Source organism: Haloarcula vallismortis ATCC 29715, assembly GCF_000337775.1.
Taxonomy (GTDB): domain Archaea; phylum Halobacteriota; class Halobacteria; order Halobacteriales; family Haloarculaceae; genus Haloarcula; species Haloarcula vallismortis.
In genome coordinates this window covers 54,703-108,804 of the sequence record NZ_AOLQ01000042.1, presented here as the reverse complement: position 1 = coordinate 108,804, position 54,102 = coordinate 54,703, and the positions used below count along the sequence as shown (strand labels likewise).

Below are 54,102 nucleotides of genomic sequence, written 5' to 3'. Positions count from 1 at the left end.
CAGTCGAAGACATTCCTGACGGGATGCGCGATGACATCCCGAACGCGGTGCTCGACCGCCTCTCCGACGACTGACCACGCCCACCTTTTTGCCCACCCCGCCCGACGTAGCTGATATGGCAGACCTGCTCTCTGATGAAGAGATTAGTGACCGACTACCCGAGGCGTGGGCCCGTGAAGACGACGAAATCGTCCGCGTGTTCGAGTTCGACGGCTATCTGGACGCGTCGGGCTTTCTGAGTGCCGCGGCTGGCCTCGCTGAGGACGCGTGGCATCACCCGGAGATGACCATCCGTTGGGGCGAAGTTGAAGTCCGACTCACGACCCACGACGCCGGTGGCATCACCGAGAACGACATTGCCCTCGCCGAACGGTTGAACGGCATCCACGACTGACGGTGTGACCGTGGACACGACCGATGGACTCGCATCGCTCCAGCCGACTGAGCCCGATGGTGCGACTGCCCGGTACGTTTTTCGGGTCGAACTTCGACTGGAGCTGGACACGACTGGGCTGTGGATCGAGCCTGATCGGTTCGAAACGACGCTGTATCGGACGGCTGACGACCCTGGGACCAGCGGCTGGCTGTTCTTCCGTGACATGCTCTGGCGGGGCAAACTCGCTGACGAACCGCACTTCCGTCGGCTCGTCGAAGACGAACTCGGCTGTCCGGTCGTCTCGGCGTCGTTTAGCGAACTCAGGACCGACAAGACGCATCTAGAGGCGGTAAAAGCAGAGATTGCCGACAATCTGGCCCTGTTCAATGCCAGTTCGGTCAGCGACGTACTCAACAAGTATCTCGGTAGCTCGATTCGGGTAGAATGAAACGAGACACTGCTGCGTAGTCACTGGCTACAGAGCGGTTATACGCGGCAAAACCGGTCGTAGGGCCCGAAAGACTTTATTATAGAATCGCCAAGTGATGTATCCTCATGACCACCGATTACGACTTCTGGCTGTTTGACCTCGACGGGACGCTCGTCGACATCGAGCCAGCCTACCCCCGGAAGGTGATGGGTGCCGTCGGCGACCGCCTCGGCGTCGAGTTCACCGACCGGGAACGGGATGCGCTCTGGTACGGATTCGGTGGGACACGGTCACGGACGCTTGCGGAGCGTGGCGTCGACCAACAGGAGTTCTGGCGGTTGTTCCACGAGGAGGAAGACCCCGTCGCCCGGGCCGAGGCGACGTACCTCTATGACGACGCCGAGGCGTTCCTCGCCACCCTCGATACACCGGTCGGACTGGTCACACACTGCCAGCAGTACCTCACCGAACCGGTGCTGGACCATCTCGACATCGCCGACTGGTTCGAAACGGTCGTCTGTTGTGACGACGATATCGGCTGGAAGCCCGACCCAAAACCGGTCGAACTGGCGATGCGGGAGCTGGGTGTCTGGTACAACGGCCACAGCGGCGTGCTGGCAGGAGATAATCCGTCAGACATCGGTGCAGCGTGGAACGCGGGCCTTGATGGCGTCCACGTTGGTCGGCGGTCCCCGGCGGAGACGGGGCGGTGCGTGCGCGGCGACAGACGCGTCGCCACGTTGGTCGACCTGATGTCGTCTCAGGGCAGGTAGTCCCAGTCCCCGACGGTGACGGTCGTTCCGGCATCGATACCAGCCTCGTCGGCGGGCACGGACACCCAGCCGTCGGCCCGGGTCGCCGTCGTGAGTTCACCCCCGGACAGCGGTGTTGCCGCCCCGTCGCTTACAGCGACCGGTGCAAACGTCTCGATACCGGTCTGACTGTCGACGTGCGCTGCCAGCGTCGCTCGTGTCTCTGGATGAGCAGATAGCGGGGCGTGGGCAAACGTCTTCAACAGCGGACGAACGAGTTTGACAGCGCCGACGCGGGCCGCGCTTGCCGACTCCGGCAGCAGTACCACCGGTCGGTTCTCGACGACGGCTAGTCCGGCCTGACGGCCGGGGTCGATTGCGAGGCGGTCCGCAAGCACCTCGCCGAGTTCGGCGACGATTTCTCGGACCGTATCGCCCGGTTCCGTTCCGGTAACGACGATCATATCACGGGTGAGGTCGCGCTGGACGGCCATCCGGAGCGCCGGCGGGTCGTCGGCCACGGGATCTCGATAGGTCACCTTGCCGCCCCATCGGTCGACGTACTGTGCAAGCGTGAATCCCGCCGTCTCGACCGTGCTGGCCACGCTGGTATCCGCTTGGAATTCATCGCCTGTCGGCAGGATGCCGACCTGCGGTCGCTGGCGGACGAGCAGCTCGGAGACGCCGGTTGCCCGCAGCAGTCCCACGTCACCGGGTCGTATCTGGTGGCCGTGATCGAAAACGGCGTCTCCGACGCTTATTTGGGCCCCCTCGACAGGTTCGTTCGCCGTCGCATCTGTCGCCAGAATGCGTCCGACAGCGACGGAGAGCGGAATCCTATCCGTCCGGTCAATGGGACCGGCGACACTGCCGATTCGGCGACGGGCGGTCTCCAGCGAGAGCGACGCAGTATCCGACGGTGAGGGGCCAGCCATACCCGTACTAGCGACTGCGGTGTCAAAAGTGCCCTGCGTAGTCGCGGGGTCCCGACACTTCACTGGCCATAGTAGCCACGGTATCCCTGCCGTGTGATGGAGTAACTGGGAATGTTTTTCCTCGGTCGGGTCCGGCATCGACGTATGGTCCTCCCGCAACTGGTCGCCATCACGTTCTTGGCTATCGGCGGTTTCCTTCTGGTCCGCGGTGGTCAGGAACTTCGAACGGTGTTTCATATCCTCCGGAACGACCCGGTCCCAGTGCGCTCACTCGATGGCCACACTGGCCCCGTCGAAATCACCGGTACAGCCGTCGCCAACGAGGAGGCCGGGACCGTCACGGCCCCCTTCACCGGCAGCGAGTGTCTGGCCTACACCTACGAGGTCGAGGAGTACCGGTCGTCGGGGAAACACTCACACTGGGAGACATTGGACGAGGGGCAGGACGGCGTCGACTTCATCGTAGACGACGGAAACGCCCGCGTTCGCGTGAATCCGGACGGAGCGGACGTGCGGTTCGAGTCCCAGTCGGTGACAGTGTCGCCCGGGACTGAACTCCCCGAGCGCCTGGCTGACTACGTCGAGCGAACGGAGGGCGTCGAGGCACAGGATGGGTCAGTAAACCTGCTCGTGACGGAGATCAGCCTAGGAAACAAACAGCGCTTTACCGAGCGCCGGCTGGACGCTGGGGAGGATGTGTATGTCTACGGCCAGGCGATGCGTGGCCCTGCAACAGAATGGGGGAGCGATCTGGTCGACGCTATCATCGGGGACGGCGACGGAACGCCAGTGTTCGTCATCTCCGACACCAGCGAGCGTGGCACTGCCCGGCGAATTGTTCGAGGCACTATCGCCGAAGTCGCGTTCGGTCTCATCGCCGTCTTCTTCGGCAGCGCCGCGCTTATTTCTGTGCTCCTGTAGTAGCGGAGACCGTCGGGTTTACCACAGCGTACCACCTAGACGAGCGTATGTCTGCCCTGCGTGAAGCGCTTCGGGACCTGCCCGACGCCGTGTTCGCGGACGTGCTCGAATCCGAGGACGAATACCTGCTCGTGCTCGATCTTCCGGGCGTGACCGCGGAGACAATCGATGTGACTGTAGAAGGGGGCCGTCTTCGTATCGACGGGCAACGGAGCAAAGACGTGCCCGGAGAGTTCACGTTCGTCCGCGAGGACCGCTCCGTGTTCCTCGACGCAGAACTCCCGCTCCCGCCGGACACGACCGGTCAGGGCGGTGAGGGGACCGTGGAAAACGGCGTCCTCGAACTCCGCCTCCCGAAGGCAACAGCCGCGCCGAGTACGACAATCCCGATCGACGGGGACTGACCCAGAGGTGGCAAGCCGGTGAATCTTCGCGCGTACTGGCGGTTCCTCGTCGTCGCACGCCACTTCCTGCCCCTGTTGGTCGCGTACGCACGAGACCGGAAACGGTTCTTCGTGATCGGCTCATCGCGCCGCGTCACATCTGAGCAGCGTCGCAAACGTGCACAGCAGCTGCTTGATTCGCTGCTGACGCTCGGCCCGACCTTTATCAAACTCGGACAGATTCTCTCGACCCGGCCGGACGTCCTGCCGCCGGAGTATATCGAGGAGTTTTCCAAGCTTCAGGACCGCGTGCCACCGGCGGACTGGGACGAGGCACAGGTCGTCATCGAGGACGAACTGGGCTCTGTCGACGACCGCTTCGACGAGTTCGAGACGGAGGCGATAAGCGGCGCGTCGCTTGGACAGGTGTATCTGGCGGAGATCGACGGCGAGAAGGTCGCCGTCAAGATTCGCCGCCCCGGCATCGAAGCGCTCGTCGAGGCCGACCTCCGGGTCGTCCGCTGGTCGCTCCCCCTGCTGATGTATTTCATCGACGACTCCCGGTCGTTCTCGCTGGAGACGCTAGCCGACGAGTTCTCGAAAACCATCCGCGAGGAGATGGACTACCAGCGAGAGGGCCGCATGCTCACAGAAATCCGGGAGAACTTCAGGGATAACGACCGCATCTGTATCCCCAAGGTCAAGGAGTCCCACTCCACGCGGCGCGTCCTGACGATGGAGTACGTCCCCGGCACGAAGATCAACGACATCGACAGCCTCGACGCGGGCGGTATCGACCGGACGGAACTGGCCGAGACGCTCCAGCGGGCGTACCTCCAGATGATCATCGATGACGGCGTGTTCCACGCTGACCCCCATCCCGGGAACCTCGCGGTGCAGGACGACGGGACGCTCGTCTTCTATGACTTCGGGATGTCTGGCCGGGTCGACCCGTTCGTACAGGACAAGATCATCGACTTCTACGCCGCCGTCGCCGATCAGGACATCGACGCCATCCTCGACGCCCTCATCGAGATGGGGACGCTCTCGCCGGAAGCCGACCGGCAGGTGATGGGTGACGTGATGGAACTGGCTATCGCCGACGCCCGCGGCGAGGACATCGAGCAGTATCGCGTCCAGCAGATCATCCAGCAGGTCGAAGACACCATCTACGAGTTCCCGCTCCGGCTGCCGGCGAACCTGGCGCTCGTGTTGCGCGTCGCCACGGTCGTCGAGGGCGTCTGTGTCACTCTCGACGAGGACTTCGACTTCATTGGCGTCGCCACGGACTACCTCCGCGAGGAGGGATACATCGCCGAGGGCGTGCGGAACTTCGTCGAGGACAGAGCGACAGAAGTGTCTGATGCCGCCCGGTCAGCTGTTCGAATCCCGCCGAAACTGGAGTCCGCCCTCGACAGGGTCGAGCGGGAGGACTTCCGGGTACAGGCCGACATCGAGGACTCCGACGGCCTGCTCGCGACGATGACCAAGCGGCTCATTCTCGGGATGTTGCTTGCGAGCACGCTGTTCTCGACGGCGTTCCTCTACACGCAGGCGTCGCTGCCGGCCACTGGTGTCGGTATCGCCGGAACCGTCGGCCTGTCTCTGGCGCTGTGGTGGTCGTTCCGCTCGAAGAAGGCCGTCCGCGCCAAACCCCAGTTCACGCGCCAGAGCATGCGCGAGCAAGACCGAGAGAGTCCGGGCGGGCTCAACACCTCCTTCGGCGAGGACACCGACGACGCCTACAGCGGCGACTAAACGCTGTCCGGCGCTGCGGTTAGAGCTGTTTTTCGAAGTGGATGAGTTCGTACTCGCCCTGTGTCGACCGGCCGGCCTCCTGATATCCCTCGTCGCGGTAGAACGCGACCGCAGCGGGCTGGCTCTGAGATGTCGTCGCAAGCAGAACCTCGTATCCCCGCTCGACCACCTGTTGCTCGAGTTTGTGGAGGAGGCTGCGACCGTAACCGCGCCGCTGCCGGGACGGAGCGACCCGCATTCGGTGGATTTCGGCCGCGCCGGGCACGGTGCGCTCGTCCGCGTGCCCGGCTTCGTTCGGCAGGAAGCCACCCATCGCTGCGAGGCCGCCATCGAATGTCCCCGGGAGTTCGTCGTCACCGGGAACGACGCCGACGAGAAACGCACCGCCAGTGTCGAAATACCGCGTCTCGATGTTTTGCAGGTCCGACGTTCCGGGGATGTCGCTGGGGTCGTTGCCGGTCGCTCGTATCGCCAACTCGTGGAGACGCCAGACAGCGTCGGCGTCCCGGTCGTCGTAGGACCGAAACTGAATCGGGTCGGTCATCGAATATGTTCTGGCCTACGCATTGTCGAAGTGAGGGTTTAATTCTACCTTATCAGCGTATGGTTCTATTATAGCCGCCTGAATTTATCCGGAACGTTCAGTATTCAGTGTCTGGTATAAGGGGTATGAGAAAATTTGGTGGCACATACTGGGTGCAAACCCCTGCTTGCGGGCGCGATACGTCGGTACTATTATCATTAAGGGGGCATGTGAGTCGACAATGACGGCCCCGGCAACCGACAACGTAGTGCTGGTCACGGTAGATTCGCTGCGGGCGGACGCACTGGGTGGGGCTGACAGCGTCTCTCCTGTCATGGACTCGCTCGCCGAGTCGGGCGTCGTCTTCGAAAACGCCGTTGCACAGGGGAACTGGACACCGTTCTCGTTTCCCAGCATTCACGGGTCACGGCCAGTGTTCGCGGAGAGCGAGGACATCGGTCTGGCGTCGACGCCGACGCTGGCCGAACAGGTATCGGACGCCGAGCTCGAAACGGCGGGGTTCAACGCCGCGAACGGCTTCCTCACGGACCACTGGGGGTACGACCGCGGGTTCGACGAGTTCGAGCCGTTCGTCGACAGCGGCGGCTACAGCAAGTACCTGGCGGCACATCCGACCGTTCAGGCGTGGGTCCAGTTGGGAACCTCACCGTTCCGGCGCGCCGCGACCGTTCTCAGCGGCGGGTCCGACGAACGCCCCTTCGCCGACGTGTCCCGGATGGGTGACCTCGAAGACCACGCCACCGAGTTCTTGGAGACGACCGACGGGCCGTTCTTCCTGTGGGTCCACTACATGGACACGCACACGCCGTACGTACCGGCCCCGCGGCACATCCGCGAGGTGTCGGACAACCACTTCGGCGTCCTTCGGATGCTCAGCTCTCACCTCCGAACGGGGCTGGGCTGGGAGGTCGACGACCGGACGCTTCAGACGTTGCGGACGCTGTACGAGGCGACGGTCCGTCAGGTGGACGCCAGCATCGGGCGGCTGCTCGACACGCTTGAAACCGAGGGCCATCGCGACGACACGGCTGTCGTCGTCGCCGGCGACCACGGCGAGGAGTTCCTCGAACACGGCCACCTCGCCCACTACCCCAAGCTCTATCGGGAACTCATCGACGTCCCCTACATCGTCTCGACGCCGGAAAGCGAGTCACAGTCGGTCGAAACGCCGGTCGGCCTCGATACTATCGCGCCGACGGTGTGTGACCTCCTGTCGCTCTCGCCGGCAGCCGAGTGGAACGGGGCCTCTGTCGCCCCGGCGATCCACGGCGAGGACATCGAGGACCGCGGTCCCATCGTTTCCGCGGCGGTCCGCGGCGAGAGCGTCACCAGCCAGCCAATTCCGCGGAGCCGCGCGGACGGCGAACTCATGCTCAGCGCACGCGACGAGCGGTACACGTACATCGAGTTCACGGAGTCGGGTCACCAAGAGCTGTACGACCGGACGAACGACCCCGAGGAGCAGGTCGATCTCTGTGCAGACTCGTCGGACGCCGACCCGCCGGCAACAGTGCTTGACCGACTGTCCGAGGCTGTCGCCGACCACCTCGCCACGCTCGACAGCGACGGGACGGGGACCGGAAACACCGAGGCATCCGACGAGATAACAGCACGGTTAAAGGCACTCGGTTATCAGTAAGGCCGTATGGCGTCTGCTGTCGTCACACCGGCCCGGCGACAGCAACTCGTCCGGTTTTTCCTTGTCGGTGTGGTCGCGGCATCCGTCCAGCAAGCCCTGCTGTGGACGTTTACCGACATTGGGGGGCTGAACTACATCCTCGCAGCCGCCATCGCTATCGAGTGTACGATCCTGCTGCAGTACGTCCTCAACAACGCCTGGACCTTCCACCGCTCACAGCACTCGACGATGCGGGAGTACATACGGGGGCTGGGGAAGACCAATCTCGTTCGCGGGACCGCGATCCCCCTCCAGTTAGGGCTCCTCTACGCGTTCGTCACCTGGGGTGGCGTCGACTATCTCATCGGCAACGGCGCTGCAATCGTTATCACCGGCGTGTACCGGTACGCGCTGGACGCCCACTGGACGTGGGGTTAGACCGTCGGAACGGGGACCTCATCGAGCACGCTCTGGATGACGGTTCCCTTGTCGACCTGCTCGACACGGGCGTCCGGCGTCAAAACGAGTCTGTGTGCCAGCACCGGCTGTGCGACCCGCTTGATGTCGTCTGGCGCAACGTACTCTCGGCCGGCGATTGTCGCTATCGCTCGCGTCGCTTCGAACAGCCGCTGGGTCCCCCGCGGTGAAACTCCAACGTCCACCCGGTAGTCGTCACGGGTCGCCCGGACAAGGTCGGCCATGTACTGCAGCAGGTCGTCGTCGACTGTGACTGTCTCCGGAACGCTCCGGAGTTCTTCGACGGATGCCGCATCGAGTACCGGTTCCACGGTCGGACTCTGTGTCGTCCGGCCGGCACGCCGCCGGAGGAGCTCGACCTCGCCCTCGTCGTCAGGGTAGCCAAGCGAGGTCTTTGCCAGGAACCGGTCGACCTGCGCTTCGGGGAGTTCGAAAGTCCCCTCCATGTCGACGGGGTTCTGGGTGGCGATGACGAAGAACGGTTCGGGCAGGTCGTAGGTGTCCCCGTCGACGGTGACCTGTCCTTCTTCCATCGCTTCCAGCAGCGCGGACTGGGTCTTTGGCGGCGCGCGGTTGATCTCGTCGGCCAACAGGACGTTGGCGAACACCGGCCCCTCGGTGAATTCGAAGCTCCGAGACTCCTCGTTGAAGATGTGTGTGCCCGTGATGTCGGCCGGGAGAAGGTCCGGCGTGAACTGAATGCGGGAGAAAGACAATCCTAGCGCGGTCGCGACGCTGCGGGCGGTCAGCGTCTTCCCTGTGCCGGGCACGTCCTCAAGCAGGACGTGGCCCTTCGCGACCACACCCAGCAGCACCGTCTCGAAGAAGCCGCGGTCAGCGATGACGGCACTCCCGATCTCATCGAGGATCTGACTCGACGCCTCGCTTGCCTCGGTAGCGTCCATAGCCTGTCATGTTACGGGTCCGATAAAGGGGTGTCGAGTCCGAAATCGAAACCCCTAAAGAGCAAACGGCGGTACTGATGGATGAGCCGAGGTAGCCTAGCCTGGCCAAGGCGGTTGCTTCGAGAGCAACTGTCCTCACGGACTCAGGAGTTCAAATCTCCTCCTCGGCGCTTTCTGACGGACCAACTCCAAACGATAGCGGTGGGTCCAAGCGGGTCGTAGCCGGTCGACGGGTCGTCAGGTCAGCAAGAAAATCAGCACGCTGATCGCCATGACGACGAGAATAAATGCCGCGGCAAGCGCACCACCCATCGACACCATGGCGTTGGCGGTCGAAGCCAGCGTCTCGGTTCGGTCGTTGCCAAACACTGTCACAGTCACCTGTTCGCTCGCCATCCCGGCCTCGACGGGTTCGAGGTCGGCGACGGCTCTGTCGACGAGGTCTTCGATGAGCGCAACAATCTCCTTCTCGGGGATGGCCTGTCCGACCTGATTCTCTGCTTCGACAGTATTGACGATGTGCGTGTCGCTAGTCATCACTTCGATCATATCGACGCCGCTGACGGCGTCGATAATGCGCTGACGGAGGCCCGGTTCCATGTTGTTGCCGTCGATGAGTACGTACGCCGTCCGCTGGTCGTTGACCTCGAAGACACAGACTCGGATGCCAAGCGGGCCGATGCCGTCCTCGGGCTCCCAGGGAGTTGCGTCCCAGGCAATGCCACAGCGAAGCTGGCCAGTTTCGGCGTCCGTGAGCAAGCTACCGAGCTGTCCGGCTCCGTGAAGCATGTCGAAGGACCGCTGACTGCCGGGCACGACGTGGCCGAGGTCATCGCCTTCGAGCCCGTCGTTGCAGTTGTGTGCGTCGACCAGCAGCACGTCGTCCAGCCCGTCTGCCCGCGCTTCTGACATCGCCGACAGTCCAACGGCGTACTCCACGTCGTCCGCACAGCCCGGCGCGTACGTGTTCACGATGAGCGCGTCGGAGCCGAAGGCCTGTCCCGTCAGCGTGGCCTCGCCCTCGGTGACTTGGTGGCCTGCCGTCGCATGGCCGTCGTATTCGATGTTCTGATACGCCGTCTCAGCCGTCGACAGGATCTTGTCGACTTCCCGCTCTGTGACGAGATTGAAGTCATGTCCGGCAGTCGCGTGTGGCGGGAAGGCGAGGCCGTCAGCCGACTCGGCGACGCGTCTGGGGAGGTTCCCGCCGCCGATTTCACCCATCGGACCGGGGTGAATCATCGGCAAGAGGAACCGGGCTTTCTCCTCACCGCTTGGACGACGGACCGACAGCAAGGTGACCGGAACGACGGCCTCTTCGCCGATGTCTTCGAAGAACTCCTCCAGTTCGCGCGTGCCCTCGGCGATGTGGCCGATGAAGCCCCGGAGGAAATCCAGTGCGGAAACACCCAGCGAGGAGCGCCACGGTTGGTCGATGACGACCAGAAACAGCCAGACTGCCAGCGCGTAGATGACACAAATAACGGCGAGAATGATGAAATCCTCCGGGATGAACCCCTGTACCTGTGGCGGGACCTCTTCCGGGCGCGAAAGGTACTCCCGGAGCATCGGATCTTCGAGAATGAACGCGGTCGCCCCGCTGTATATCGCCAGCAGTCCAGCAGCAGTGACGGTCTGGACGCTAGCCGGAATCGCCGCTTTCAGGAGTGAGTGCCGCGAGACGGCCATCAGTATCAGCAGCCGGAACGCGAATATCGACGCGAGCGCGACTAACAATACGTCGAAGACGAAGTTCTGCCCGAGGCGGACAGTAGAAATGGCGATGAGGCCGGCAACGGTCAGCATCGCGATGGTGATGAGTTCACAGATGACTGCAAGCAGGGTAGCCCGGTTCGGGGTGAGTTGCCCGCCCAACTGCCGGTCGACCCACGGTGTCACCGCACTGGCAATTGAGGTCGGCAGGCCAATGAGAAACACGCCCTGCCAGGCGTCATCAAGGATGAACCGTGAGTCGAACGCAACGATGCCGGTCATCGCAGCGATGAGCAACGCGAAGGCTAGGCTCGTGTACCATGTCGGAGCCCTGAAAATAAACCGCGAAAGACCAGCAAGATTACCCTGTGTCGCCGTCATTTTTGTATCACATCCTACGAGCGAATATAAAACCAGTTACATTCTTCGCCAGCGGTTACTGGCGGGCGACAGACTGTTGGTCACACACCGACAGGAAGTTCTCGAACACTTCCTCGCCCTCTTCGGTGTGGGCGACCTCTGGATGCCACTGGACGCCGTATATTGCTTCGTCCGTGTTACTCATCGCTTCGACGCCACAGACGTCGGATGTCGCGGTTCGCTCGAATCCCGGTGGGACTTCCTTTACTTCGTCAGCGTGGCTGGCCCACACACGCGTTTCGGGATACAGCGAACCGAGGAGCGGGTCGTCCTCATCGAGAATGTCAACCGTCACGTCCGCGTAGCCGCCGTACTCGCCGCCGCCGACCCGGCCGCCGAGTTCGTCGGCGATGAGTTGCATACCTAGACAGATGCCGAGCACAGGGACGTCGAGGTCGAGGTACTCGGGACAGTTCCCGATATCGTCCATGTCCGGACCGCCCGAGAGGACGATGCCGTCGGCGTCAATCTCTTCGGGTGGGGTCGTGTTGTCTCTGAGCGAGACGTCGACGCCCATATCACGAAGCGCGCGTTGCTCCAGATGTGTGAACTGTCCGTGATTGTCGATAACGTCGATTCGAGTCATTACTGACGCGAAGGCCGCGAAGGCGTATATATCTCCTGATGCGGTCGATGGGTCCCTTCGTGGTCGGTTTAGGGCCACTCTCGGAGGGTCTGTCGAATCTCGTCGAGAACTGTCGGGCCACACAGTTCCAGCGTCACGGTGTTGCCGTCGCCCGTGGTTGTGAGGTGTACCGCCCCGCCGTAACTCTCCACGATCCATGTCGTCAGCCACAGTCCAACGCCCTTTGAGTGGCACAGTTGCGTCTCCACACCGCTGTTGAGGACATCCCGTTCGTGCTGTGGAATCGACGGACAGTTATCGCCGATGTGGACGAACACGGTTCGACCGCGTTCTTCGACCGAGATATACAGTGTCGGCGTCTCCTCACAGTGGACGACTGCGTTCTCGATAACGTTCCGGAACACGATGTCGAGCATCCAGTCGGCGTACACCTGCGACTGCTCAGGGAGGTCGAGCTCGACGGTGGCCTCTGGGTGTGTCTCTGTGATCTTCTTCGCCTGTTCTCTGACACATGGGACGAGGTCAATCGGCTCCCGAGCGCGGCGGTCCGCATCGAACGCGAACTCTATCTGTCTCGCCTTCTCCGTGGTGCCGATGATGCCATCGATAGTCTCGCTCAACTGTTCAACGTGGGCACGTGATTTCGGACTGCCACGCTCTGCCGTCTCCCGCTGCAGTTCGCCGAGGTGTCCGAGTGCGACATTGAGATTGTTTCGGAGGTCATGCCTGAACACTCGGAACAACACTTCGTTGCTCTGGGCGAGTCGACGTCGGGACCGCCGAAGTTCGAGCAGCCATCCGAACAAAATTCCGCCGAATCCGCCGACTGCGACCCCGCTTGCGAGTATCGACGGGATCATCGAAGACTGCGGTATCGGAGCGAGCAGTACGACGATTTTGATGAGCGTAAACAGCGCGATACCCAGCCCGCACCACTCCGCGGCAGTCCATATCTGGTCACCGGACAGTCCGCTCACTGGAAGCCAATAGTTCGCCGTTACTAGGGCTAACGCCGGTGTCAACCCCACGCCGAGAATGACCATGTCAACCAGGGACAGGTGGACGGTAGAGATGCCGTGGGCGAGCAGTGCGCCGGTAATGACAACACCAGTTGCGACGACATACCCCGTCCCCAGCGACTGTTTCGTGAGCGCCGGAGAGGTCACTATACTACTCAGTTACTGTGATCATACTTATCCGTCTGCCACCAACTATCAACTTTGATACTGGGGAGTGGCTACGAGTCGTTGTAGCGGTCGGCGGCCGACTCAAAGCCCAATTCGGATTGTTCCCTAGAGCGGCGCTGCTCACGCTGTGCAATAGCCTCGGGGTCTGGATTCACGTCGTCGTCGAGTCGCGCCCACGACTGGTGAATCTTCGCGTGACACCACCGGCAGAGAAATACCGTTATTTCATGCGATAGCTCGTCGCTACCGTCACGGTACGAGAGGTGGTGTTCCTCCAGTAGCGGCCGCTCGTCTGAGTGGGCCATCCGCCGCTCTTCGAGTCCGCAGCGGACACACTCCCGGTCGTGATTCCGGGAGCGGAAATGCGGGCAGTCCGCCCAGTCCCATTCTGGCTCCGCGTCTGCGTCCGCGTCGTCGGGTGCAACCGCCGCCGGACAACGAAAGTCGTCAGCGCTCCGCTCGTTGGCGAATTCAGGGTCGTGACGGCCGTGTTCGCGCGCCCAGCGGCATTTCCCTTCGCTGGTAACGAAGTCACACCGCTTCACGTGATCGTACGGGTCGTCGACGCCGACGGACGTTCCCCCGGGAGCCTTCTCCATGCGACACAGTGAGTACCCGTGCCCCTCAAACCCTCTGTTCCGACAGAAGACTTTTTGACTGCCTACGACTTCCGCGGTGGTATGCATCTCGTCCACGACCCCGACGGCGCGGCTCGCCCTCTCGCAACAGAGGTGGAATACGCCGAGTCGATACTCGAACAGGGCCGGGGCCTGATGTTCCGGTCATCGATTCCCGACGACTACGCGCTCGTCTTCCCTTTCGACCACGCCAGCAGGCAGTTCATTCACATGCTGTTTGTCCGGTTCCCACTCGACGTGCTCTGGCTCGTTGACGAGGAGGTCCAGGCCGTCGAAACCCTGCAGCCGTGGCGGTCGGTCGGCTATGCGACTGCAGACACTGTCATCGAACTGCCCGGTGGCACGGCGTCGGACGTTTCTGAGGGCGATACGGTGCGTCTGGAATCCTGAACACGACAGGTGTGTGGTGTGGTAGTCTGTTCCGTCACCTTTTAGACGGTGAAGAGTAGAGTAGTCACCACTATGTCGGAACACCCGACGGAGGATAGAGGAAGTCGCCGCGAGGCGGCTGGCCGCGAAATTCGTGGCGCGTGATGGAGCATCTTCTGTGAGTCAGAACACACTGTTCGAGGGGCACCCAGCGATGCGTGCGCTCTCAGATGTCGGTGAGGTACAGTTTCTCGACACGACACTGCGCGACGGTGAACAGGCCCCCGGCGTCTCGCTGACGCCGGACGACAAGGCCGATATCGCCCGCTCGCTCGATGCGGCGCGTATCGACGTCGTCGAAGCCGGGAGCGCCTGTACCGGCCCCGGCGAGCGCGAGACGATTTCCCGCGTCGCGGGGCTTGACCTCGACAGCACTGTCACCAGCTTCTGTCGCGGTATCCAGAACGACATCGACCTCGCGCTCGAGTGTGGTGTCGACGGCATCAACCTCGTCGTCCCGGCGAGCGACAAGCACGTCGAGCAGAAGGTCGGCACTTCCAAGGCCGAGAACGTCGACAACACCGTCGAACTGGTGGAGTACGCCGTCGATCACGGCCTCTGGGTCGAGGTCATCGGTGAGGACGGCTCGCGGGCCGACCTGGACTACCTCGAAGAACTGCTCGGAGCGGCCGTTGAGGCCGGCGCAGACCGGGTCTGCTGGGCCGACACCGTCGGCCACGCGACGCCAGACCGCGCGCTCGAATGCGTCTCGCGGCTCTCGGATCTGGGTCCGGTCAGCACTCACACCCACGATGATCTAGGGCTTGCGGTGACCAACGCTCTAGTTTCTATTGCAGCGGGCGCGGACCTCGTCCACGGAACAATAAACGGCATCGGCGAGCGGGCCGGTAACGTCGCTCTCGAAGAGGTGGCCATCGCGCTCGACCACGGCTACGGCGTCGAGTCGATGGACCTAACCCAGGTGTACGACCTCGCACAGCTCATCGCCAACCGGACCGGCATCCCGCTGGCCCCTAACAAGGCGGTGGTCGGCGAGAACGCATTCACCCACGAGTCCGGCATCCACACCGACGGCACGCTCAAGGACGACTCGATGTACGAGCCGTACCCGCCGGAGAAGGTGGGCCGCGAGCGCCGCCTCGCGCTCGGCAAGCACGCGGGCCGAGCCGGTGTCGAGGCCGCTCTCGACGAACACGACGTCGAGGTCACCGATGACCAGCTCTCAGAGATTGTCAGCCGTGTCAAGGAGATCGGCGACCGCGGCAAGCGCGTCACCGACGCCGACCTCCTGACTATCGCCGACGAGGTCACCGGCGACGCCCGCGACCGCCGGGTCGAACTGCTCGGCTTGACGGCTGTTTCCGGCTCCGATACGCCGACTGCGAGCGTCCGACTCTCGGTCGACGGCGAGGAGCGCAAGGAGGCAGCAGTCGGCTCCGGGCCGGTCGACGCCGCGATGAACGCTGCCGAGACGGCGCTGTCCCACACCGCCGACGCAACGCTTGAAGACTACCACGTCGACGCTATCACGGGCGGGACGGACGCGCTAGTCACCGTCGAAATCGAGATGTCACGCGGTGATGATCACGTTGTCGTCTCTGCCAGCGACTCGGATATCACCCGAGCCTCGGTGCGCGCGATGGTTGATGCGATGGACCGCCTCGTCGCCGACGACGAGGAACCGCTCGTCGCCGACGACTGACTGCTATCACTCACGTACGTAGAATCAGTCCGCTCCGCGGACCACGGGAAGCGCTCGTTACTTGTGTCCGCGGCTGGCCTCGTGGTACTGGAACACGGTTTCCATGCCCTGCACCAGCGCGTCGAGGTCGACGCTGTCCGTGTCAAACTCGCGGTCACGCACGGACTGGTAGATGTCGGCCCACCGCTCTCGGAACTTGGTCTCGAACTGTTCAGCTTTGATTTTGTCGATGAGTTCGGCTTTCCCATCCGGGTTTTCCAGCTCTTCCGGGGTGACGAACCCTTCCTGAAGGGCCAGCACGACGATCCCGGCGGTGTAGTCACCTTCTTTGACCTCCCGTTCCCAGGTCGTGAGCCAGTTGCCGATCCGGGCCATCTCCTGGAGATCCCAGATGAGGTCCCGAACCGTGCCGTAATCGGCGAGCTCGAAATCCGGCGAATACATGAGGTCAACAGCCGCGTAGGGGAACATTACCATGTTATGTGCCCCATAGGTTTCCGCCCCGCTGAGATTCGCGATTCGGGGGTTCTCGTTGACGACCGCGCTGTAGTCCATCGCGTTCAGCGTCTGTCGCATATCGTAGGTGAACACGTCGTAGAACTCGTCGACGCGCGGCGCGTCAGTCAGTCCGCTCTCGAACTCCCGCCACACACGCTCGATAAAGGCAAAGTATTCTTCACTTACCGCGGTACGGCTCGGGTCCACGGCCGATGGGTCCTGAACGAGACGTCGGGCCTCTTCGAAGGTGTCTCGGTCCCCGTCGTTCTCGACGATATCGTCCAGAATCGTGACGTACATCGTGAGTATCGTCTTCTGCGTCCGGACGTGGTCCGCGTGGTCTGGATGGACAGAGGAGAGAGTAAACTCAGGGAACAGCGAGTAGATCCACTGCCAGAGGAACCGATCACGCTCGCCACAGACCCGTTCGTACTCGTCTGCCAGTTCTGCAACCTGGTCCGGGAGGCTGGTTGTCCGAACCTCTTCGAGAAGGCTCTGTGCATCAACAGCAGGTGACTCGACGCTCATCGTGACTGCCCCCCGACGCTTGCACCCTGTATCTCGGCACAGTCAGTCGAATAATGTGAAATTAACTGGTGGTTTGCTGTTTCTACTTCTCCGGATTGAACGGTCACTGCCTTGGCGCTCTTGCCCGACTGCGAGCCGGTTTCGATCAGTTGGTGTCCGAGGTCCATACGTTCGAAAGGCGAAGTTGAGCTTATAGTGGTACTGACGCGTAGCCTGCTAGTAGTGTACTGTTAACAAAGCATTTGACCGGTTTTAATTCAGGTTACGTACCAGTTTTTAAATTGCTACCGTGAAAGAAATATCTACTTACTGAAAATTACCATCGATGCACAGCTCAGAAGGGAAAATAAGGTGACAATAATACGTCTGTCAGCGGCAGTACCACTCGCAGTATAGGGCGCCAGCAGAACAGCCGTGGTGTCGAGTTACGCTTCGAGTCCGGTTGCGGCCGAAACGTCACGGGACGGTGTCACCAGCACTGAACGGTTCCCCTCGACTTCGATGCGACAGCCCGCCATACTGAACACGACCAGCCCATCAGGACTTGGAGCGTGATCCGTGTTTGGACGGAATAGCCGGTCCAGCGCGTCAGGGTCGATACAATCACTGATTCGATCATCGAGGTCGACGGGGTCGACACCCAGCGTGTCGGCCACGGCGTGGACGATGGTTTCGCTCAACGGTTCGTTGGGTGTCGGTCTGTAGACCAGTTTTGCCTGTGACATCGTTCGTCGCTGTTTGTCCTTTGATCAGTGATTGAAAAGGTGATTGTGGCTATACAGATACAGCCCGCCCGTTTGGCCACTAACAGTATAGCGACGGCCCATACTGTCGGACAGAGGTACGTACACTGTGGACACACGCGTCCGCGAGCGTCAACCCGCGTAAAACACTCTCGCCGAACGCCAGGTGCGAACTGCTCTTCCGACAGAATTAGCTATCCCCGAACACGAGTTCGAGGAGTTTTCGCTCGCTGACGCGGAGGTGGCGGTTAACCGTCGGCTGTGACACGTCGAGGCTGGATGCGATCTCCTGTCCGGTCGTCTCTCGGGGCCAGTCGAAAAAGCCACTCAGATACGCCGTCTGGAGGACTTCAAACTGTCTGTCAGTGAGTTGCTCCTCCAGTGCCGACCGGACTGTCCCGTCTCGCTGACTGTCAGACTGTGTGCTGTCACGGCGCGCAATCAGCGTGACGTTGGCGTAGCGCTCGCCGAGCTGTTCGACGAACTGTCGGACATCGGTTTCACCCGAAACGACAACCGTCGCCGTGAGTCCACCCGTCGACGTTCGGATAGATTTCAACCGCCCGCCCTGCTCCAGCAACGTCTCCGCGACGGTCTGGCCTGTCACGACGACCTCGTAAAGCCCGTCCAACTGATCGGTCGATATCGGTCGCGCGGTGTCGACGCGCGCCATCGACAGCAGTTGTTCCTCGACGACCTCGGGGTCACAGTCCGAAATAGCGAGGAAAAGACGGATCGCACCGTCGCTGCGCTGGACGGCCCCCTCACAGACGACCGAGACACCGACGCGGTCTGCGAGGTGGGTCAGGAACGACTGGGGGGCCGACAGCGACAGTTCGAGTTCGACAGTGCCGTCGCCCGCCCGTCGCTGTCGGGATTCGACCTCCCGTATCGCGTTTGCGATAGTCTCGCCCAGTTCGGCGAACACCTCCTGCAGCATCTCGTCGAACCCGCCTTCCTGGTCGGCGTACACTGTCAGGACGCCGTAGACGAAGCTGTCGTACTCAAGTGGAATACTGAGCGCCGATTGGAACTCGCGGGAGAGTGCCTCGGTTCGCCAGTGGTCGCCCCGGAGGTTGTCGGCCGCTGACGGGACAACGGTCATCGCTTCGGACTGGGCTGTCTGGACGGCCGGCGGTCCGCCATCGCGTTCGAGCGACAGCGAGATGGCGTCCAGATAGCTCGCGGTGTCGCCCGCCCACGCACGGGGGACGAGTTCTGTCGCATCCTGTCGGCCGAGCCAGGCGAAAGAGAACCACTGGGAGTCAGCCAGCTGGTCACACACCGCCTGCTCGATCTCCTCGGTTGTCTCCGCGTCGACGAGCACCTGATCGATCCGGCGGATAATCGCGTTGACCTGCTTGAGCCGCCGCAGTTCGCGGTTCTGTTCGCGGCGTTCGGCCTCACGCTCGCGGAGCGTCGTCTCGCGGTCGACGCGCGCGAGTGCGGCTTCCGCACTGGCGGCAAGAAGGTCTACCATCTCGCGCGTTCTGGTGTCGCCGTGTTGCTCGCCCAGCTCGATGTAGAACACGCCGTGGTCTTCGAGCGGGAGACAGAGTCGCTTCGCGTCAGCTGTCACCGGTCCCGCCCCGAGGTCGATGCGTTCGCCAGGCGCAATTTCGACCGGACTATCTTGCACGAACACGTCCCATACCGTGCTCCCGCCCGGTCCGATAGACGCGCTCCGGTCCGTCTCGGCGTCGCCGACGCTTCGAAGCGTGTTGTCGCTCCGGTCGAACAGGTAAATCTCTACGTCTGGTAACTCCAACACGCCGACGGCGGTGTCGAGTATCTGCTCTGCTACGGCAGTCTTCGTTTCCGTGTGTAGCAGCTTTCGGGTCGACTCGTGTAGCGCCGCGAGCGTCTCCTCGAACCGCTTCCGGTCCGAGATGTCACGGACGACGCCGACTTGCCGGTAGCTCCCGTCTTCGCGGTCGTACGTCGTGAACTTGGTCTCTATCGGGAGCGTGTCCCCGTCAGCCGTTCTGAGGTCCGTCGTCAGCGTCCCCACGTCGCGTTCGCCCTCGATGAACTGCCGTGACATCTCCGCGGCCTCCTCGATAACGGATTCGTCCGCCAGCAGCGTCGCGTTCGACCCGACCAGCGTGTCCTTGTCGTAGCCGGTCATCGACTCGACGGCGCTGTTGACCGTCTGCATCGTGAACGACTCGTCGAGCGTGTAGATGCCGTCCTCGATGGTCTCGACGATGCGCTCGTACTGTTCGAGCATCTCCGTCCGCTCGTGGCGTTCGGTGATGTCGTGGACGATACCAAGATACAGTTCCTCGCCGTCCCACTGCTGGGGCTCGAAGGCGATTTCGACCCACCGCTCCGTGTCGCCGGCAGAACACGACGACGTCAGCGGTGTTCCCGGCGACTGGCTGCAATGGGCCCTGAGGTCAACGTCAGTCAAATCCGGGAAGAATGCGCCTATCCGGCTTCCAAAGATGTCAGATGGGTCTGAGTCAAGGAGATCACAGAGGTGATCGTTCCCGGTCTGTATCTCCCCGTTCGCGGCGGCAACGACCACCGGCTCGGGCATTCGCGCGGCGAGCGTCTCCAACAGCACAGGGGGGGACTGCTGTGCCGGTGTGTCACGTGCCGCTTGTTCGTTCTCATCCGTTCCACCGACCGGCTTCTCCATACCGTTCCACGGCACTTGCCATGGGAAAGGTTGCTTTCAGTATACGTACCAGAACACAAACGGTGCGTATCAGTTAGGTCTGGATACGGCTCAGTCGCTCCCGCTGCGTCGACCGGCGATCCGAACCACGTCTTCGAGCCCGGACACGTCGTAGTCCGGCGTCACATCGAGTTGGGTGTCGACCCGGTGTGGGCGACGGATGAACGCCGAGTCGATGCCGGCGCGGTGTGCCGCCTCGATGTCGGATTCGTTGTCGCCGACGAACAGGGCGTCACTGACGTCGAGGTCCGCCATCGCCCGCTCGATGTAGTACGGCCGCGGCTTCTTCCGCCGAAGGCTCTCGACTGTCGGTTCGCGCGCCCAGACGGTGTCGAAGTAGTGGCCGATGTCGAAATGCTCGAAGGCGAAGGCGACGGTATCGCGCTGGTTCGAGGAAACCACGCCCAGCGGGCAGTCAAGTCGGTCAAGCACGGATACGTCGGCGTAGGGTTGTTTCTCGCCGGCGCGGATAAGCGCCCGCTGCACCGCGGTCAGTGCCTCGTCGCGAGCCCGGAAGAACTGCTCGGGGTCGATATCGTACTGAGTACAGATGTCGGTGAGTTCGGGTACCGTCACGCCGATGCTCATCGCCTCAACGTGGGCTGTCGACGGCGAGACCACCCCCAGTTTCTCGAACGCTTGACGCGCGCCGACGTAGTGTGCATCCATGTCCGTCAGCGTCAGCAACACGCCGTCGTTGTCGAAGATGACCGATTCGTACCCCATCACGTACTGTTACCGCGGACAGACGCAGAAAGGTTTCGCGTCCTCACAGCCCGAGGTCCTCACTGCCGCTCCCGCCCTGATCGAACTGCTCCGGCGGCCGCCCGGCCTCGTCGACGACCTCGTCCGTGACGACGACCGGACAGTCAACCCGAAGGGCAATCGCGATGGCGTCAGACGGGCGGGCGTCGAACACCATGTCCTTGCGCCGGTCGTCGGTGTACTGCTCCGCGTCAATCTTCCCGTAGAAGGTTCCGTCAGCCAGGTCGTCGATACGAACCCGGTCGATGGCGGCCCCGAATTCCGTCACCATCTCGACCAGCAGGTCGTGGGTGAGCGGGCGCTCGAAGGGCTCGCCGGCCATCGCCAGTTGCATTGACTGGGCCTGGTCCTTACTGACGAAGATAGGGACGATCTCCTCGCGCGCTCGGAGCAGAACGACCGGCGTGCCGCCCCCTTCCTCGCTGACGCCGACCCCGACCCCTTCGACCGTGGCATCGTGTTCCATGGGCCAGTGTTGGGCTCGCGGGTATGAAAAGCTACCCCGGCGGCGGTTTCAGGGGCCTGTGGCGTGCCTGGCGCGTCCCCGCTTCGAGGGCTTCGTCGACGGTCTGGCCGCGCGACGTGCCAGCCCGCTGTCCCGCTCAGCAGTCCGGTTTCGGCCCGACAGCGCAGTGAGCCCCCGTCGAATCCGGATTAAACCGAATTAAATCGGACAATAGAGCGCTCAATCCGGGCAAATTCGTCTTAATCCGTCTTTTCGGCTTGCCCCCTTCATATGCTACTGGGCCAGAGAGACGAGCGGAGGCAACGATCACAATGAAACTCACTACGATTGCCGGCGGCCTGCTTGCCGTGCTCGTCATCACGGGCTCGGCGGCGGCACTGCCCGGCGCAGCAAGCACACAGGCCGACGACCACGCGAACAACGCACAGGCAGACAGCGCCGCCGAGCAGGCGGCGAATGAAACAGCGAACGCAGGCGAGAACGAATCTGATGGCGCTGCCGAGGCGGCTGACCGCCGTGGCCCGCCCGCTGACGCCGGTCAGGCAGGCGACCAGCGCGGCCCGCCGTCGGACCTCCCCGAGCAGGTCCCTGACTTCGTCAGCGAGATTCACACGCTTATCGGACAGAAGCAGGCTGGCGACCTCGCGGGCGACCTGGGCGCACAGATCAGCGACCTGACCCCCGGTGACGAGAGCGACGGGGCCGCAAACGAGACCGAATCGGCGTCTGAAGGCGTTGACGCGGAGTCCACTGACGACGTGGATGCTGACGAGGAGTCCACCGATGACACGGATGCTGACGACGAACAGTCCACTGCGGGCGACAGCGACGCGTAATCCCCTCTGACCTGACGGCTCTCCCCGACCGACTGATCAAGCGCGGTTTTTTTGCTTGCTGAACTCCGAAAGAGGTGTATGGAAGACACCGCCGAGTCCAGCGTCCACGACGACAACGGAACCCGTGACCGCACGACAGCAGACCTCCTTGCGGGTGACGAGGACTCGTCGGCGTCGGAGTCGTCGGGCGGAATGAACCGGAAGCGAGCCCTCATGTTCGTTGCGCCGTTTCTCGCTATCGGACTGTTCGACTTGGCCCTGCTCCTCGGCTGGGGGCTGGACCCGCTGTGGGGGTTCATGATTCTCCCGCCGATACTGTTCGTCTCAGTGCTCGGCTGGATTGCGTTCCGAACCGGGTTCGCGAGCGACCGGACCGGAGACCCAGCCGTCGATAGCCACGACTGACGGGTTGTGGCGTCGGTAGAACACCGAGTGACTGCCCGCGCCGTTGCGGGTTCCTATTCCTCGAACAGGTCGTCGACGGCACCCCGGGCGGCAAGGGCGGCGTCGTCCGCGACCTGTGCCTCGTTCTGACGACTGTCGGGCGCGTTGACGTACACGTCGACGTCCAGTACGCCATCTTCGAAGGTGACAGTCACGTCGAGGTCCTCAACCGCGCCGACGTCGTATCGAGAGAAGACAACGTCTTCGGCGGCGGCTGAGGCCGTCTCGACGACCTCATCGTCTGTCGGCATCGCCTTATGCGCCGCCAGCGCCGGGGCCGCCGGCCGGACCCGCGCCGCCTGCGCCGCCGAGCATCTGCTGGAGCTCGCTCTGGAGCTCTTCGAACTGCTCCTGGACGCGCTCTTCCTGCTTTTCGAGCGTCTCGACGCGGACTTCGAGGCTGTTGACCTTCTCTTCGAGGTCGTCCTGTGCCTCGTCGAACTCGGTCTTCACGAGGAGCTCGCCGACCTCGCGGTACATGGTCGCGTCCTCGTCAATGTCGTCGAGTTCGTCAAGAGCCGTCTGGGACTCCTGGAGCTCTGTCTCGGCCTGCTGTTTCTGTGCGGCGACCTGCTGTGCTGTCTGCTGAAGGTCCTGCAGTTCCTCGAGCTTCTCCTGTGCTTCAGGCGGAAGATTACCCTGCATACCTTCAGAGTTGGGAGCCGGAGTGTTAAACCCATGCATCTAGCTCCGGACGTGGGTGTCGGAGCCACGGCAGGCTCAGGGTTCAAATCGTCCGATATCGGCGTAGAACGTCTGAACTGGGGGCAGAGTCAGATCCACGCACCGATAGTAGAATGACACGGGAATGCGGGGTTGGAGTAATTCTTTCTCTCATGGCGCTATGCCGGCGTCTGGACACAACACTCGGTGGGTTCGGCGTAACACGTTTGCGTCTCACAGCCCTTACTACGGTATGTCCCACCCATCACCGGAGACGGCCGCTGACCCGGAGGCGTTGGTCGCTGCACTGCCGGACCCGCCGGCACCATGGCAGCGAAGTGATGCCAACGGCGGTATCGTCGAGTATCGGATACCGGACGACGACGGCGTCTGTGCTGCGGCCAAACTCGTTGTTCGACCCGAACTTTTCGACGACAGTGCGGTCCGGGTCGATAGAAAACAGGGGTGCAAAGACGTCGGAACGGGGCGACATCCAGATATCGAGAGCGCTGTCGATGCTGTTACCACCGAAATAGCCGCGGCGGTCGGCGACTAGCGCTCGCGGCGACCTACGCTGGCCCGTCGGTCAGTCCGGCGACCGTGGTGTACAGTCCGAACGTCGAGATGATTGTTCCGGCGAGCTGTGTCCCTGCAGTGGCGAGAAATCCGACATCCATGTACAACAGCGGGGCAAGCATGAACCAGCCGCCAAAGACCGTCGTCAGGACAGCCGGCGGTAAACTCGGCTCGCCGGTCGCGCGAAGGAGTTGGAGGTTTCGAACGGTGAAAACGAGGCCGAGAAGCCCGCTCGAAGTCACGCTGCCGGTAAACGCGGCGGACGACCCGACGACGATTGGGAGCAGCGCACCGACGAGACAGCCCAGCACGCAGAGACTAGCCGAAGCCACGAGAAACTGAGGCGCGGGTTGTTTTGACACGGTAACGAGTACGGACGACGTTTATTAGTTCCTTCTCCCAGCATAGATGGGCTGACGCCAGCCCGGCTCCGGTCGGCCCTACGCGACCTCGCCGACAGCCCGTTCTCGCAACTCACCAGTCAGATGCATCCCGTGTTGATCGATGCGCCTGACGATCCGCTTTGCCTGTGTCGGTTTGAGGTACTTGTCCTCGATAGCGGCCCGGACCACGACGCCGAAACTGCTCGTCACCTCCGCGCCAAGGCCCTGCGCCATCCGGCGGACGGTGCGGTCCTCAGAGACGACAGCCACGGCGGACCGGTCATCGCTATCACGGTGGGCCAGTACGCCGGCCAGCACCGTCACGGCGGCTCCAAGGTCGGAATCGCCGAGCAGGGACCCGGCCTGGTCGATGTGGCCGTCATCGACGCCGGTGTCGATACCGCTCTCACGGTATTCGGTCAGGTTTGTCGCGGTCGGTTCGACCTGAACCTCGTCGATGACTGGCTCTGGAATGACGACGTCGCCGTCAAAGGCGTCCAGCAACGACAGCTCTCCCACTTGCCCCAGCGAGTACAGCGACGTCGGCCCGACATAGATGCGGGTCATAGCTCCGCGGCTGTGTCAGCATCGAGCTCCAGATCGGATAGCTCAAGCTGTGTCGTCAGGTTCCGCTCGCGGGCCACGTCGAGCCACTCCGCGATGGAGAGGTCCGCAAGCTGTGCGGCTTCGGCCGCCGACACGTCGCCGGACTGGTACTGCTCGACAGCGACACGGAGCCTGAGGGTTTCCAGTCCCTCCCGGAGGGCCTTCCGAATCGTGGTCGACCGGTCTTCGGAAAGTAACTCGGCGACGTCGTCCAGTTCGTCTTTCTCTTCGCTCGGGAGCCGCGCGCTGATTGTCGGCATGTTTGCACAGTCATCCGCCGTAAACGCACATCAAACTACGGGTCGGGGAACCGCCTATCGTACTCTTGACACTCCAGCGGCGCTGTCTGGAAGCCAATCCGAACGGAAGGGCCGACCACCAATCCTTAACGCCGCGGGGTCCCACGGAGAGGCAATGAGCGACGAAGCACATGCGTTCGTTCCCGGCCACATCACGGGCTTTTTTACCGTTGACCGGGGCGAGGACCCGGTCGAGACCGGCTCCCGCGGGGGCGGGCTGGCCCTGTCTGACGGCGTTTCCGTTACCGTCGGCCGCGGCGCGGAGACCGAGATAACGCTGAACGGCGAGCCGATTGAGGTGGAGGCCGTCGAGCGAGTGCTGGACGCCTTGCGAATCACGGCGACTGTCACTGCCGAAACGCCGCTCCCGCTCGGGGCTGGCTTCGGCGTTTCAGGCGGACTGGCACTCGGCACTGCGCTGGCGGCCAACGCCGTCTTCGGCCACGGACTCTCGTACAACGAACTGGTGACCATCGCCCACGGCGCGGAGGTTCAGTCCGGCTCGGGCCTCGGCGACGTTGTCGCACAGGCTCGCGGTGGCGTCCCGCTCCGACTCGAACCCGGCGGCCCGCAGTACAACTACCTCGACGCCATCCCGGCACGTAGCCGCGTCGAGTATATCACGCTCGGCGAGCTATCGACGGCGGACGTGGTCGGCGGCGACACGGACGCGCTGACGACCGCCGGCGAACGCGCGCTCTCGGAGGTGGTGAAAGAGCCGACGCTGTCGACGTTTATGCAGGCCGCCCGGCAGTTCTCCCGCGAGGCGGACCTGCTGACGCCGGAGGTGAAAGGAGTCATCGACGATGTGGCCGAGGCCGGCGGGGACGCCGCGATGGCGATGCTCGGCGAGACGGTGTTCGCGCTCGGGACCGGCCTCTCCGATGCGGGGTACGACGCGACTGTCGCCGCCATCTATCCGCCCGGTGCGACCATCGAAGATGGGGGCTAACGCCACACGCCGGAGTATATTCGAACCGTCTCGCTTATCAGCGCGGGCCCGTAGCCACAGCTATGGACTGTCGGCAGTGTGCCACGCCGCTTGACCGACCGGGCGACTACTGTCTGGTCTGTCACACTGCCAATACGGACGCCGTCGTCCTCAAACTCGACCGCGAGCGGGCGACGGTGACATCACTGCTGGACGGGTCGGTCGTCGGCCAGCGGACGGTGACGACGACGCCCGAAGGCGAGGGAAGCGACGAAACCGTCGTCGTCGAACTCCGCAACTTCGCCGGCCTCGTCGCGGACGAGGTTCGGCGCAAACGACCGGAGGAGGTGTACGTCACCGGCGAACGCGATGTCATCGCCGCTGTCCGCCCGCAACTGCACTACGAGTTCTTCCGCGTCGAGGGCGAGGACCCGGTCCAGCGGGTCATCGACCGACAGGGCGAACCCGCACTGGAAGTGGTCGACGCCGCGCCGGCGGAGAAACTCGGCGGGAGCCACTCGACGCTCATCGGCGGCCGGTCGGGCCAGCGGGTCATCCAGACCGTCGCCGGTCACCCACACGTCAAGAAGGTCATCCCCGGCCCCATCGACGCTGGCGGCGCGAGTTCGCCCACGGGGGTCCGTGCGAAGGCGACTCGCGCCGACGCCAACGGCAATGTCCGGGTACTCATCCGCGACGGCTCCAGCGTGCAGGAGAACCGCGTGGTCACGACGGCCGGCGACCGCGAACTCGGCGAACACGTCCGGGCCGACCTGAACGAGGCACTCAGAGAAGCTGAACTGCAGGAGTAGCGCCGCTTCGGACGCGCGGTCACGCCACGATGACGCCGACAGCGAGCACGGCGGCGACCGCGACTCCGACGACGCCAGTCCGGCGAATCGCCGGAAACGCCGTTTGGACATCGAGGACCATCGGGAGCGCATGGAGTGCGGCGAGTGCCAGATACCCCGTCGGGGCGACCAGCGGAAACGCTACGGCTCCGACAGCGAGCAGACAGAGGCCGACGACGCCCGCACCGAGGTAGCCGCGTCCGCGCGCGGGCCGTCCGGCCCCTTCCAGAACGCCGCCGGTCCAGCAGTAGCCAACGGCCGTCGCGCCGACCCACGCGTGCCAGAACGCCAGTTGCTCGGGGACGACATCGAGGAGGCCGCCGACAGTCAGCGCCGTCGCGGTGGTGTTGACCGCTCCCCAGGCGAACATCGCGTCGGAGAAGCGCACCGAGTCAGGCGCGTGCAGGACGGTCACGCCGACGAAGCCACCGATCAGCACGACCCACAGCCCCGCAGCCAGCAGCGCGCTATCGGGGCGGTCTAGCCAGGCTATCGCCTGTGTGCCGCCCCAGCCGAGCAGTCCGGCCGCTGCTCCCGAAAGCAGGAACTCCGAGGCCGTAAGCCGTCCGCTCGTGGTCGGTGCGAGCCGGCGGAGGCGGCTTCGGAGCCCGTCGAGCGCTGCCATCAGCTGACGGTTTGCCCGCCTCCCTCTTGAGTTATGTCGCCGCGGGCCCGCCGGGAGCCGAATCTCGAAGGCCTTATGTGGCCGCTCGGCGGACAACAGACCACTATGGCTAGCAAGAGCGGAAAGACCGGCAGCTCGGGCCGTTTCGGGGCTCGCTACGGTCGCGTGTCCCGACGCCGCGTCGCGGAGATCGAATCGGAGATGAACGAGGACCACGCCTGTCCGAACTGCGGCGAAGACCGCGTCGACCGTCAGGGCACGGGCATCTGGCAGTGCGGGTACTGTGACTACAAGTTCACCGGCGGCAGCTACAAGCCGGAGACGCCCGGTGGCAAGACTGTTCGACGCTCTATTCGGGCTGCACTGTCCGAAGACGAGGAGTAAAGGACCTCCATCCCTATCTTTCAGCTATGAGCTATAAGTGTTCACGCTGTAAGCGCGACGTGACGCTGGACGAGTACGGCGGCGTCCGCTGCCCGTACTGCGGACACCGCGTCCTGCTGAAGGAGCGGTCGCCAGACGTCAAAGAGATCAACGTCAACTGAGACGGTCGGTTCGCGGCCGACAGTCGACGGCCGACTGCGCCACGTTGCACGCGGCTTTTCTGGGGCAGTCCTGCGACCGATGCCTACCCACGAACAGTATGACTGCACCACATCAGACCCACCTCACCGCCGAGTACGACAGCACTGACCAGGCTCGCGCCATCGAGCGGAGCATCCGTCCCGAAATCGACGATATCGAGGGCGACCGGACGACAGCGCGGCTCTGCCGGAACGGGCAACACGTCGAACTTACGGTCAAGGCGACTGACCTCGTCGCACTGCGGGCAGGTATCAACACGTGGCTGACGCTACGTGGCGTTGCCGAGGACTCTTTTGCGGGACTGCAATGAGGAAAACGGCGTGGTAGCCGAGCATTACTGCCGGTAGCGGTCCGGGACGTAGGCCGCAATCGATTCGGGAACGTTGCCGAACACGACCGGCGCCAGGGCTGCTAGCCGACGACGCAGGAGTCCGTAGGTCGCGCCGGTGAGGAGGGCCGCGGCGACGACCCACCGGAACGGTCCGTCCAGAACGACGAACAGCGGCGCGCCAACGAGTATCATCAGTCCCACGTCCGCGGGTGACCCGTCGTACAGTATCCATCGCTTCGGTGACCGCCATCGGCCGCGGACGTGGTCGTACACGGCACGCTCGGACGTGGCCTCCCACGGACGGAGTTCGAGGCCGCCGCCGTACCGGTCCATCCGGCAGTGGAGGGCAGCGCCCATCAGTACGAACGTGAGCGCGACGAGCAGCGGTGTCTGGAGGATAGCGGCGAACCCGGCGGTCGGGAGCACCGCGAGCGTGTACCCGCTGGGGAAATGCAGCGTGCGCCGATGGCCCGAGTACAGGTCGAGGTCGGGCAGAACGCCGCCGACGAGGCCGCCAGCGAGCGCTACTACGGCGTGGTCTGGCGCAAGGACGAGCAGCGGTGTCGCGATGGCGAGCCCCGCTATCGCGTGCGTCGGCAGCATCATACACCTGTATAACGGCCTGTCAGCGGTATAAACACGTCGCTGGGTTTATTCGCTGTCGTACCCCACTTAGATGCAATGACGGATGGGTCCGAGCGTCCCGACAGTAGCCTCGGCAACATCGACCTCGATGGGACGGTCGAGCGTCTCTTTCGTGATGGGCGAACAAACGCAATCATCGCATGGGTGCTCGTCGCCGTTCTCCCGGGTGTGTTCATCGACAGTGTCCTCGATCTGGACTACCGGTGGATGTTGTTCGTCGCCGTTGTGAGCGCTGTCGTTCTCGTCCCGCCGGTCGCCTACCGTGAGTGGCGCGTCATGTTGCCGTGGGAACTGCTCTTGCTTGCCTCTCTGCCGATCCTCATCCGCGGACTCGTCGGCGGGACTGTCGGAACGTTCGCCAGCTACCTCTCGCTCGCTGCGCTGGCCTTGCTCGGTATCGTCGAACTGCACATGTTCACCGAACTTACAGTCACGCACTGGTTTGCCGTCTGCCTCGTTGTGCTGACGACGCTCGCTGCGGCAGCCGCCTGGACCGTGTTCCGGTGGAACGCCGACCGGTTTCTCGGCACATCGTATCTCACGACCAACGAGGCGCTGATGGCCGAGTGGCTGTACGTCACTCTCGCTGGCCTCGTCGCAGGTGTGTTGTTCGATGGCTACTTCAGACGGCGGGACCGCCGCCTCTGGCGCGTCGTCCGACGGATGGTGCGACGATGAGGCTGCCCCGACCGTCGATGCGGAACCAGCGGCGGATCACCCATGCAATGCAACTCGTCTTATGTGCGCTGGTCGGATACGGCGTTGTTGCCGGCCAACCAAAGCCGATAACCAACGGCGGTGTCGGTCTGCTCGTCACGTTTCTCCCCGCGGTGATGCGGCGAAACTACAACCTCGCGCTTGACCCGTGGCTCGCCCTCTGGGTCACGACCGCGGTGTTTCTGCATACGCTCGGCTCGGCCGGGCTCTACGGACAGATCGGCTGGTGGGACCACCTCACCCACGCGATGTCGGCCTCGCTCATCGCCGCGTTCGGGTACACGACGGCCCGGACTATCGACCTCCACAACGATTCGATTCACATCCCCAAGCGCGTCTTTTTCGTGTACATCTTCGTCGTCGTACTTTCCTTCGGGGTGCTATGGGAACTGTTCGAGTTCGCGCTGGACATCGTCGCCACCGAGACGGGTGTCACGATGCCGCTTGCACAGCATGGTCTCGATGACACAGTCCGGGATACGATGTTCAATTCGCTCGGAGCGCTGCTGGTCGCGGCGTTCGGACAGGCCCATCTCACCGATGTCGCAGAGACGCTCCGGGAGCGGCTGTTCGCTGTCGACTGATATCGGGCGTTTCACTGGACCTGCTGGCCGAGATGATAGCTAGCGGGGGTGCGATGACCAACGACAGTACGCGTTCGGTCCGACTGTCCCCCGTTCGAGACGCCACGGCAGGAAGCGTGCTGTCCCGGTCACTCACCTATTGTGGTCGCCAATAATGTAGAATAAGTGTCAGTTAGACACTGTCGCCGCCGAACAGTTATTATCCCTCAGTAAAGTGGTTGAACAGCATACCAGGGTGATGATCGGAAACGACCTCGACGACGTTGCGTTTGCGGGAGCGAGACAGGCCGGCGCTGCCAGTCGAGACATCGAAGTCGTGTATCTCGATACTGACGCGACAGCACGAGAGCGGATACACGAGGGGCTGGCGGACCACCACGCCGACATAACAGTCACAAGCGTGGCGACGACAGATGCGGCACTCGAAGCCGCCGCGTCGACAGTGGTTTCCTGTCTTGTCCTTGACCCCGCTGGTCTGGGCGATATCCCGGACTCGCTAGTGTCGAACGACCGCTATCCGGTCGTCCTCTACACCGACGCCACGACGCCGGACAGCGTTGCGACTGTCTTCGACGATGCGGAGACGGTCGTTAGGAAACGGGGGGGACGAACAGCTGACGTTTCTGGCGGAGAAGATCGTCAGCGTAGTGTCGGCGTCGGCTGACCGGACCGAGTCTGCGCTACAGGATGCGGTATCCGGAATCGAATCGCGTGCTGAAGCGAGCGAAATCGCTGTCCTTCTGGCAGATGACGGGACGGTACAGTGGTCGAGCGAAGCGGTGTCGGCGTTCGTTGATGGCCTTGACGATACCAGCCGCGTCGAGCGCTTCTACGACGCGATGAAGGCAGCACTTCCCGATACGTCAAGCGGCCGTCGGCAGTTACAGCGGCTTCGTGACTCCGCAAGTGAACCGGTTGCCGTCCGGATTCCGGGCGGCGAACGCGACCAATACCTCCTCCGACGCGGGCACGAGCTACCGGACGCCGCGGGGGGACTCACGCTTGTCCTGCTGCGAGATATCACCGGCACCGCCCGGCGTGATACCCGCATTGCGCTGCTGGATCGCCTAGTCGAGCAAGCACAAGATGGTCTCTACACGCTCGATGAACGTGGTGTCATCGACTTCTGCAACGAGTCGTTTGCGGTGAATCTCGGGTACGAACCGGCTGAACTGTGTGGCAAACACGCTTCGGAAGTGCTGGCACCCGGTGAGCTCTCGACGGGGCAGGCGACTGTGGAAACGTTGCTCGAAGCACCTGAGGGGGAGGGTACAACTGTCGATCTGACGTTTTGTCGGAAAGACGGCACTGAACGGGACGTATCAATCAACTATACGTTGCTTCACGACGAGAATGGCGGCTACAATGGGCTGATCGGCGTCGCCCGAGATATCACGGAGCGCTGTAACCGCGAGCGCGAGTATCAGGAGATGACCGAGCGATTGAATTTCGCACTCGAGGGCGCGGAACTCGGTGTCTGGGACTGGAACCCGAAAACTAACGATGTCACCTTCGACGAGCGCTGGACGGGCATGCTCGGCTACACGAGAGATGAACTGGAGCCACACTACGAGACGTGGGCCGACCTCGTCCATCCAGACGACCTCGACCGAGTGGAACAGGCGCTCGCGGAACTGAAGTCCGGTGAGATCGAACTGTATCAGAGCGAGTTCCGGATGCGGACGAAAGACGGGGACTGGCGATGGATTCGGGATATCGGAAAGGTGTTCGAGTGGAACGACGACGGCGAGGCGATCAGGGCAGTCGGAATCCATCAGGACATCACTGACGAACGGAAGCGACAGAATGCAATCGAACGACAGCGCGACGAACTGGCGACGCTCAACGGGGTCAATATGGCCATACAGGACCTCATTTACGCTTTAGGTAGTGCCGCGACCCGTCAGGAGACTGCTGAAACGGTGTGTGAGCGCGTTGTCGAATCCGACCTCTGTGAGCTAGCGTGGATCGGCGAGCGAGCGGGCGCGAACGACAGTCTCGTCCCAAAAACGGTGGCCGGCGACGACGACGTTTTTCTCGACGACCTCATCGTTAGTGACGGGAACGACCGAGTCCTGTGTGAAACAGCCCTCGTGACAGGGACGGTCCAGACGGTACAGGACTGTGGCGATCCAACCGAATTCAAACAGTGTGGAGCCGCCGCTCGCGAGCAGGGGTTCAAATCTGCCGCAGCGATTCCGCTGGTTCAGGGGAACACCGTCCACGGCGTTCTCTGTGTGTACGCTGACCAGCCAGCGGCGTTCAGTGGTCGAATAGCCGACAGTTTCGCCGTCCTCGGTGAGATGGTCGGATACACACTTGCCGCGGTCCAGAACAGGCAACTTCTGTCTGACGATGCCGCGCTTGAACTGATATTTGAGTCAGACTGCGCTGACATACCCTTTGTCTCGGCAGCGAATGCGTACGGATGCAGACTCGAAGTCATCGAGTCTGTCGAGACTGAGCCGACACATCTGGTCTATATCTCCGTGCATGGGGGGCCGCCCGATGCAGTCTCTGCGCATCTCTGTTCGCACGCGGACATCCTCGGTTCGCGGGTCGTCCGTTCAGACGATGCCAGCGGCGTTATCGAACTTCAGGTCACAGAAACCATCCAATCGCTGCTTCTGGATGTCGGTGCCCGTTGCCAGACGATAGTTGCCGATGCCGGGACGCTCTCGATTACTGTCGAGGCCTCACCGGATGCTGACACTCGGGCGATACAGGACGCAGTCTCTGACCGGATGCCGGGTATCACGCTGAAGGCAAAGCAGGAGCGCGCGCAGACAGGCGACATACCTGACGTTGAGAGTGACCCACGCAAGCACCTGACCGAGCGTCAGGAAGAAGTCCTCAGAACGGCCTTCCTGACGGGCTATTATGACTGGCCTCGGGATACTAACGCCGAGCAACTGGCAGACAGGCTCGGTATCGCGTCACCGACGCTCCATCAGCACCTCCGGCGGGCGCAGCGGAATCTCATCGATGCTGTGTTTGAAACGTCGCACTGAGCCATGGTGACACCGTCAGCGAGCGGAGCTTATGCGTCAGACGGGTACCTAGTCCTCTAGGTACAAAGTTAATACTGGATAGCGCTGTTAATTTCACGTGCACAAATGAGCAACCAAAGGAATGTTGGGTATCAAAGTGACCAGTGGCGAGGGATGACACCGTCAGACAGAACGCTGTCTACGGCGGATGTAGATGACGTATTCAAGATCTTGGCTGATTGGCGGCGTCGTGCCGTCTGTCGCTACTTTGCGAACGATGACCGGACGGCCGCTGACGTTGGGGCGCTCGCATCGGCAATCTCGGAGCTGGGGGGCACGAGCACGGTCGATGCAGCAGACACATCACCCGCGGCTATCCGAACACAGCTCGAAGAGGAGCACCTCCCGGTGCTCCATCGAATTGGACTCATCGACTACGACGAGCGAAGCGGCGCAGTGAAGTACTGGGGTTCGCCCACCGTCGAAAAGTGGGCCGACCACGCGGCGGCTGTCACGCAGCGGACCGACTTCTAGCGGACCGACGGGCCGCATCTGGGGGCTGTCGCCTGTCGGAGCCGCTACTGCTTTTTAATGCGGGTGCCAACGCCGGAGCATGGACCTCCCACCGGTCGGACTCGGCACGATGGGTATCGAGAACGAGGCTGTCGTTCGGACAGCTATCGACTGCGGCTACCGCCACTTCGACACCGCACAGATATACGACAACGAGGCCGTCGTGGGTGCAGGCATCGCCGATGCCGACGCCGACCGGGCGGACCTGACTGTCGCGACGAAACTCTGGATCGACGCGCTCGGGGCGACCGCCGTCCGTCCGAGCACGGAAGCCAGCCTGGAACGGCTCGGACTCGACGCCGTCGACCTACTGTACGTCCACCGGCCGCGCGGCGACTACGACCCCGAAACGACGCTGCCCGCTGTCGAGGCTGTCCGCGAGGCGGGACTGGCCGAGCATGTGGGACTCTCGAACTTCGAACCGGACCAGTTGGCCGTCGCGCGCGAGTTCCTCGACGGGATCGACGCACATCAGGTCGAGTTCCATCCGCTGTTCTGGCGTAAATCACTGCTCACTGACGCCCAGAAACACGGCTACCCGCTGGTCGCGTACGCACCGCTGGCCGGCGGTCGCGTGTTCGAGGACCCGACTATCGCGGATATCGCAGACCAGCACGATACGTCCCCTGCTGCGGTCAGCATCGCCTGGGTGACCAGCTACGACAACGTCGTCACGATTCCGAAGGCATCCTCCCGGTCCCATCTCGAAGCGAACCTCGCCGCCGCTGACCTCCAGTTGACAGACGCCGATATCGCGCGCATCGAAGCTATCGACCGTGAGGAAGAACTGTTCCCGGAGTGAGTTCACCCCGGAGCGGGCGGCTATCACCCGCTACCCTGTTACTGCCCGAGAGCGGATACTGGTTTCGGAAATTCGAAAATAAACCGAATACCGATACCGTTTGGCTATGCGGTCTTAAGTCAGTGTTTCGTATATAGAATGTATGCCAGCTGCCAGTACCGCCGCAACGACACTACTTCAGGCGTCACAGTCCGAGGTGCTTGGGGAGATTCAGTCGAACTTCCTCCTGAACTCCTCGCTTTGGGTAAACATTGCGCTTGCGGGAGTCGTAATCCTCCTGTTCGTCGCAATGGGCCGCGAACTCGAATCGTCACGGGCGAAACTCATCTGGGTCGCAACGATGTTGGTTCCGCTGGTATCGATCTCCAGCTACGCCGGTCTGGCCTCGGGGCTGACAGTCGGGTTCCTGCAGATGCCGCCGGGTCACGCACTCGCCGGTCAGGAGGTCCTGTCGCCGTGGGGCCGCTACCTGACCTGGACGTTCTCGACACCGATGATTCTCCTGGCGCTGGGCCTGCTCGCCGACACTGACATGGCGTCGCTGTTCACCGCCATCACGATGGATATCGGGATGTGCATCACCGGGCTCGCAGCCGCGCTCGTCACCTCATCGCACCTGCTGCGCTGGGTGTTCTACGGTATCAGCTGCGCGTTCTTCATCGCAGTGCTGTACGTCCTGCTCGTCGAATGGCCGGCCGACGCTGAAGCCGCCGGGACGAGCGAGATATTCGGGACGCTCAAGCTGCTGACCGTCGTGCTGTGGCTCGGCTACCCGATTCTGTGGGCACTGGGCTCGGAAGGCGTCGCGCTCCTGAGCGTCGGCGTCACCTCGTGGGGCTACTCCGGCCTCGACATCCTCGCGAAGTACGTCTTCGCGTTCCTGCTCCTGCGCTGGGTGGCAGCTAACGAGGACACCGTCACCCAGGCCGGGATGAGCCTCGGCTCTGGGGGCGCGGCCCCGGCGGACGACTGAGATACGCGTCGAGACGCGAACGCTCCACTTTATTTTGTCCGTTCTATACACCTCTCGACCGCTGTTCTTCCCAACCGCGCCCACTCAGTACCCTTCGTGGTGGCCACCCAATCAGCGGCCGTGGCTGTCGCAAGTGGCACTCACCGGCGTTCCGGGTCGTTCACAATCCACCGAAGTCAAAAACGAATATGATACAACGTTCAATTGACTAGTCTGTATGCCCTCCCCTTTCGAAAACCCGGTCGTTCGCTACGGTATCCCACTGGTCAGCGTCACGGTAGTTGCGGCTGTCGCGTTCCTCTTGCTTGAGGGAACGATACAGTATGTCGCACTCGGTATCGCTGCGCTCGAAGTTGTGGTCGCACCACAGATTCTGAAACAGGCGGCGTCGAACGCCTAGTCGCGGACAGGTCGTCCCAGTGGTCCAGTTCGGTTATCGACCTGTGGCTGTCCACTTCTGACAGCTATCGATTGCTATCTATACCTGCTGTGAGACAGTGCGCTCGCGTGTCGCTACGCTCCCGCTCGCTTTACCGAGGTTCTTCGCTGCGGTCAGAACCTCGCTCCCTACGGAGAGAGTCGCTGTCTGTCTCGCGGGAACACTGTGAGACTCGCTCCGCTCGCCTCACAAGCTCCCGCTCAATAGTCGCGTCATCGCCTACGGCGACAGACGCTGCCGATCTCGCGGGAACAGCACCGCTTCCCGAATGTTTTCCAGCCCGAGCATCGTCATGATGAGGCGCTCGCCGCCGAGGCCCCAGCCGGCGTGGGGCGGCATGCCGTACTTGAACATCTTGGTGTAGTACTCGAAGGCCTCTGGGTCCAGGCCCTGCTGCTCGAACCCTTCGACGAGGTGGTCGAAGCGGTGTTCACGCTGGCCGCCAGAGACCAGTTCCATCGACGGATGCATCATGTCGAAGCCAGTCGAGACTTCTTCGTCGTCGTCGTGGTCCTTGATGTAGAACGGCTTGATCTCGCTCGGCCAGTCGGTGATGAAGTAGTGCTCGCCGACCTCTTGCCCGAGGACGTGTTCGGCCTCCGTCGAGAGGTCGTCGCCCCACACCAGCGGCTCGTCGAGCTCGCCGGTGGCGTTGATTTTGTCGAGCGCCTCCTCGTAGGTGAGCCGCGGGAAGTCACCTTCGGGAGCTGCGAACTCGTCTTCGAGGCCGAGCGCTTCGAGCTGGTTCTGACAGTTCTCGGCGACGCCCTCGTAGGCGGACTTGACGACGTGCTCGCAGGCGTCCATCGCTTCGGTGTGGTCGTAGAAGGCCGACTCGAAGTCGATAGAGGTCGCCTCGTTGAGGTGCCGCGGCGTGTTGTGCTCCTCGGCGCGGAAGATCGGGCCGATCTCGAAGACGCGTTCGAGGCCGGAGCCGACCATCAGCTGCTTGAACAGCTGCGGGCTCTGGTTCATGAACGCTTCCTGACCGAAGTAGGTGATGGGGAACAGCTCGGTGCCGCCCTCGGTCCCCGTGGCGACGATCTTCGGCGTGTTGATCTCTGTACAGTTGAGTTCCCGGAACGCCTCGCGGACCGACCGGAGGACTTCCGCGCGGATCTCGAAGATGGCCTTTACTTCGTCCTTGCGGAGGTCGAGCGTGCGGTTGTCGAGGCGGGTCGGCAGTTCGGCGTCGACCTTGCCCGACGGGTCAAGCGGCAGTTCGGGGTCGGCTTCCGAAATCACGTCGACGGACGCCGGCGTGACCTCGACACCAGTGGGCGCGCGCGGCTCCTCTTCGACGTCCCCGGTCACAGAGATGACCGATTCGCGCTGGACGTTCAGCCCCGTCTCGACGAGGTCGTCGTCCATCTCGTCTTTCTCGAACTTGACCTGTATCTTCCCGGTGGTATCTCGAAGAATGAGGAAAGCGATTCCACCGAGGTCTCGGATCTCGTGGACCCAGCCGGCGACGGTGACCGTGTCACCCGGCGTCGCGTCCGCCGTGTATGTTCGGTTTTCCATGGCTGTTCGTTCTTGTGGCCACAACTTAAGAACAGTCTTTCGAGGCGAGGGGAATCCGTTCTCGGAACAGCGGTTGGCCGCGAGAAAATACAACACCTTTGGGTCGACCGAAGCGATAGCGCGCTTCTGTGTAAACATAGCAGCCGTTGGTAGTGTATTTTATATGATATACTTTCAAACCCGACCACATGGCCCTCCCCCGATGGTTTCCCGTTGCACGGAAAGAGGCGGTCACGTTATTCAAATCGAAAGCAATCTGGACACTTGCGCCCCTGCTCGTCGTCTGGGGGTATGGTCCAACCTACGAGAGTTGGGACGTGCTTGGCCCGAACGTCACGGTCGGCTTCGTTCAGGTAGCCGGGTCGGTCCTCCTCCCGCTCGGTGTGCTGTTGCTGACGTATCGGTCGATTATCGAGGAGCGCACGTCGGGCAGTCTGAAGTTTCTGCTTGGACTGCCACTTACCCGGACTGATATCCTTGTCGGCAAAGTCTGCGGTCGGAGCGTCGGCGCTGTGGTGCCGTTCGCTCTGTCGACAGTCGTTCTCGGAACCATTGGCGGCGTCAAGTTCGGGCTGTTCTCCCCGTTACGTTTCATCGGCGTGTTTCTGGTGACGGTGCTGTATATCGTTGTGCTCGTGTCAGTCGCAACAGCGGCATCGGCAGTCACGACCAGTGCAGTCCGTGTGACTGGCGCGCTGTTTGGCGGTTTCTTTCTGCTTTTGACGCTGGGGTGGAAACGCATCGGCGTCGGTATCTACTCCGCCGTGACCGGCAACGCAGTCAATCCGTTTGACCCGCCGGCTGACGGCCTGTTGTTCGCAATCCTCCGAGTTTCGCCGGGGCGCGCGTACCGAACAGTAACGAACTGGATACTCGGAGTTGGAAACTCCGGTGGCCAGTACACGTCAGTCATCGACGTGCTGTATCGCGGTGTCTCAACCAACGAGTACGTCGTTGATGCAGCCTTCAGCGGACAGGCAGTTCCGGTCTACCTCCACGAATCGCTCGGCCTCGTCATACTGCTCTTCTGGGGTGTCGTCCCGCTAGTACTGGCCGGCTATCGGTTCAAGCGAGGTGACCTCGCATGACGCCGCCGGCAATCGAGACCGACGAGCTATCGAAGCAGTACGGCGAAACTGTCGCGATTGATGCGCTGAATATGACTGTCGAACAGGGCGAGGTGTACGGCTTCCTCGGCCCGAACGGCGCTGGCAAGTCGACCACAATCAATCTGCTGATGGATTATATCAAACCAACGTCGGGGACGGCGCGCGTTCTGGGCCACGACCCGTGGAACGATGTCGTCGCCTGTCACCAGCGCGTCGGTATCTGTCCGGACCGCTTCGAGACGTATGAGTCGCTGTCCGCGCGGCGGCATCTCGAACTGGTAATCGATACGAAGCGTGCGGATGACGACCCGCGAGCACTGCTTGAGCGTGTCGGACTGGCCGACGCCGTCGAAAGGCCCGCCGGCGAGTTCTCACAGGGCATGGAACAGCGGTTGGCGCTCGCAATGAGTCTCGTCGGGGCACCGGATCTCCTGATTCTCGATGAGCCGTTCACCGGGCTTGACCCTCACGGCGTCGCGCTGGTTCGGGATGTTGTCGAAGCTGAGTCCGAACGCGGTGCGACGGTGTTCTTCTCCAGTCACGTTCTCGGGCAAGTCGATCTGGTCTGTGACCGCATCGGGATTCTGTACGAGGGGGACCTCATTGTCGAGGGGACCCTGCCGGCGCTCCGGGACACCTGTGACCTTTCGTCTGACGCGACAGTCGAGGACATCTTCATGACATTGACTGACGGCTCCGCCTCCACTACGGAGAGAGATGCATGAATCGCCGCCAGTATCTGACCGTGTCGACGGCGGCGCTGTCCGGTCTCGCCGGCTGTCTCGGCGATACCGAGTACACTATCTCCAGCGTGGAAACCGAAGGCGATTCGCACCCGCTCGCACTCGATGTGACAGTCGCTGACCGGAATATCGCGATCGAAAGCCCGGGTCAGCTAGACATAACGCTCCGAAACACTGGAACACAGGACGTTATGATCAAAAACACCGGCGTCTGGCCACTCGGGGTGTTAGGACTGGTGCCAGCGGATGCGTCAGAGTCCGTTGCCATCCTTCTGTTGACCGACGAGTATGAGAAGGCATCCACCGTCGAGATACAGCCAAACGGGGCAAGCAGAAGTAATGATCCACACACTGGGACGCTGGGGGCTGATGAATCCATTGAGCGGCAGTATGAACTCGACGGGCAGCGGGTTTCAGATGCCGGCACGTACACGCTGCAAGGCTACTTTGACGCAGTTCCACTCTCCTACCGCACAGGCGAGGATGCAGACTGGGTCGCGTACCACCCGTCAGTAACCGTGACACTCACCGAGCAGTCGGTGCTTTCCTGAGACACAGCGGCGTCTATACCTCGAATCTGCATAGCGGGCCGTCGTGTTGCTTGCGAGTCACAGCTGAGTGTGGAAAAGAGCCAGACGAAACCACGGCGTCCGGGACAACATCCTGAACCTTTGTACTGACTGCCGTCAAAACACTCAGTATGGCCGATCCGGAGTATCCCATCGACGACCTGGACAGGAACATCATCTATGCGCTCCAGCAGGACGCGAGACACACCTCGGCGAGTGAGATTGCCGAATCGCTTGATGTCTCGGCACGAACCGTCCGGAACCGTATCACGAAACTCGAAGAAGCCGGCGTCATCGCCGGCTACGATGTCGATGTGGATTACGAGGCCGCGGGGTATCAACTCCACACGCTCATCGTCTGTACGGCACCAATCCACGAGCGCGAGGAGGTCGCACAGCGGGCACTCGACGTGTCCGGCGTCGTCGCCATCCGGGAGGTCATGACCGGGGCCGACAACGTCCACGTCGAGGTGGTCGGAACCGACGGGAACGACCTGAGCCGTATCGGCAGGGACCTCAACGATATCGGACTGGAGGTCGTCGATGAAGACCTCATCCGCAACGAGTACACACGGCCATTCCACCAGTTCGGTCATACCGATTCCGACGCGGAGACTAAGTAGTATAATTTTCCGAAAATTGATTATATACGTATATAGATTCGGAATCGGAACTGAGGCCTAGCCATTTATCGGTTATCGGAACCAATGGGTGCGTATCGGCTGGGTAAGACCGGCTTCCACGAACCCTATGATATCTCTTACAGGACTCCGCGAACAGGTAGATGACGACGTGGACCCGCCGTCGGTACTGGTCATCAGCGACCGCCACGTCGGGTCTGCGGTCGTAACGGCATTCAGTCGAGACGCCGATACCTGTCTCGTCACCGACCACGACGGCGTTGCCGGGCAAGTACCCGACGACACCCGCGTGGTAGTCGGTGACGGGCGAAAACGTGCTGTTCTCCAGGACGCCGGGGCTGAAACGACCGACATCGCCCTTGTTTCGATGCAGACGGACCACGGTGCCTTTCTTGTGACACAACTGCTTCGGACGCAGTTCGGTGTCGAAACCGTGGTCGTCGTGCTCAACGACCCACAGCATCGGTCGGCGTTCGAGTCAGTCGCCACGGAAGTGATCTGTAGCTCGCAGGTCCTGGCGACGGAACTGGAACGCGCTGTCGAAACGACACTCCAGATGCCTGAAACCGCGTAACTATGGCCAAGGACCTGGAACGCGACCTCGGACTGCTGTCAGTGGTAGCGATATCCATCGGTGCGATGGTCGGCAGCGGCATCTTCATTTTGCCGGCGCTGGCGGTGAAAGACGCCGGGGCCGGCATTATCGCCGCCTACCTCCTCGCAGGTGTGCTCGTGCTTCCCGCGGCACTCAGCAAGGCAGAGATGGCGACCGCCATGCCCGAAGCCGGCGGCACCTACGTCTACATCGAGCGGTCGATGGGGCCGCTGCTGGGCACCGTTTCGGGACTCGGAACGTGGTTCTCCCTCTCGTTCAAGGGCGCGCTGGCGCTCGTCGGCGGCGTGCCGTATCTCGTGTTGCTATTCGACCTCCCAATCAAGCCGGTTGCCATCGGGCTCGCTGCCGTTCTCATCCTCGTCAACATCCTCGGCGCGGAACAGACCGGGCGGCTCCAGATCGGTATCGTCGCGGTGATGCTCGTGGCAATCGGCTGGTTCGTCGCTGGCGGCGGCCCGGCAGTCAACACTGCGAGCTACGGCGGGATGTGGGAGTACGGGGCGAGCGGCATCTTCGCCGCGACCGGCCTCGTGTTCGTCTCCTTCGCCGGCGTGACGAAGATAGCCTCTATCGCCGAGGAGGTCGAGGACCCGGACCGTGTCATTCCGCTCGGGATGCTCGGTTCGCTCGCCTTCACGACGCTGCTGTACGTGCTCGTCGTCGCCGTCGTCGTTGGCGTCATCCCGCTCGACCAGCTCGCCGGGAGTACGACGCCGATTGCAGACGCGGCCGAGGCGACGCTTGGCACCGCCGGTATTGCGGCCGTGGTTCTCGCGGCGATTCTGGCGCTGGTCAGCACGGCCAACGCCGGTATCCTGTCCTCGTCTCGCTACCCGTTCGCGATGAGCCGCGACGGGCTTGCACCCGAACTGTTCAGCACGGTCAGCGACCGGTTCGGGACGCCGGTGACCGCAATCACGCTGACCGGCGGTGTGATGTTGCTCCTCATCCTCTTCGTTCCGATTCTGGAGATTGCGAAGCTCGCGAGCGCGTTCAAGATTCTCGTGTTCGCGCTCATCAACGTCGCGCTCATCGGCTTCCGAGAGAGCGACGCCCCTGACTACGACCCCTCCTTCGAGGTCCCGCTGTACCCATGGACGCCGATATTCGGTACCATAACTGGATTCGCCTTGCTGACGCAGATGGGGCTAATCGCGATGGTCGGAGCTGTCGGCATTGTCGTCGTCAGCCTCCTCTGGTATCTGGGGTACGTCCGACCGCGGGTCACCAGAGAAGGGGCGATCAAAGAGTCCGTCCGCCGGAGCATCGGCGACCGCGCCCTCGACCAGACCGAAGAGTGCCTCGACAAAACGGCAGAGGCCTCCGTGCTTGTCGCGCTCCCCGAAGGCTCCTCGCGACAGAGCGAAGCGACACTGCTGGAAGTCGGCGCCGCGCTCTCGCCCGACGACAGCCGTCTCTCCGTCGTCCAGTTCGACGAGGTCCCCGATCAGCAGCCCCTCGATTACGCTTCGGGCGTGCAGTCCTCTGACGACCTCGAATTCGAGTCCCGGACCGATGCGCTGGCGGCCGAGTTCGATGTCCCCGTCGAGTACGGCGAACTCGTCAGCCACCATCCGGAGCGGGCCGTCGCCAACGCCGTCGAGGAACGAGACGTCGACGTACTCCTGGTGGAACGGGGTGCGTCGTTCGAGGACTCGCTGCTGGGCGATAGCATCGACCGCATCCGAAAGCAGACCGACTGTGACACCATCGCCGTCGATGCACAGCCCCTCGAAGCGCTGGAAACCATCACCCTCGTCACGACCCGCGGCCCATATGACCCGCTGAAAGTCCGCGTCGGCAACGCCGTCGCGACGGAGACCGGGGCCGACCTCCAGTTCCTCTACCCGCTCGACGACCGGCAATCGTCCGAGGAACGGACGCAACTCGAAGCGTATCACGACGACCTGCTGGACCTCTGTGACGTGCCGACGGAGCGAACGTTTGTCGCCCGCGACGACCTTTCGGCTGCGATAGACGCGGCTGATAGCGACAGCAGCCTCCTGATACACGCGAACGACGGCGGACTCTCGGCCCGCACGTCAGACGACGATGGAACCGCGCAGTCGGCAATCGAGGACAGCGACCACGCGTCGATGGAAGTAGACAGAAAAACGCATCCCGGCGGCGTCGTCGGTCGGCTGCTCGAACGGCTGGCGTTCTAGCTATCGGACTGTCGCCGTCGCGTCTTTCGCGCCTTTTACCGTCTCTCGCACCGCATCGACGCCTTCGTCGTGGACGAGGTCGCCGACGACGATGGTATCGGCGTGCTGTCCCATGGTGCGGGCGGACTCGTAATCGTGGATACCGCCGCCATAGAACAGCGTCGCGTCGTCGAGAATGTCCGCAGCGGCGGCGACGATGTCAGTGTCGCCGAGCATCCCCGAGTACTCGACGTAGACGATTTCCTGACCCAGCAGGTGTTCGGCGGCCTCGGCGTAGGCGGCCACGTCGTCCGCATCGAGGTCACAGTTGGCCTGCGTGTAGGACGCCACCGACGCCTCCGGATTCATCACGATGTAGGCCTCGGTGAAGGTCCGCGACCAGTCGATATCGTCGTCCATGCGTATCCACTCCTTGTGCGCGCCGGTGATCCAAGCCACGTCGCCGGCGTTCATCACGACCGGGATGAGATAGCCGTCGTGACGGTCGCTGTGGACGACGGACGCGGGGTTGGACGGCTCGATGTACACGGGGATGTCGTGTTTCCCGCAGGCGTCGACGACCCGTTTCATCTTCTCCTCTGTCATACCGGTGGTCCCGCCGACTTCGATGGCGTCGGTCCCCGTCGCCGCGACATCTTCGAACGTTTCTCCGTCAACCAGCGTCTTATCGGGGTCTATCTTCACGATATGGTCCCAGTCCGCCCAGTCGCTCATACCTGCCAGACTTGCGCGTGGCCGTATAACCGCTTCGGATACACCCATCGCAGTGGGTCACGCTGACAGCCCTGCTCGGACAGACCGACTGGCGTCGGCTCCAGATATATACGTCTCCGAAGATTTATGACGGTTATGTTACAATCGTCAGACGATGACAGCGGACAAGCGCCGGTACGCCGTCACTGCCATCCGAGGTGTGCTCGTTCTCACGGGCGCTGTCGTGACGGTGGCAGTGCTGTACTCGTTCTCGACGATGCCGACAGCGTCGGCGTCCGACGACGGGTTCGTCCGCGGACTCTCGTATCTGTTCGGTAGCGTCTTTTTCATTCTCGCGCTGGGCGGTGCCGGGCTCGGCATCGCTTTGCCGTCGCTGCTTGGGGCCGAAGACGCGCTGGCGTTCGACCACTGGCAACGGCGCTGTCTCCAGGCCGCTGGCGGTCTCTTCCTCGGCGGGTTCGTCGCCGGACTGGCGACGGGGCTGCTCACCCAGTTGCAGTTCGGCCTCCTCCTGTGGCTCGTCGCCATTGTCCTCGCCGTGCTCGTCGTCAGTTGCGTGTTGATCTGGCGGCTGTTCGAACTGTTCGTTACGGCACTGGTGCGTCTCATCGCCGCGGAAGCCGGTGAGTGACGCGGACAGGATAGCCGTGCGACGGTAACGCTGATACCAGCGGCACCCTAACGCGCCAGTCGTGCAGCGACTCACCACAGTCGAGACGGTCCATGAGGACGGGTCGTGGCTGTTCACTGCCAAAGACGCATATGGCGATCTTGAAGAGGTCGTCCTCGTCCCCTGCGAGGACGGCGTCGAAGCGTGGGTCAACCGATGTACGCACGAGGCACAGCGGTTCGACACCGGGCGAGGCGTCCCGATGCGGGGCGACCAGCTCATCTGTCCCCGACACGGGTCGCTGTTCGACGCCTGTGGCGGCGGCTGCGACAACGGCGACGCCGCCGGGACGACACTCCCCGGCGTCGATATATCCGAGACCCACGGCGATGTGTTCCTCACCGACGACGACTACACGTTCGCCCACGAGGGCGGTATCGATGACGACGACGGTCCGAGTTCCACGTCCCACCTCCAACTGTGACCGACGGCCACAGCATCGACCGCGACCGACTGCGGGCGGGCGTCGTCGAGTGCCCGCTCTGTGAGCGCCAGATTCCCGAACCGGTAACGCATGCAGTCGTCTACGGTGCTGTCGACACAGTCACGGCTGCCAACGCCGACGCCGTCGAGTGTCCGGTCTGTGACGGCGTGACGTTCGTCGGGTAGTCGGACTCGCTGTCGCTGTCTACAACACACCGGTTCCGGTGGAGAGGATATATCCACTAGTGCCACAGCCCGGCGCGAATCGGACGGAGGTGTTGATTTGTTTAAATTCCGGTGGTTCGTTCACAGTCCAAGGAATAAGGGGGTTTCAACATATGATAGTAACCATGTCCGGGTCCCCGGTGAACGAGTTGGACGCCTCGGACTCGTCCGCCGCTGACAGGCGTCGGCAGTTCCAAACACAGCTCGCCACGACCGAGTTGCCCCGCCACCTTGCTCTGTTTTATCGGACGCACGCTGAACAGATACGCGTCATCACGACGTACGTCGCCCGCGGTATCCGGCAGGGCGAGCGAGTCGTTTATCTGTTCGACGAAAACGATGTGGAGACGATTCGGGACGCACTCACCGGCGTTGGGCTTGATGTCGATTCGCTACAGGCTGCCGGACAACTGACACTGATTGACGCCAACGAGATTTACTCCGACAGTGCGTTCGACCCGGTCGAGAGCGTCGACGCGTTCCGCGACATAGCGGCCGATGCCGTCGCGGACGGGTACGACGGCCTCCGCGTAGCTGGTGAGAACAGCTGGTCGTTCGGTCTCGATTGCAGTTTCGACGAGGTCATGGAGTTCGAGCACCGCTTTGACGAGGCTTGCCCGGAGCTGCCGGTCACGGCACTGTGCCAGTACAGCCTCGAACAGTTTGCGGAAGAAGCGGTGGGCAAAGCACTGCAGACCCACGAGATGATCATCTACCGTGAGACGCTCTGTACAAACCCGTACTACACCTCCCCGGAGGAAGCAATCGAGTACGGCGCGCCGCTTTCCAACGTGGCGCTACTCTTAGAGCAAACCCGCGACATTCACCAGTTCCGTAACGATGTCGAACGCCGAGAAGAGCGTCTCTCTGTCGTCAACCGTGTGCTTCGCCACAATCTCCGAAACGAACTCAATGTTATCAGCGGCCGACTGCAGTGGCTCGTGGAGCAAGGCCTGTTCGACGAAGCGGCCAGAGAACATCTCGACGCCGTCGTCTCGGCGACGGAACGCCTGTCAGCGCTTTCCGAGAACGCACGACACGTCGGCCGGACGCTCGATGACCGCCAACGGGAACCAGCAAATCTAAACGCCACCGTCGAGGAAGGCGTTGCGGACGCCGTTTGTGAGTACTCCGACCTCTCCGTCGACATTGACGCGGGACCGGAGGATACCGTCGTCGCGGATGCGACTGTCCAGACGAGTGTCCGGGAAGTGCTCAGGTGCGCTGGGACCAATCTTTCCGCCCCAACGGTCGATGTTCGGGTCGAAGCTGACAACCACTACGAAACGGGAACGGTCGAAATCATCGCTGACGACGGATTCATCGCAGAGGCGGCGATGGTCGCCTTTGAGAACGATAGCGAACGCGCGTTGGCCCACGCAAACACTCTTCGGTTGTGGGTCGCCCAGTGGACCATCGAGAGCATGAACGGCCGACTGGAGTTAAGCGGACAGCCGCCGGCGGATCGCGTCCGCCTCACGTTCCCGACTATCGAAGCGTCCCGGTAACAGCTCAGGCTTCGAGTTCGTCCTGCCAGTCCCGAACCTGCGTGGCGCTGACGCCCTGAACCTCGGTCGCGACGACATCGGGGTCGGCCTCCCGGAGCGCCGCCAGCGAGTCGACGCCGGCGTCGCCGAGTTTCTCGGCCGTCGCGGAGCCGATGCCGCTCAGGTCTTCTAGGTCCTCGACGGCGGTGCGTGCCTGATACTCTTCGTAGTTGCAGATAGGACAGCCAAGCTCCCAGGGGTCGTCGCTGTCGGCGTCGATGACCAGCTCCGGCAGGTCGTGCTCCTCACAGAACGCCTCGGTCACCGAGATGTCGCCGTTGCGGGGCAGCGGCAGCGAGTAGTCACACTCGGGGTAGCGCGTACAGCCGACGAGCCGGGAGCCAGAGCGGAGGTGTTTGATTGCGAGTTCCCCGTCGTGTTCGGAGCCGCATTCAGGACACGGCCCGATGACCTCATCCTCGCTCTCGTCGGCCTTCTCGGCCTCACAGCGGGGACAGCCGTGGACGAACGTGTCCCGGCCGGCGAGCATCTTGACGTGGTGCATGTCGTGTTCCTCGCAGTGGTCTTCGAGCACCTGCGGTTCGCCCGTCGACGGCAGCGGGAGCGTGTTGCGACACTCGGGGAAGCCGTCACAGCCGACAAAGTACGACCCCTGGCGCGAGCGCCGGACGAGCATGTCCTCGCCGCACTTGGGGCAGGGGCCGAGCGTCTTGTCGGCCTTCAGCGATTCCTGCAGGTGCTCGCCAATCTCCTCGCGGGAATCGCGCAGTTCATCGAACACCCGCTTGAGCATCTCGCGGGACTCGTCGGCCACCTCGTCGAGCGTCGCCTCGCCGTTGGCGATGGCGGTCATGTCCGCCTCCAGCTGGGCGGTCATCTCGTCGCTGACGACGTGGTCGGCGAACTCCTCGGCAGCCTCGACGACAGCCATCGCCAGTGTCGTCGGGCGGGGTGGGTCGCCCTCGATGTAGCCGCGGTCGTACAGTTTCTCGATTGAGTTGTGGCGCGTGCTCTTCGTCCCCAGTCCTTTGTCCTCCATGGTCTGGATGAGCCTCGACTGGCCGTAGCGGCGGGGCGGCTGGGTCTGCTTGGCCTCCATCCGGACCTCGGAAATGGCCAGCTCCTCGCCCTCTTCGACGTCGGGGACGTGGTTCTCGCTGGCGCTTGAGTATGGGTACACTTCGTGGTAGCCCGGTTCGACCAGTCGCTTGCCGTTGGCCTTCAGCGAGCGGCCGCCGGCGTCGGCGACGACGCGGAGGTGCTCCCACGTAGCGGCCTCGGCAACCGTCGCGAAGAAGCGCCGGACGACCAGTTCGTAGATCTCCCACTCGTCGTCGGAGAGGTCGACTTTCGGTGGAATCTCGCCCGTCGGGTGAATGGGCGGGTGGTCGGTGGTCTCCTCGTCGCCCTCGGTGGCGGTGATGTCCGCTTGCTCCAGCAGTGCCTCGGCGTCCTCGCCGAAGTGTCCGGCTCCGACGAACTCATCCAGCAGCGCGTCCTCTTCGAGGTCGTCCGGGTACACCGTGTTGTCGGTCCGGGGGTAGGTGATGTAACCGGTGGTGTACAGTTCCTCGGCGATGGACATCGCCTGCTGAGCGGAGTACCCCAGCGAACTGGCCGCGGAGATGAAGGCGGTGGTGTTGAACGGCGTCGGCGGGCTGTCGGTGCGCGTCCGGCGGCGGACACTCGTCACCGTCGCCGCGTCGACGCTCGTCAGGTCGGCGTAGGCGTCGTCGGCGTCGTCTTCGACCCACACCCGCTCGGCCTCTTTCCCGTCGTCGTCGTAGAAGTACTGGGCCTCAAAGCCCGAGCCGTTCTTCTGGAGGTCGGCGAAGATCTCCCAGTAGTCCTCGGGGTCGAAAGCCTGAATCTCGCGTTCGCGGTCGACGATGAGTTTCAGTGTCGGCGACTGGACCCGACCAACGGAGATGAAGTCGTCGCCCAGTTGCCGGGCCGATAGCGAGAGGAAGCGAGTGAGTGCCGCGCCCCACACCAGATCGATAATCTGTCTGGCCTCGCCCGCGGCCGCGAGGTCGAAGTCGATATCGTCGGGGTTGGCGAAGGCGTCCCGGACCTCCCGTTCGGTAATCGAGGAGAAACGGACGCGGTCGACGGGCGCGTCGGTCTCCTCGCGGATGAGCTCGTAGGCCTCCTTGCCGATGAGCTCTCCCTCGCGGTCGTAGTCCGTCGCGATGGTGGCCTCGTCGGCCTCACGGGCCAGTTGCTTCAACGTCGCGACGATGTTCTCCTGTGTGGGCTCTTTCGTCACGTCGGCGTCGATGAGTTCGACCGGCTCGACGTCCCGCCAGTCGTTGTACTCCTTGGGGAAGTCAACGCCGACAACGTGCCCGGAGAGGCCGACGACGCGGGTGTCCCCCCACCGATAGACGTTGACGCCGTTTTGCCGATTCGCGGATGCTCCCCCTTCTGAGAGAATCTCTGCGATGCGGCGAGCGGCGTTGTCCTTCTCGGTGATAATCAGCCTCATCGGACACCACCTGTCTCTATCATTACTCGTCGCTACGGATTCAGTTGTTCTAAAGGCTTTCGGGAAATCAGGCGACAGCGCGGGTGTGCAGGCGCTTGCGGGGCCGCTCGCGCTCGCGCGGAGGTAGCCACGACGCCTTCGTCCCGTCCCACGAAGATGGCAACACTCAGCACTACTCATCACTTCGACGCACTCTTGCCACTGCCACCCCGACTGTCGGTATGGATCGCCGGACGACCAAACTCCTCCGCGGAACCGCCGCCGCACTCGTGTTCGCAACGGCGGCGTTTCACCTCTGGTGGGGACTCCCGCGAAGCATCATCTACGCGCAGGCGATAGAGGGACTGTTCGGACGGGGGCTCCCGCCGGACCCTCGTCCGTTCCTGTTTGTCGCCTTCGCCGCGGTGTTGCTCGCCGGCCCATATCTCATCACCCGGGGCGTCATCGGCCTGCGGAACGCCTATATCGCCGGGACTGTCCTCATGGTCGCATCCATCGCCGGCTGGGTGTTCTGGCATGCTACCGGGCACGGGGCCTTCCTCGTCGAGGGGTTCTCCGCGCCGTCCTCGGGCGGCAGCGGACACCACGGCGGGAGCACTGCCATGCTGATACTGGACCACTTCAACACTGAACCGACCGAATCGGCTATCAAGACCCTCGAAGCGCTCGCTGCTGCGATATTCGTGACGCTGCTGTGGAAGGACCCCGCAATCATCCCGGGTGAGCGGCGTGAGAACGTCGAGTCGAACGCATCGAGCGACTCGTAGCGCGCGACGCAGCATAGCGGATATGTGGACAGTCTCGTCCAGTAGCCACGCCTGTAGAATTCAGGATTGACTCGGCAAGAGAACGGCGGTATCGTGACATTTATTATCAGTAGTGTGTCTTTTGTTACAGGATGGGAACTTCTATCCCGGACGTGGTATGGGACACAGGGATGGACCGGGTGTTTGAAGCGCTGTTTACCCGCCGACGCCGAATGATTCTGTTCATGCTGAAACAGCGGAGTCCGCGGCCGATTGTCGACTTTCTGCCCAGAAGTGCCGGAACCAAAAACACCGAAGCCGGACTCCGACACGACGACCTGCCCCGTCTAGCCAGTTTAGCGTACATCGACTGGGACCGGGCGGCCGACGAGGTCTCACGGGGCCAGCGATTCGACGAAATCGAACCGATGCTCGAACTGCTCGAAAATCATGCTGATGAACTGCCGGACGACTGGCCGCAGCGGTGACTACGGCAACTCAGGCTCGTCACTACGGAACCGGCTAAGTAGGACACTGTCTCAGCTCTCCAGTTCCTCGCGTAACAACCCGTTCACGTCGCCAAGGTCGGCGCTCCCGCCGGTCTTGCTGCCACCTTTTTACTCGTTGGGTTCGCTCGCTGCGCTCGCGAACCACGCCTCGAAAAACGTGGGCGAAAATGCCGCTCACTCCCAACAGTCGTTCGCGGTCAGTTTAGCTCTTCCTGCAACAACCCATTCACGTCGCCAGGGTCAGCGCTCCCGCCGGTCTTTTGCATGACCTGTCCGACAAGGAAGTTGAGCGCGCCGTCCTCGCCGCTGTGGTAGTCCTCGACGGCGTCGGGGTTCTCGTCGATGGCTTCCACGACAGCCTGCTGGACCTCGTCGCCGGAGGTCTTGCCCAGCCCCTCGCGGTCGACGACGGTGTCGGGGTCGTCGCCTGTGTCGAGCATCTCCCGAAGCACGGTCTCATGGGCGTTTTTCGCCGTAATTTCGTCATCGGCGACGAGCTCCACGAGCCGGGTCACCTCGCCGAAACGGTCGTCGATGTCGGTGATGGCCATGTCCCGGTAGTTCAGTTCGCCAAGCAGGTTGTCGGCGACCCACGTCGCGGCCAGATTAGCATCGAAGCGCTCGGCCACGTCCTCGAAGAAATCTGCGACCTGTTTCGTACTCGTGAGCTTCGAGGCGGCTTCCTCGCTGAGACCGTACTCGGCGACGAACCGTTCGCGGCGGGCGTCGGGAAGCTCCGGAATCGGGACCTCGTCCTTCCAGTGGCTTACTCGCAGCGGCGGCAGATCGGCCTCCCGGAAGTAGCGGTAGTCCTTCTCCTCCTCTTTCGAGCGCATCGACACTGTGTTGCCGTGTGTCTCGTTGAAGTGGCGGGTCTCCTGTTCGACGGCGCGGCCCGACTGGATGAGCTTCCGCTGGCGGGACGCCTCGAAGGAGAGGGCCTGCTCCGCGCCCTTGTGGCTAGAGATGTTCTTGACCTCGGTGCGGTTGGCGTCTTCGAGGACCGACTCGTCGATGTCGCCGTCCTCGCTCACCTCACCGGCGTCGACCATCGAGAGGTTCGCGTCGATGCGGAGGCTGCCGTCCCGCGTCGCGTCGAACACGCCGAGGTATTCCAGTACTTCTTCGAGCTTTTCGAGGAACGACCGGACCTCGCCCGGCGCGCGGAAGTCCGGCTCCGTGACGATCTCCATCAGCGGCGTCCCGGCGCGGTTGTAGTCGATGAGCGTGTAGTCTGCGCGCTCGATGGAGCAGGTCCGGGACTCAAGCGGACCGGAGCCTTCGCGGACGTGCTTGATCGAGCCGGGGTCCTCTTCAAGGTGCGCCCGGCGGATGTCGACGCTGCGACGCTCGCTCTCGACGGAGAATTCGAGTTCGCCGTCTTGACAGATGGGGGAGTCGTACTGCGTTATCTGGAAGTTTTTCGGGAGGTCGGGGTAGTAGTAGTTCTTCCGGTGGAAGGTGGTTTCCTCGGGGATGTCGGCGTCGATAGCCTTGCCGACCTTGACAGCGGCTTCGACCGCACCCTCGTTGACCACCGGGAGCGCGCCGGGCAGGCCCAGACACACTGGACAGGTGTGGGTGTTTGGTTCGGCGTCGGCCACGTCGGTCGAACAGCCACAGAAGATCTTCGTCTCCGTCTCGAGCTGGACGTGGACCTCCAGCCCGATGACGGCCGCGAGTTCGCGGGCTTCGGACGCTTGCGCAGTCATTGTCCGGGATTCGGTGGCGTGTGGCTAAAGGCTAACGACCCCATCCGCGGCGACTCGCCCAGCAGGCCCGTATTCGCTCACAATCCTGGTGCCGCCACTTTGAATATGGATAACCGAATGTGTGACGGTGTGACCATATCGGCGTTCATCGATACGGTTTCACTAGCTCGACGGACGCTCACGGTGTTTAACGACGATGAACCCGAGCCGCTGGTCCGGATGCTCAAGCGGATGGTCGACTCACCGGCCGTCGATGTCCGGGCCGGCGAAGTTTCGGCCGAAACGCCGAGAAATGCTGTGGTTGTCGAGGACGCCGACGGCACGGAGCTGGCTGTGTCCTCGATCAGCGAAATCAGTGCCTGTGTGTTGCTCGTCAACTCCGACCTGTATGTCACGGGAACGCGGTCTCTCGACGAGGTCGACACGCCGGGGGCGCTGTTGCATCTCGATGAGGTCCCTTTTACAGTCACTGGCAAGCGGAAGATGCTACTTATCGAGCTCTCGCGGTACATCGAGTCGCTCGGCTGGCAGTCGGATAATAACACACTCCACGCCGGGTTTCAGTACCTCTCTCGGATTGACGACGAGCGCGGGACTCGACGCGTGTACGACCGACTGGCCGACAGCGACACCGACCTACACCTGTACGGCCTGCCGGACCGTGTCTCCGAGCTGCCCGGGAACTCCACTATCCATACCGAACCCCGTGACGAACTGCGGGAGTCCTGGTTCGTCGTCAACACGGACTGTACCGCCGAGATGAAGGGGGTACTCCTCGCCGAGCGGACCGGGCGGAGTCAGTGGCGCGGCTACTGGTCTTTTGATGCCGACCACGTCGACGAAATCTCGGCGTACCTACAGAATCGCTACTCAACATGACACAGACGTACTGTCCGTGCCGCTGTTCTGGCAACTCCGCATGATGTATCAGTCGGACTGCCAATGTCTGACGTAGGTATAAGTGTCCACAATGGCTGGGTTACGGATATGTGCGGCAACCGAGTCGAGGAACTCGAAACGCGCGTCAGAGAACTAGAAGCGTCGGTCGAGGGACTGACCGACGAACTCGTCGAATGCAAGGTCCGTATCCGGGAACTCGAAGCCACCGTCGACGAGGACAACGGATTCAGCGCCGACGAGTCCGACTCGGAAGAATCGGCCGCCACCTCGACGGAGGCCGACACACCTAACACCGAGGATACCAACGAGGTTGATAACAGGGAGGAAGCCGAGGCCGCGTCGGAGACCGAGACTGAAGAGGACTCGGAGTCCGACATCATCGTTGCGTAGGGCTGTCGGCCACACCACCGCATGCATATCAAAGAGCTCGTCCTCGACAATTTCAAGAGCTTCGGACGTAAGACCCGAATCCCGTTCTACGAAGATTTCACTACCATTAGCGGCCCGAACGGCTCGGGCAAGTCAAACATTATCGATGCGATTCTGTTCGCGCTCGGCCTCGCCCGAAC

General features: G+C 62.6%; 63 protein-coding genes, 1 tRNA gene and 1 pseudogene (2 of these 65 cut by a window edge). 42 read left to right on the top strand and 23 right to left on the bottom strand.

Going from position 1 to position 54,102, the window contains the following annotated elements; all coding sequences use genetic code 11:
* The 4 genes from hemA to C437_RS11150 form a co-directional block, all read left to right on the top strand.
* Positions 1-74: the end of a glutamyl-tRNA reductase gene (gene hemA / locus C437_RS11165; RefSeq protein ID WP_004517059.1), read on the top strand. The gene continues 1,273 nt to the left of window position 1, outside the view; only the last 74 of its 1,347 coding nucleotides appear in the window; its start codon lies beyond the left edge, outside the window; the stop codon is at positions 72-74.
* A 41-nt stretch (positions 75-115) separates the two neighbouring features.
* On the top strand, positions 116-394 hold the full coding sequence (locus C437_RS11160) for a 4a-hydroxytetrahydrobiopterin dehydratase (RefSeq protein ID WP_004517058.1): 279 nt from the start codon (positions 116-118) through the stop codon (positions 392-394).
* Positions 395-404: 10 nt separating this feature from the next.
* Entirely contained in the window at positions 405-824 is a 420-nt protein-coding gene (gene lwrS / locus C437_RS11155) for an LWR-salt protein (protein WP_049919751.1), read from the top strand.
* 107 nt (positions 825-931) lie between these two features.
* Positions 932-1,579, top strand: a complete 648-nt coding sequence (locus C437_RS11150; protein ID WP_004517056.1) for an HAD family hydrolase — start codon at positions 932-934, stop codon at positions 1,577-1,579.
* Here the strand turns inward: C437_RS11150 and C437_RS11145 are convergent.
* Complete coding sequence (locus C437_RS11145) at positions 1,567-2,493, bottom strand: molybdopterin-binding protein (protein WP_004517055.1); 927 nt, start codon at positions 2,491-2,493, stop codon at positions 1,567-1,569. The two genes, C437_RS11150 and C437_RS11145, sit on opposite strands and share 13 nt — an antisense overlap.
* 144 nt (positions 2,494-2,637) lie before the next feature.
* Between C437_RS11145 and C437_RS11140 the strand changes: the two genes are divergently transcribed.
* The 3 genes from C437_RS11140 to C437_RS11130 are packed head-to-tail and all read left to right on the top strand — an operon-like array spanning position 2,638 to position 5,555.
* Entirely contained in the window at positions 2,638-3,414 is a 777-nt protein-coding gene (locus tag C437_RS11140) for a GIDE domain-containing protein (protein WP_004517054.1), read from the top strand.
* Between the two features lie 47 nt (positions 3,415-3,461).
* The gene (locus tag C437_RS11135; RefSeq protein ID WP_004517053.1) at positions 3,462-3,818 is read left to right on the top strand and encodes an Hsp20/alpha crystallin family protein; all 357 of its coding nucleotides are present in this window, start codon (positions 3,462-3,464) and stop codon (positions 3,816-3,818) included.
* Positions 3,819-3,836: 18 nt separating this feature from the next.
* Positions 3,837-5,555, top strand: a complete 1,719-nt coding sequence (locus tag C437_RS11130) for an ABC1 kinase family protein (RefSeq protein ID WP_004517052.1) — start codon at positions 3,837-3,839, stop codon at positions 5,553-5,555.
* 19 nt (positions 5,556-5,574) lie between these two features.
* Here the strand turns inward: C437_RS11130 and C437_RS11125 are convergent, their stop codons facing one another.
* Positions 5,575-6,099: a GNAT family N-acetyltransferase gene (locus C437_RS11125; protein ID WP_004517051.1), complete on the bottom strand. Its 525-nt coding sequence runs from the start codon at positions 6,097-6,099 to the stop codon at positions 5,575-5,577.
* A 220-nt stretch (positions 6,100-6,319) separates the two neighbouring features.
* Here C437_RS11125 and C437_RS11120 point away from each other — a divergent pair, with 220 nt between their 5' ends.
* Positions 6,320-7,738: a sulfatase-like hydrolase/transferase gene (locus C437_RS11120; protein WP_004517050.1), complete on the top strand. Its 1,419-nt coding sequence runs from the start codon at positions 6,320-6,322 to the stop codon at positions 7,736-7,738.
* Positions 7,739-7,744: 6 nt separating this feature from the next.
* Positions 7,745-8,155: a GtrA family protein gene (locus C437_RS11115; RefSeq protein ID WP_004517049.1), complete on the top strand. Its 411-nt coding sequence runs from the start codon at positions 7,745-7,747 to the stop codon at positions 8,153-8,155.
* Here the strand turns inward: C437_RS11115 and C437_RS11110 are convergent.
* Positions 8,152-9,099, bottom strand: coding sequence for an AAA family ATPase (locus C437_RS11110; protein WP_004517048.1), 948 nt, complete (start codon positions 9,097-9,099; stop codon positions 8,152-8,154). The genes C437_RS11115 and C437_RS11110 overlap by 4 nt on opposite strands.
* Before the next feature lie 85 nt (positions 9,100-9,184).
* Between C437_RS11110 and C437_RS11105 the strand changes: the two genes are divergently transcribed.
* Positions 9,185-9,269 (top strand) — tRNA-Ser (locus tag C437_RS11105).
* A 67-nt stretch (positions 9,270-9,336) separates the two neighbouring features.
* Here C437_RS11105 and C437_RS11100 read toward each other — a convergent pair.
* From C437_RS11100 to C437_RS11085, 4 genes are all read right to left on the bottom strand, one after another.
* Positions 9,337-11,193, bottom strand: coding sequence for a DUF2070 family protein (locus tag C437_RS11100; RefSeq protein WP_049919743.1), 1,857 nt, complete (start codon positions 11,191-11,193; stop codon positions 9,337-9,339).
* A gap of 55 nt (positions 11,194-11,248) precedes the next feature.
* On the bottom strand, positions 11,249-11,818 hold the full coding sequence (locus C437_RS11095; protein ID WP_004517046.1) for a GMP synthase subunit A: 570 nt from the start codon (positions 11,816-11,818) through the stop codon (positions 11,249-11,251).
* Positions 11,819-11,886: 68 nt separating this feature from the next.
* The gene (locus C437_RS11090; protein ID WP_004517045.1) at positions 11,887-12,984 is read right to left on the bottom strand and encodes an ATP-binding protein; all 1,098 of its coding nucleotides are present in this window, start codon (positions 12,982-12,984) and stop codon (positions 11,887-11,889) included.
* A gap of 71 nt (positions 12,985-13,055) precedes the next feature.
* Positions 13,056-13,604, bottom strand: a complete 549-nt coding sequence (locus C437_RS11085; protein ID WP_004517044.1) for a DUF7097 family protein — start codon at positions 13,602-13,604, stop codon at positions 13,056-13,058.
* An 81-nt stretch (positions 13,605-13,685) separates the two neighbouring features.
* Here C437_RS11085 and C437_RS11080 point away from each other — a divergent pair, with 81 nt between their 5' ends.
* Both C437_RS11080 and C437_RS11075 read left to right on the top strand, forming a co-directional pair.
* Positions 13,686-14,033, top strand: coding sequence for a DUF192 domain-containing protein (locus C437_RS11080; RefSeq protein WP_049919742.1), 348 nt, complete (start codon positions 13,686-13,688; stop codon positions 14,031-14,033).
* A gap of 193 nt (positions 14,034-14,226) precedes the next feature.
* Positions 14,227-15,735, top strand: coding sequence for a (R)-citramalate synthase (locus C437_RS11075; RefSeq protein ID WP_004517042.1), 1,509 nt, complete (start codon positions 14,227-14,229; stop codon positions 15,733-15,735).
* Between the two features lie 57 nt (positions 15,736-15,792).
* On the opposite strand, the gene C437_RS11070 is transcribed toward C437_RS11075, so the two are convergent.
* From C437_RS11070 to C437_RS11050, 5 genes are all read right to left on the bottom strand, one after another.
* Positions 15,793-16,761, bottom strand: coding sequence for a terpene synthase family protein (locus C437_RS11070; protein ID WP_004517041.1), 969 nt, complete (start codon positions 16,759-16,761; stop codon positions 15,793-15,795).
* A gap of 425 nt (positions 16,762-17,186) precedes the next feature.
* Positions 17,187-17,486: a HalOD1 output domain-containing protein gene (locus C437_RS11065; RefSeq protein WP_004517040.1), complete on the bottom strand. Its 300-nt coding sequence runs from the start codon at positions 17,484-17,486 to the stop codon at positions 17,187-17,189.
* A gap of 208 nt (positions 17,487-17,694) precedes the next feature.
* The gene (locus C437_RS11060; protein WP_049919741.1) at positions 17,695-20,148 is read right to left on the bottom strand and encodes a bacterio-opsin activator domain-containing protein; all 2,454 of its coding nucleotides are present in this window, start codon (positions 20,146-20,148) and stop codon (positions 17,695-17,697) included.
* A 90-nt stretch (positions 20,149-20,238) separates the two neighbouring features.
* Positions 20,239-20,913 (bottom strand): HAD family hydrolase, encoded by a 675-nt coding sequence (locus C437_RS11055; RefSeq protein WP_004517038.1) that lies wholly within the window; start codon positions 20,911-20,913, stop codon positions 20,239-20,241.
* A gap of 43 nt (positions 20,914-20,956) precedes the next feature.
* The gene (locus C437_RS11050) at positions 20,957-21,418 is read right to left on the bottom strand and encodes a bifunctional nuclease family protein (protein WP_004517037.1); all 462 of its coding nucleotides are present in this window, start codon (positions 21,416-21,418) and stop codon (positions 20,957-20,959) included.
* Between the two features lie 311 nt (positions 21,419-21,729).
* On the opposite strand from C437_RS11050, the gene C437_RS11045 reads away from it, so the two are divergent.
* Both C437_RS11045 and C437_RS11040 read left to right on the top strand, forming a co-directional pair.
* Complete coding sequence (locus tag C437_RS11045) at positions 21,730-22,254, top strand: prolipoprotein diacylglyceryl transferase (protein WP_004517036.1); 525 nt, start codon at positions 21,730-21,732, stop codon at positions 22,252-22,254.
* 78 nt (positions 22,255-22,332) lie between these two features.
* Entirely contained in the window at positions 22,333-22,659 is a 327-nt protein-coding gene (locus C437_RS11040; protein WP_004517035.1) for a hypothetical protein, read from the top strand.
* A 53-nt stretch (positions 22,660-22,712) separates the two neighbouring features.
* On the opposite strand, the gene C437_RS11035 is transcribed toward C437_RS11040, so the two are convergent.
* On the bottom strand, positions 22,713-22,949 hold the full coding sequence (locus C437_RS11035; protein WP_004517034.1) for a hypothetical protein: 237 nt from the start codon (positions 22,947-22,949) through the stop codon (positions 22,713-22,715).
* 4 nt (positions 22,950-22,953) lie between these two features.
* Entirely contained in the window at positions 22,954-23,343 is a 390-nt protein-coding gene (locus tag C437_RS11030) for a prefoldin subunit beta (protein ID WP_004517033.1), read from the bottom strand.
* Positions 23,344-23,614: 271 nt separating this feature from the next.
* On the opposite strand from C437_RS11030, the gene C437_RS11025 reads away from it, so the two are divergent.
* Positions 23,615-23,917, top strand: coding sequence for a hypothetical protein (locus C437_RS11025; RefSeq protein ID WP_049919740.1), 303 nt, complete (start codon positions 23,615-23,617; stop codon positions 23,915-23,917).
* Between the two features lie 13 nt (positions 23,918-23,930).
* On the opposite strand, the gene C437_RS11020 is transcribed toward C437_RS11025, so the two are convergent.
* The 3 genes from C437_RS11020 to C437_RS11010 all read right to left on the bottom strand — a co-directional run bounded on the left by C437_RS11020 (position 23,931) and on the right by C437_RS11010 (position 25,186).
* Positions 23,931-24,248: a hypothetical protein gene (locus tag C437_RS11020; protein ID WP_004517031.1), complete on the bottom strand. Its 318-nt coding sequence runs from the start codon at positions 24,246-24,248 to the stop codon at positions 23,931-23,933.
* Positions 24,249-24,377: 129 nt separating this feature from the next.
* Positions 24,378-24,887, bottom strand: a complete 510-nt coding sequence (locus tag C437_RS11015; RefSeq protein WP_004517030.1) for a hypothetical protein — start codon at positions 24,885-24,887, stop codon at positions 24,378-24,380.
* Entirely contained in the window at positions 24,884-25,186 is a 303-nt protein-coding gene (locus C437_RS11010) for a UPF0175 family protein (RefSeq protein ID WP_004517029.1), read from the bottom strand. Before C437_RS11010 ends, C437_RS11015 begins: the two co-directional genes overlap by 4 nt.
* Before the next feature lie 154 nt (positions 25,187-25,340).
* Here C437_RS11010 and C437_RS11005 point away from each other — a divergent pair, with 154 nt between their 5' ends.
* Together C437_RS11005 and C437_RS11000 are read left to right on the top strand one after the other, a co-directional pair.
* A complete protein-coding gene (locus C437_RS11005; RefSeq protein WP_004517028.1) occupies positions 25,341-26,177 on the top strand; it encodes a pantoate kinase in 837 nt (278 codons plus the stop codon).
* Positions 26,178-26,239: 62 nt separating this feature from the next.
* Entirely contained in the window at positions 26,240-26,968 is a 729-nt protein-coding gene (locus tag C437_RS11000) for a DUF2103 domain-containing protein (protein WP_004517027.1), read from the top strand.
* A gap of 19 nt (positions 26,969-26,987) precedes the next feature.
* Here the strand turns inward: C437_RS11000 and C437_RS10995 are convergent, their stop codons facing one another.
* Positions 26,988-27,632, bottom strand: a complete 645-nt coding sequence (locus C437_RS10995; RefSeq protein WP_004517026.1) for a hypothetical protein — start codon at positions 27,630-27,632, stop codon at positions 26,988-26,990.
* Positions 27,633-27,707: 75 nt separating this feature from the next.
* Between C437_RS10995 and C437_RS10990 the strand changes: the two genes are divergently transcribed.
* The 3 genes from C437_RS10990 (at position 27,708) to C437_RS10980 (ending at position 28,527) form a co-directional block, all read left to right on the top strand.
* Positions 27,708-28,016, top strand: a complete 309-nt coding sequence (locus C437_RS10990; RefSeq protein ID WP_053967600.1) for a 50S ribosomal protein L37ae — start codon at positions 27,708-27,710, stop codon at positions 28,014-28,016.
* Between the two features lie 26 nt (positions 28,017-28,042).
* Positions 28,043-28,177, top strand: a complete 135-nt coding sequence (locus C437_RS10985; RefSeq protein WP_004517024.1) for a DNA-directed RNA polymerase subunit P — start codon at positions 28,043-28,045, stop codon at positions 28,175-28,177.
* Between the two features lie 98 nt (positions 28,178-28,275).
* Positions 28,276-28,527: a KEOPS complex subunit Pcc1 gene (locus C437_RS10980; protein ID WP_004517023.1), complete on the top strand. Its 252-nt coding sequence runs from the start codon at positions 28,276-28,278 to the stop codon at positions 28,525-28,527.
* A 24-nt stretch (positions 28,528-28,551) separates the two neighbouring features.
* Here the strand turns inward: C437_RS10980 and C437_RS10975 are convergent, their stop codons facing one another.
* Entirely contained in the window at positions 28,552-29,154 is a 603-nt protein-coding gene (locus C437_RS10975; protein ID WP_004517022.1) for a hypothetical protein, read from the bottom strand.
* A 75-nt stretch (positions 29,155-29,229) separates the two neighbouring features.
* On the opposite strand from C437_RS10975, the gene C437_RS10970 reads away from it, so the two are divergent.
* The 7 genes and pseudogenes from C437_RS10970 to C437_RS10940 all read left to right on the top strand — a co-directional run bounded on the left by C437_RS10970 (position 29,230) and on the right by C437_RS10940 (position 36,232).
* Positions 29,230-29,871 (top strand): hypothetical protein, encoded by a 642-nt coding sequence (locus C437_RS10970; RefSeq protein WP_004517021.1) that lies wholly within the window; start codon positions 29,230-29,232, stop codon positions 29,869-29,871.
* A gap of 17 nt (positions 29,872-29,888) precedes the next feature.
* Positions 29,889-30,494, top strand: coding sequence for a hypothetical protein (locus C437_RS10965; protein WP_004517020.1), 606 nt, complete (start codon positions 29,889-29,891; stop codon positions 30,492-30,494).
* Between the two features lie 238 nt (positions 30,495-30,732).
* Positions 30,733-33,505, top strand: a pseudogene (locus tag C437_RS10960) (PAS domain S-box protein).
* 153 nt (positions 33,506-33,658) lie between these two features.
* The gene (locus tag C437_RS10955) at positions 33,659-34,018 is read left to right on the top strand and encodes a DUF7344 domain-containing protein (protein WP_004517019.1); all 360 of its coding nucleotides are present in this window, start codon (positions 33,659-33,661) and stop codon (positions 34,016-34,018) included.
* A gap of 79 nt (positions 34,019-34,097) precedes the next feature.
* Complete coding sequence (locus tag C437_RS10950; RefSeq protein WP_004517018.1) at positions 34,098-34,859, top strand: aldo/keto reductase; 762 nt, start codon at positions 34,098-34,100, stop codon at positions 34,857-34,859.
* Between the two features lie 142 nt (positions 34,860-35,001).
* Positions 35,002-35,832 (top strand): cruxhalorhodopsin Chop3, encoded by an 831-nt coding sequence (gene choP3 / locus C437_RS10945; protein ID WP_004517017.1) that lies wholly within the window; start codon positions 35,002-35,004, stop codon positions 35,830-35,832.
* A 217-nt stretch (positions 35,833-36,049) separates the two neighbouring features.
* Entirely contained in the window at positions 36,050-36,232 is a 183-nt protein-coding gene (locus C437_RS10940; RefSeq protein ID WP_004517016.1) for a hypothetical protein, read from the top strand.
* Positions 36,233-36,490: 258 nt separating this feature from the next.
* Here the strand turns inward: C437_RS10940 and aspS are convergent, their stop codons facing one another.
* Positions 36,491-37,795 (bottom strand): aspartate--tRNA(Asn) ligase, encoded by a 1,305-nt coding sequence (gene aspS, locus C437_RS10935; RefSeq protein ID WP_004517015.1) that lies wholly within the window; start codon positions 37,793-37,795, stop codon positions 36,491-36,493.
* A gap of 188 nt (positions 37,796-37,983) precedes the next feature.
* On the opposite strand from aspS, the gene C437_RS10930 reads away from it, so the two are divergent.
* The 6 genes from C437_RS10930 to C437_RS10905 all read left to right on the top strand — a co-directional run bounded on the left by C437_RS10930 (position 37,984) and on the right by C437_RS10905 (position 43,638).
* A complete protein-coding gene (locus C437_RS10930) occupies positions 37,984-38,883 on the top strand; it encodes an ABC transporter permease (RefSeq protein WP_004517014.1) in 900 nt (299 codons plus the stop codon).
* Complete coding sequence (locus tag C437_RS10925) at positions 38,880-39,629, top strand: ABC transporter ATP-binding protein (protein WP_004517013.1); 750 nt, start codon at positions 38,880-38,882, stop codon at positions 39,627-39,629. Before C437_RS10930 ends, C437_RS10925 begins: the two co-directional genes overlap by 4 nt.
* The gene (locus C437_RS10920) at positions 39,626-40,198 is read left to right on the top strand and encodes a hypothetical protein (RefSeq protein WP_004517012.1); all 573 of its coding nucleotides are present in this window, start codon (positions 39,626-39,628) and stop codon (positions 40,196-40,198) included. Before C437_RS10925 ends, C437_RS10920 begins: the two co-directional genes overlap by 4 nt.
* Before the next feature lie 149 nt (positions 40,199-40,347).
* On the top strand, positions 40,348-40,839 hold the full coding sequence (locus C437_RS10915; protein WP_004517011.1) for an Lrp/AsnC family transcriptional regulator: 492 nt from the start codon (positions 40,348-40,350) through the stop codon (positions 40,837-40,839).
* Between the two features lie 127 nt (positions 40,840-40,966).
* The gene (locus C437_RS10910) at positions 40,967-41,431 is read left to right on the top strand and encodes an NAD-binding protein (RefSeq protein ID WP_004517010.1); all 465 of its coding nucleotides are present in this window, start codon (positions 40,967-40,969) and stop codon (positions 41,429-41,431) included.
* 2 nt (positions 41,432-41,433) lie between these two features.
* Positions 41,434-43,638, top strand: a complete 2,205-nt coding sequence (locus tag C437_RS10905) for an amino acid permease (protein WP_004517009.1) — start codon at positions 41,434-41,436, stop codon at positions 43,636-43,638.
* On the opposite strand, the gene C437_RS10900 is transcribed toward C437_RS10905, so the two are convergent.
* A complete protein-coding gene (locus C437_RS10900) occupies positions 43,639-44,352 on the bottom strand; it encodes a phosphoglycerol geranylgeranyltransferase (RefSeq protein WP_004517008.1) in 714 nt (237 codons plus the stop codon). It abuts the gene before it with no gap.
* 154 nt (positions 44,353-44,506) lie between these two features.
* Here C437_RS10900 and C437_RS10895 point away from each other — a divergent pair, with 154 nt between their 5' ends.
* The 4 genes from C437_RS10895 (at position 44,507) to C437_RS10880 (ending at position 47,178) form a co-directional block, all read left to right on the top strand.
* A complete protein-coding gene (locus C437_RS10895) occupies positions 44,507-44,983 on the top strand; it encodes a hypothetical protein (RefSeq protein ID WP_004517007.1) in 477 nt (158 codons plus the stop codon).
* Positions 44,984-45,044: 61 nt separating this feature from the next.
* Positions 45,045-45,446, top strand: coding sequence for a Rieske (2Fe-2S) protein (locus tag C437_RS10890; RefSeq protein ID WP_004517006.1), 402 nt, complete (start codon positions 45,045-45,047; stop codon positions 45,444-45,446).
* Complete coding sequence (locus C437_RS10885) at positions 45,443-45,631, top strand: hypothetical protein (protein WP_004517005.1); 189 nt, start codon at positions 45,443-45,445, stop codon at positions 45,629-45,631. The genes C437_RS10890 and C437_RS10885 overlap by 4 nt, the downstream gene beginning before the upstream one ends.
* A gap of 152 nt (positions 45,632-45,783) precedes the next feature.
* On the top strand, positions 45,784-47,178 hold the full coding sequence (locus C437_RS10880; protein WP_079992062.1) for an MEDS domain-containing protein: 1,395 nt from the start codon (positions 45,784-45,786) through the stop codon (positions 47,176-47,178).
* A 4-nt stretch (positions 47,179-47,182) separates the two neighbouring features.
* Here C437_RS10880 and C437_RS10875 read toward each other — a convergent pair whose 3' ends face one another.
* The gene (locus tag C437_RS10875) at positions 47,183-49,666 is read right to left on the bottom strand and encodes a DNA topoisomerase I (protein ID WP_004517003.1); all 2,484 of its coding nucleotides are present in this window, start codon (positions 49,664-49,666) and stop codon (positions 47,183-47,185) included.
* A 221-nt stretch (positions 49,667-49,887) separates the two neighbouring features.
* Here C437_RS10875 and C437_RS10870 point away from each other — a divergent pair, with 221 nt between their 5' ends.
* Complete coding sequence (locus C437_RS10870; RefSeq protein WP_004517002.1) at positions 49,888-50,433, top strand: hypothetical protein; 546 nt, start codon at positions 49,888-49,890, stop codon at positions 50,431-50,433.
* A 170-nt stretch (positions 50,434-50,603) separates the two neighbouring features.
* Positions 50,604-50,900, top strand: a complete 297-nt coding sequence (locus C437_RS10865) for a hypothetical protein (protein WP_004517001.1) — start codon at positions 50,604-50,606, stop codon at positions 50,898-50,900.
* A 218-nt stretch (positions 50,901-51,118) separates the two neighbouring features.
* Here C437_RS10865 and gatB read toward each other — a convergent pair whose 3' ends face one another.
* Entirely contained in the window at positions 51,119-52,633 is a 1,515-nt protein-coding gene (gene gatB, locus C437_RS10860) for an Asp-tRNA(Asn)/Glu-tRNA(Gln) amidotransferase subunit GatB (protein WP_004517000.1), read from the bottom strand.
* 105 nt (positions 52,634-52,738) lie between these two features.
* Here gatB and C437_RS10855 point away from each other — a divergent pair, with 105 nt between their 5' ends.
* The 3 genes from C437_RS10855 to smc form a co-directional block, all read left to right on the top strand.
* Positions 52,739-53,512: a DICT sensory domain-containing protein gene (locus C437_RS10855; RefSeq protein WP_004516999.1), complete on the top strand. Its 774-nt coding sequence runs from the start codon at positions 52,739-52,741 to the stop codon at positions 53,510-53,512.
* A 108-nt stretch (positions 53,513-53,620) separates the two neighbouring features.
* Positions 53,621-53,923 carry a DUF7518 family protein gene (locus tag C437_RS10850; protein ID WP_004516998.1) on the top strand — a complete coding sequence of 101 codons (303 nt, stop codon included), beginning with the start codon at positions 53,621-53,623 and terminating at the stop codon, positions 53,921-53,923.
* 21 nt (positions 53,924-53,944) lie between these two features.
* A protein-coding gene (gene smc, locus C437_RS10845) for a chromosome segregation protein SMC (protein ID WP_004516997.1) crosses the window boundary here: on the top strand, positions 53,945-54,102 show its 5' end (the start). Its footprint extends 3,430 nt past the window's final position; 158 of the gene's 3,588 nt are visible here — the first part of the coding sequence; it begins with the start codon at positions 53,945-53,947; its stop codon lies off the right edge, out of view.

Bases quoted from the DNA above. Each gene is read 5' to 3' on its own strand.
- C437_RS11160 (WP_004517058.1), top strand. From the start codon at position 116: ATGGCAGACCTGCTCTCTGATGAAGAGATTAGTGACCGACTACCCGAG.
- C437_RS11150 (WP_004517056.1), top strand. From the start codon at position 932: ATGACCACCGATTACGACTTCTGGCTGTTTGACCTCGACGGGACGCTC.
- C437_RS11145 (WP_004517055.1), bottom strand. From the start codon at position 2,493: ATGGCTGGCCCCTCACCGTCGGATACTGCGTCGCTCTCGCTGGAGACC.
- C437_RS11140 (WP_004517054.1), top strand. From the start codon at position 2,638: ATGGTCCTCCCGCAACTGGTCGCCATCACGTTCTTGGCTATCGGCGGT.
- C437_RS11135 (WP_004517053.1), top strand. From the start codon at position 3,462: ATGTCTGCCCTGCGTGAAGCGCTTCGGGACCTGCCCGACGCCGTGTTC.
- C437_RS11125 (WP_004517051.1), bottom strand. From the start codon at position 6,099: ATGACCGACCCGATTCAGTTTCGGTCCTACGACGACCGGGACGCCGAC.
- C437_RS11120 (WP_004517050.1), top strand. From the start codon at position 6,320: ATGACGGCCCCGGCAACCGACAACGTAGTGCTGGTCACGGTAGATTCG.
- C437_RS11115 (WP_004517049.1), top strand. From the start codon at position 7,745: ATGGCGTCTGCTGTCGTCACACCGGCCCGGCGACAGCAACTCGTCCGG.
- C437_RS11110 (WP_004517048.1), bottom strand. From the start codon at position 9,099: ATGGACGCTACCGAGGCAAGCGAGGCGTCGAGTCAGATCCTCGATGAG.
- C437_RS11100 (WP_049919743.1), bottom strand. From the start codon at position 11,193: ATGACGGCGACACAGGGTAATCTTGCTGGTCTTTCGCGGTTTATTTTC.
- C437_RS11095 (WP_004517046.1), bottom strand. From the start codon at position 11,818: ATGACTCGAATCGACGTTATCGACAATCACGGACAGTTCACACATCTG.
- C437_RS11085 (WP_004517044.1), bottom strand. From the start codon at position 13,604: ATGGAGAAGGCTCCCGGGGGAACGTCCGTCGGCGTCGACGACCCGTAC.
- C437_RS11080 (WP_049919742.1), top strand. From the start codon at position 13,686: ATGCATCTCGTCCACGACCCCGACGGCGCGGCTCGCCCTCTCGCAACA.
- C437_RS11075 (WP_004517042.1), top strand. From the start codon at position 14,227: ATGCGTGCGCTCTCAGATGTCGGTGAGGTACAGTTTCTCGACACGACA.
- C437_RS11070 (WP_004517041.1), bottom strand. From the start codon at position 16,761: ATGAGCGTCGAGTCACCTGCTGTTGATGCACAGAGCCTTCTCGAAGAG.
- C437_RS11065 (WP_004517040.1), bottom strand. From the start codon at position 17,486: ATGTCACAGGCAAAACTGGTCTACAGACCGACACCCAACGAACCGTTG.
- C437_RS11060 (WP_049919741.1), bottom strand. From the start codon at position 20,148: ATGGAGAAGCCGGTCGGTGGAACGGATGAGAACGAACAAGCGGCACGT.
- C437_RS11055 (WP_004517038.1), bottom strand. From the start codon at position 20,913: ATGGGGTACGAATCGGTCATCTTCGACAACGACGGCGTGTTGCTGACG.
- C437_RS11050 (WP_004517037.1), bottom strand. From the start codon at position 21,418: ATGGAACACGATGCCACGGTCGAAGGGGTCGGGGTCGGCGTCAGCGAG.
- C437_RS11045 (WP_004517036.1), top strand. From the start codon at position 21,730: ATGAAACTCACTACGATTGCCGGCGGCCTGCTTGCCGTGCTCGTCATC.
- C437_RS11040 (WP_004517035.1), top strand. From the start codon at position 22,333: ATGGAAGACACCGCCGAGTCCAGCGTCCACGACGACAACGGAACCCGT.
- C437_RS11035 (WP_004517034.1), bottom strand. From the start codon at position 22,949: ATGCCGACAGACGATGAGGTCGTCGAGACGGCCTCAGCCGCCGCCGAA.
- C437_RS11030 (WP_004517033.1), bottom strand. From the start codon at position 23,343: ATGCAGGGTAATCTTCCGCCTGAAGCACAGGAGAAGCTCGAGGAACTG.
- C437_RS11025 (WP_049919740.1), top strand. From the start codon at position 23,615: ATGTCCCACCCATCACCGGAGACGGCCGCTGACCCGGAGGCGTTGGTC.
- C437_RS11015 (WP_004517030.1), bottom strand. From the start codon at position 24,887: ATGACCCGCATCTATGTCGGGCCGACGTCGCTGTACTCGCTGGGGCAA.
- C437_RS11010 (WP_004517029.1), bottom strand. From the start codon at position 25,186: ATGCCGACAATCAGCGCGCGGCTCCCGAGCGAAGAGAAAGACGAACTG.
- C437_RS11005 (WP_004517028.1), top strand. From the start codon at position 25,341: ATGAGCGACGAAGCACATGCGTTCGTTCCCGGCCACATCACGGGCTTT.
- C437_RS11000 (WP_004517027.1), top strand. From the start codon at position 26,240: ATGGACTGTCGGCAGTGTGCCACGCCGCTTGACCGACCGGGCGACTAC.
- C437_RS10995 (WP_004517026.1), bottom strand. From the start codon at position 27,632: ATGGCAGCGCTCGACGGGCTCCGAAGCCGCCTCCGCCGGCTCGCACCG.
- C437_RS10990 (WP_053967600.1), top strand. From the start codon at position 27,708: ATGTGGCCGCTCGGCGGACAACAGACCACTATGGCTAGCAAGAGCGGA.
- C437_RS10985 (WP_004517024.1), top strand. From the start codon at position 28,043: ATGAGCTATAAGTGTTCACGCTGTAAGCGCGACGTGACGCTGGACGAG.
- C437_RS10980 (WP_004517023.1), top strand. From the start codon at position 28,276: ATGACTGCACCACATCAGACCCACCTCACCGCCGAGTACGACAGCACT.
- C437_RS10975 (WP_004517022.1), bottom strand. From the start codon at position 29,154: ATGATGCTGCCGACGCACGCGATAGCGGGGCTCGCCATCGCGACACCG.
- C437_RS10970 (WP_004517021.1), top strand. From the start codon at position 29,230: ATGACGGATGGGTCCGAGCGTCCCGACAGTAGCCTCGGCAACATCGAC.
- C437_RS10965 (WP_004517020.1), top strand. From the start codon at position 29,889: ATGCGGAACCAGCGGCGGATCACCCATGCAATGCAACTCGTCTTATGT.
- C437_RS10955 (WP_004517019.1), top strand. From the start codon at position 33,659: ATGACACCGTCAGACAGAACGCTGTCTACGGCGGATGTAGATGACGTA.
- C437_RS10950 (WP_004517018.1), top strand. From the start codon at position 34,098: ATGGACCTCCCACCGGTCGGACTCGGCACGATGGGTATCGAGAACGAG.
- choP3 (WP_004517017.1), top strand. From the start codon at position 35,002: ATGCCAGCTGCCAGTACCGCCGCAACGACACTACTTCAGGCGTCACAG.
- C437_RS10940 (WP_004517016.1), top strand. From the start codon at position 36,050: ATGCCCTCCCCTTTCGAAAACCCGGTCGTTCGCTACGGTATCCCACTG.
- aspS (WP_004517015.1), bottom strand. From the start codon at position 37,795: ATGGAAAACCGAACATACACGGCGGACGCGACGCCGGGTGACACGGTC.
- C437_RS10930 (WP_004517014.1), top strand. From the start codon at position 37,984: ATGGCCCTCCCCCGATGGTTTCCCGTTGCACGGAAAGAGGCGGTCACG.
- C437_RS10925 (WP_004517013.1), top strand. From the start codon at position 38,880: ATGACGCCGCCGGCAATCGAGACCGACGAGCTATCGAAGCAGTACGGC.
- C437_RS10920 (WP_004517012.1), top strand. From the start codon at position 39,626: ATGAATCGCCGCCAGTATCTGACCGTGTCGACGGCGGCGCTGTCCGGT.
- C437_RS10915 (WP_004517011.1), top strand. From the start codon at position 40,348: ATGGCCGATCCGGAGTATCCCATCGACGACCTGGACAGGAACATCATC.
- C437_RS10910 (WP_004517010.1), top strand. From the start codon at position 40,967: ATGATATCTCTTACAGGACTCCGCGAACAGGTAGATGACGACGTGGAC.
- C437_RS10905 (WP_004517009.1), top strand. From the start codon at position 41,434: ATGGCCAAGGACCTGGAACGCGACCTCGGACTGCTGTCAGTGGTAGCG.
- C437_RS10900 (WP_004517008.1), bottom strand. From the start codon at position 44,352: ATGAGCGACTGGGCGGACTGGGACCATATCGTGAAGATAGACCCCGAT.
- C437_RS10895 (WP_004517007.1), top strand. From the start codon at position 44,507: ATGACAGCGGACAAGCGCCGGTACGCCGTCACTGCCATCCGAGGTGTG.
- C437_RS10880 (WP_079992062.1), top strand. From the start codon at position 45,784: ATGATAGTAACCATGTCCGGGTCCCCGGTGAACGAGTTGGACGCCTCG.
- C437_RS10875 (WP_004517003.1), bottom strand. From the start codon at position 49,666: ATGAGGCTGATTATCACCGAGAAGGACAACGCCGCTCGCCGCATCGCA.
- C437_RS10870 (WP_004517002.1), top strand. From the start codon at position 49,888: ATGGATCGCCGGACGACCAAACTCCTCCGCGGAACCGCCGCCGCACTC.
- C437_RS10865 (WP_004517001.1), top strand. From the start codon at position 50,604: ATGGACCGGGTGTTTGAAGCGCTGTTTACCCGCCGACGCCGAATGATT.
- gatB (WP_004517000.1), bottom strand. From the start codon at position 52,633: ATGACTGCGCAAGCGTCCGAAGCCCGCGAACTCGCGGCCGTCATCGGG.
- C437_RS10855 (WP_004516999.1), top strand. From the start codon at position 52,739: ATGGATAACCGAATGTGTGACGGTGTGACCATATCGGCGTTCATCGAT.
- C437_RS10850 (WP_004516998.1), top strand. From the start codon at position 53,621: ATGTGCGGCAACCGAGTCGAGGAACTCGAAACGCGCGTCAGAGAACTA.